The organism is Streptomyces sp. NPDC007084, from assembly GCF_040703595.1.
GTDB lineage: Bacteria > Actinomycetota > Actinomycetes > Streptomycetales > Streptomycetaceae > Streptomyces.
On sequence record NZ_JBEYFY010000032.1, the window covers coordinates 1 to 56,234 of the forward strand.

At 71.6% G+C, this 56,234-nt stretch carries 52 protein-coding genes and 1 pseudogene (1 of these 53 running past the window's edge); 31 read left to right on the plus strand and 22 right to left on the minus strand.

The window, feature by feature from the left end:
* The first annotated feature begins 176 nt into the window (after positions 1-176).
* Both AB0912_RS23595 and AB0912_RS23600 read left to right on the plus strand, forming a co-directional pair.
* Positions 177-533, plus strand: coding sequence for a hypothetical protein (locus tag AB0912_RS23595; protein WP_366702871.1), 357 nt, complete (start codon positions 177-179; stop codon positions 531-533).
* Between the two features lie 270 nt (positions 534-803).
* On the plus strand, positions 804-1,910 hold the full coding sequence (locus tag AB0912_RS23600; protein ID WP_366702873.1) for an amidohydrolase family protein: 1,107 nt from the start codon (positions 804-806) through the stop codon (positions 1,908-1,910).
* 23 nt (positions 1,911-1,933) lie between these two features.
* Here AB0912_RS23600 and AB0912_RS23605 read toward each other — a convergent pair whose 3' ends face one another.
* The 4 genes from AB0912_RS23605 to AB0912_RS23620 are packed head-to-tail and all read right to left on the minus strand — an operon-like array spanning position 1,934 to position 5,544.
* Positions 1,934-2,941 carry a COX15/CtaA family protein gene (locus AB0912_RS23605; protein WP_366702875.1) on the minus strand — a complete coding sequence of 336 codons (1,008 nt, stop codon included), beginning with the start codon at positions 2,939-2,941 and terminating at the stop codon, positions 1,934-1,936.
* A 58-nt stretch (positions 2,942-2,999) separates the two neighbouring features.
* Positions 3,000-3,716: an ABC transporter permease gene (locus AB0912_RS23610; RefSeq protein ID WP_366702994.1), complete on the minus strand. Its 717-nt coding sequence runs from the start codon at positions 3,714-3,716 to the stop codon at positions 3,000-3,002.
* Positions 3,717-3,766: 50 nt separating this feature from the next.
* A complete protein-coding gene (locus tag AB0912_RS23615; protein WP_366702877.1) occupies positions 3,767-4,690 on the minus strand; it encodes an ABC transporter ATP-binding protein in 924 nt (307 codons plus the stop codon).
* Positions 4,691-4,701: 11 nt separating this feature from the next.
* On the minus strand, positions 4,702-5,544 hold the full coding sequence (locus AB0912_RS23620; RefSeq protein ID WP_366702879.1) for an AAC(3) family N-acetyltransferase: 843 nt from the start codon (positions 5,542-5,544) through the stop codon (positions 4,702-4,704).
* A gap of 161 nt (positions 5,545-5,705) precedes the next feature.
* Between AB0912_RS23620 and AB0912_RS23625 the strand changes: the two genes are divergently transcribed.
* The 8 genes from AB0912_RS23625 (at position 5,706) to AB0912_RS23660 (ending at position 12,473) form a co-directional block, all read left to right on the plus strand.
* Complete coding sequence (locus AB0912_RS23625; protein ID WP_366702881.1) at positions 5,706-6,464, plus strand: metalloregulator ArsR/SmtB family transcription factor; 759 nt, start codon at positions 5,706-5,708, stop codon at positions 6,462-6,464.
* Entirely contained in the window at positions 6,461-7,882 is a 1,422-nt protein-coding gene (gene sufB / locus AB0912_RS23630; protein WP_366702883.1) for a Fe-S cluster assembly protein SufB, read from the plus strand. Before AB0912_RS23625 ends, sufB begins: the two co-directional genes overlap by 4 nt.
* An 89-nt stretch (positions 7,883-7,971) precedes the next feature.
* Positions 7,972-9,153, plus strand: a complete 1,182-nt coding sequence (gene sufD / locus AB0912_RS23635) for a Fe-S cluster assembly protein SufD (RefSeq protein WP_366702885.1) — start codon at positions 7,972-7,974, stop codon at positions 9,151-9,153.
* Entirely contained in the window at positions 9,153-9,491 is a 339-nt protein-coding gene (locus AB0912_RS23640; protein WP_366702887.1) for a non-heme iron oxygenase ferredoxin subunit, read from the plus strand. Before sufD ends, AB0912_RS23640 begins: the two co-directional genes overlap by 1 nt.
* 7 nt (positions 9,492-9,498) lie before the next feature.
* Complete coding sequence (sufC, locus tag AB0912_RS23645; protein WP_366702889.1) at positions 9,499-10,272, plus strand: Fe-S cluster assembly ATPase SufC; 774 nt, start codon at positions 9,499-9,501, stop codon at positions 10,270-10,272.
* Positions 10,273-10,307: 35 nt separating this feature from the next.
* Positions 10,308-11,540, plus strand: a complete 1,233-nt coding sequence (locus tag AB0912_RS23650) for a cysteine desulfurase (RefSeq protein ID WP_366702996.1) — start codon at positions 10,308-10,310, stop codon at positions 11,538-11,540.
* Positions 11,541-11,556: 16 nt separating this feature from the next.
* Positions 11,557-12,030: a Fe-S cluster assembly sulfur transfer protein SufU gene (gene sufU / locus AB0912_RS23655; RefSeq protein ID WP_366702891.1), complete on the plus strand. Its 474-nt coding sequence runs from the start codon at positions 11,557-11,559 to the stop codon at positions 12,028-12,030.
* 104 nt (positions 12,031-12,134) lie between these two features.
* Entirely contained in the window at positions 12,135-12,473 is a 339-nt protein-coding gene (locus AB0912_RS23660; protein WP_366702998.1) for a metal-sulfur cluster assembly factor, read from the plus strand.
* Positions 12,474-12,560: 87 nt separating this feature from the next.
* Here the strand turns inward: AB0912_RS23660 and AB0912_RS23665 are convergent, their stop codons facing one another.
* Positions 12,561-13,745, minus strand: a complete 1,185-nt coding sequence (locus tag AB0912_RS23665) for an oxidoreductase (RefSeq protein WP_366702893.1) — start codon at positions 13,743-13,745, stop codon at positions 12,561-12,563.
* A 227-nt stretch (positions 13,746-13,972) separates the two neighbouring features.
* On the opposite strand from AB0912_RS23665, the gene AB0912_RS23670 reads away from it, so the two are divergent.
* The 6 genes and pseudogenes from AB0912_RS23670 (at position 13,973) to AB0912_RS23695 (ending at position 19,056) form a co-directional block, all read left to right on the plus strand.
* Complete coding sequence (locus tag AB0912_RS23670; protein WP_366702895.1) at positions 13,973-14,293, plus strand: multidrug efflux SMR transporter; 321 nt, start codon at positions 13,973-13,975, stop codon at positions 14,291-14,293.
* A 118-nt stretch (positions 14,294-14,411) separates the two neighbouring features.
* Complete coding sequence (locus AB0912_RS23675; RefSeq protein ID WP_366702897.1) at positions 14,412-14,948, plus strand: TetR family transcriptional regulator; 537 nt, start codon at positions 14,412-14,414, stop codon at positions 14,946-14,948.
* 229 nt (positions 14,949-15,177) lie between these two features.
* Positions 15,178-16,167, plus strand: a complete 990-nt coding sequence (gene dapD, locus AB0912_RS23680) for a 2,3,4,5-tetrahydropyridine-2,6-dicarboxylate N-succinyltransferase (protein ID WP_366702899.1) — start codon at positions 15,178-15,180, stop codon at positions 16,165-16,167.
* Between the two features lie 174 nt (positions 16,168-16,341).
* Positions 16,342-16,555, plus strand: a pseudogene (locus tag AB0912_RS23685) (GntR family transcriptional regulator); the annotation flags it as partial.
* 726 nt (positions 16,556-17,281) lie between these two features.
* Positions 17,282-17,839, plus strand: a complete 558-nt coding sequence (locus AB0912_RS23690; RefSeq protein ID WP_366703000.1) for a SigE family RNA polymerase sigma factor — start codon at positions 17,282-17,284, stop codon at positions 17,837-17,839.
* Positions 17,836-19,056, plus strand: a complete 1,221-nt coding sequence (locus tag AB0912_RS23695; protein WP_366702901.1) for a WD40 repeat domain-containing protein — start codon at positions 17,836-17,838, stop codon at positions 19,054-19,056. Before AB0912_RS23690 ends, AB0912_RS23695 begins: the two co-directional genes overlap by 4 nt.
* On the opposite strand, the gene dapA is transcribed toward AB0912_RS23695, so the two are convergent.
* The gene (gene dapA, locus AB0912_RS23700; RefSeq protein WP_366702903.1) at positions 19,043-19,945 is read right to left on the minus strand and encodes a 4-hydroxy-tetrahydrodipicolinate synthase; all 903 of its coding nucleotides are present in this window, start codon (positions 19,943-19,945) and stop codon (positions 19,043-19,045) included. The genes AB0912_RS23695 and dapA overlap by 14 nt on opposite strands.
* Before the next feature lie 198 nt (positions 19,946-20,143).
* Between dapA and AB0912_RS23705 the strand changes: the two genes are divergently transcribed.
* The 3 genes from AB0912_RS23705 (at position 20,144) to AB0912_RS23715 (ending at position 22,213) form a co-directional block, all read left to right on the plus strand.
* Positions 20,144-20,287 (plus strand): hypothetical protein, encoded by a 144-nt coding sequence (locus AB0912_RS23705; protein ID WP_366702905.1) that lies wholly within the window; start codon positions 20,144-20,146, stop codon positions 20,285-20,287.
* Entirely contained in the window at positions 20,284-21,036 is a 753-nt protein-coding gene (locus AB0912_RS23710) for a hypothetical protein (RefSeq protein WP_366702907.1), read from the plus strand. The genes AB0912_RS23705 and AB0912_RS23710 overlap by 4 nt, the downstream gene beginning before the upstream one ends.
* A 490-nt stretch (positions 21,037-21,526) precedes the next feature.
* Positions 21,527-22,213: a hypothetical protein gene (locus AB0912_RS23715; RefSeq protein WP_366702909.1), complete on the plus strand. Its 687-nt coding sequence runs from the start codon at positions 21,527-21,529 to the stop codon at positions 22,211-22,213.
* A 198-nt stretch (positions 22,214-22,411) separates the two neighbouring features.
* On the opposite strand, the gene AB0912_RS23720 is transcribed toward AB0912_RS23715, so the two are convergent.
* Complete coding sequence (locus AB0912_RS23720) at positions 22,412-23,656, minus strand: YihY/virulence factor BrkB family protein (RefSeq protein WP_366702911.1); 1,245 nt, start codon at positions 23,654-23,656, stop codon at positions 22,412-22,414.
* A gap of 144 nt (positions 23,657-23,800) precedes the next feature.
* Entirely contained in the window at positions 23,801-25,627 is a 1,827-nt protein-coding gene (locus tag AB0912_RS23725; protein ID WP_366702913.1) for an endonuclease/exonuclease/phosphatase family protein, read from the minus strand.
* A gap of 463 nt (positions 25,628-26,090) precedes the next feature.
* Here AB0912_RS23725 and AB0912_RS23730 point away from each other — a divergent pair, with 463 nt between their 5' ends.
* The 3 genes from AB0912_RS23730 to AB0912_RS23740 all read left to right on the plus strand — a co-directional run bounded on the left by AB0912_RS23730 (position 26,091) and on the right by AB0912_RS23740 (position 31,294).
* Positions 26,091-27,515 carry a hypothetical protein gene (locus AB0912_RS23730; RefSeq protein ID WP_366702915.1) on the plus strand — a complete coding sequence of 475 codons (1,425 nt, stop codon included), beginning with the start codon at positions 26,091-26,093 and terminating at the stop codon, positions 27,513-27,515.
* A 415-nt stretch (positions 27,516-27,930) separates the two neighbouring features.
* On the plus strand, positions 27,931-29,397 hold the full coding sequence (locus tag AB0912_RS23735) for an alkaline phosphatase PhoX (protein WP_366702917.1): 1,467 nt from the start codon (positions 27,931-27,933) through the stop codon (positions 29,395-29,397).
* A 304-nt stretch (positions 29,398-29,701) separates the two neighbouring features.
* Positions 29,702-31,294 (plus strand): TROVE domain-containing protein, encoded by a 1,593-nt coding sequence (locus AB0912_RS23740; RefSeq protein WP_366702919.1) that lies wholly within the window; start codon positions 29,702-29,704, stop codon positions 31,292-31,294.
* A gap of 364 nt (positions 31,295-31,658) precedes the next feature.
* Here AB0912_RS23740 and AB0912_RS23745 read toward each other — a convergent pair whose 3' ends face one another.
* The 7 genes from AB0912_RS23745 to AB0912_RS23775 all read right to left on the minus strand — a co-directional run bounded on the left by AB0912_RS23745 (position 31,659) and on the right by AB0912_RS23775 (position 39,069).
* Positions 31,659-32,828, minus strand: a complete 1,170-nt coding sequence (locus AB0912_RS23745; protein WP_366703003.1) for a TerD family protein — start codon at positions 32,826-32,828, stop codon at positions 31,659-31,661.
* Positions 32,829-32,955: 127 nt separating this feature from the next.
* Positions 32,956-33,945: a zinc-dependent alcohol dehydrogenase family protein gene (locus tag AB0912_RS23750; protein WP_366702921.1), complete on the minus strand. Its 990-nt coding sequence runs from the start codon at positions 33,943-33,945 to the stop codon at positions 32,956-32,958.
* Entirely contained in the window at positions 33,942-34,799 is an 858-nt protein-coding gene (locus AB0912_RS23755; RefSeq protein WP_366702923.1) for a carbohydrate ABC transporter permease, read from the minus strand. Before AB0912_RS23755 ends, AB0912_RS23750 begins: the two co-directional genes overlap by 4 nt.
* Positions 34,796-35,740 carry a sugar ABC transporter permease gene (locus AB0912_RS23760; protein WP_366702925.1) on the minus strand — a complete coding sequence of 315 codons (945 nt, stop codon included), beginning with the start codon at positions 35,738-35,740 and terminating at the stop codon, positions 34,796-34,798. The genes AB0912_RS23755 and AB0912_RS23760 overlap by 4 nt, the downstream gene beginning before the upstream one ends.
* Positions 35,737-37,110, minus strand: a complete 1,374-nt coding sequence (locus AB0912_RS23765; RefSeq protein ID WP_366702927.1) for a sugar ABC transporter substrate-binding protein — start codon at positions 37,108-37,110, stop codon at positions 35,737-35,739. The genes AB0912_RS23760 and AB0912_RS23765 overlap by 4 nt, the downstream gene beginning before the upstream one ends.
* Positions 37,111-37,198: 88 nt before the next feature.
* Positions 37,199-37,969: a DeoR/GlpR family DNA-binding transcription regulator gene (locus AB0912_RS23770; RefSeq protein ID WP_366702929.1), complete on the minus strand. Its 771-nt coding sequence runs from the start codon at positions 37,967-37,969 to the stop codon at positions 37,199-37,201.
* A 290-nt stretch (positions 37,970-38,259) separates the two neighbouring features.
* Entirely contained in the window at positions 38,260-39,069 is an 810-nt protein-coding gene (locus AB0912_RS23775) for an NAD(P)-dependent oxidoreductase (protein ID WP_366702931.1), read from the minus strand.
* A gap of 339 nt (positions 39,070-39,408) precedes the next feature.
* On the opposite strand from AB0912_RS23775, the gene AB0912_RS23780 reads away from it, so the two are divergent.
* A complete protein-coding gene (locus AB0912_RS23780) occupies positions 39,409-40,575 on the plus strand; it encodes a hypothetical protein (RefSeq protein ID WP_366702933.1) in 1,167 nt (388 codons plus the stop codon).
* Positions 40,576-40,742: 167 nt separating this feature from the next.
* On the opposite strand, the gene AB0912_RS23785 is transcribed toward AB0912_RS23780, so the two are convergent.
* On the minus strand, positions 40,743-41,927 hold the full coding sequence (locus AB0912_RS23785) for a serine hydrolase domain-containing protein (RefSeq protein ID WP_366702935.1): 1,185 nt from the start codon (positions 41,925-41,927) through the stop codon (positions 40,743-40,745).
* A 371-nt stretch (positions 41,928-42,298) separates the two neighbouring features.
* Between AB0912_RS23785 and AB0912_RS23790 the strand changes: the two genes are divergently transcribed.
* From AB0912_RS23790 to AB0912_RS23800, 3 genes are all read left to right on the plus strand, one after another.
* Positions 42,299-42,886 carry a TIGR03086 family metal-binding protein gene (locus AB0912_RS23790; RefSeq protein ID WP_366702937.1) on the plus strand — a complete coding sequence of 196 codons (588 nt, stop codon included), beginning with the start codon at positions 42,299-42,301 and terminating at the stop codon, positions 42,884-42,886.
* A gap of 154 nt (positions 42,887-43,040) precedes the next feature.
* On the plus strand, positions 43,041-43,835 hold the full coding sequence (locus AB0912_RS23795) for an HAD family acid phosphatase (RefSeq protein WP_366702939.1): 795 nt from the start codon (positions 43,041-43,043) through the stop codon (positions 43,833-43,835).
* 272 nt (positions 43,836-44,107) lie between these two features.
* Positions 44,108-45,559, plus strand: a complete 1,452-nt coding sequence (locus AB0912_RS23800) for an NCS2 family permease (RefSeq protein WP_366702941.1) — start codon at positions 44,108-44,110, stop codon at positions 45,557-45,559.
* A gap of 66 nt (positions 45,560-45,625) precedes the next feature.
* On the opposite strand, the gene AB0912_RS23805 is transcribed toward AB0912_RS23800, so the two are convergent.
* Together AB0912_RS23805 and AB0912_RS23810 are read right to left on the minus strand one after the other, a co-directional pair.
* Positions 45,626-47,077 carry a penicillin-binding transpeptidase domain-containing protein gene (locus tag AB0912_RS23805; protein ID WP_366702943.1) on the minus strand — a complete coding sequence of 484 codons (1,452 nt, stop codon included), beginning with the start codon at positions 47,075-47,077 and terminating at the stop codon, positions 45,626-45,628.
* Between the two features lie 126 nt (positions 47,078-47,203).
* Positions 47,204-47,977: an IclR family transcriptional regulator gene (locus AB0912_RS23810; RefSeq protein ID WP_366702945.1), complete on the minus strand. Its 774-nt coding sequence runs from the start codon at positions 47,975-47,977 to the stop codon at positions 47,204-47,206.
* A gap of 132 nt (positions 47,978-48,109) precedes the next feature.
* On the opposite strand from AB0912_RS23810, the gene AB0912_RS23815 reads away from it, so the two are divergent.
* The 5 genes from AB0912_RS23815 (at position 48,110) to AB0912_RS23835 (ending at position 53,119) form a co-directional block, all read left to right on the plus strand.
* Positions 48,110-49,639 (plus strand): aldehyde dehydrogenase (NADP(+)), encoded by a 1,530-nt coding sequence (locus AB0912_RS23815; RefSeq protein WP_366702947.1) that lies wholly within the window; start codon positions 48,110-48,112, stop codon positions 49,637-49,639.
* 204 nt (positions 49,640-49,843) lie between these two features.
* Positions 49,844-50,452 carry a DUF1349 domain-containing protein gene (locus tag AB0912_RS23820; RefSeq protein ID WP_366702949.1) on the plus strand — a complete coding sequence of 203 codons (609 nt, stop codon included), beginning with the start codon at positions 49,844-49,846 and terminating at the stop codon, positions 50,450-50,452.
* Positions 50,453-50,563: 111 nt separating this feature from the next.
* Entirely contained in the window at positions 50,564-51,124 is a 561-nt protein-coding gene (locus tag AB0912_RS23825) for a GNAT family N-acetyltransferase (protein WP_366702951.1), read from the plus strand.
* Positions 51,125-51,244: 120 nt separating this feature from the next.
* Positions 51,245-51,973: a DsbA family oxidoreductase gene (locus AB0912_RS23830; protein WP_366702953.1), complete on the plus strand. Its 729-nt coding sequence runs from the start codon at positions 51,245-51,247 to the stop codon at positions 51,971-51,973.
* A 96-nt stretch (positions 51,974-52,069) separates the two neighbouring features.
* The gene (locus AB0912_RS23835; protein ID WP_366702956.1) at positions 52,070-53,119 is read left to right on the plus strand and encodes an aminotransferase class V-fold PLP-dependent enzyme; all 1,050 of its coding nucleotides are present in this window, start codon (positions 52,070-52,072) and stop codon (positions 53,117-53,119) included.
* A 97-nt stretch (positions 53,120-53,216) separates the two neighbouring features.
* Here AB0912_RS23835 and thpD read toward each other — a convergent pair whose 3' ends face one another.
* The 4 genes in view from thpD to ectA are tightly spaced (at most 55 nt apart) and all read right to left on the minus strand, a layout consistent with a single transcriptional unit that may run on beyond the window.
* Positions 53,217-54,104: an ectoine hydroxylase gene (gene thpD, locus AB0912_RS23840; protein ID WP_366702958.1), complete on the minus strand. Its 888-nt coding sequence runs from the start codon at positions 54,102-54,104 to the stop codon at positions 53,217-53,219.
* A 7-nt stretch (positions 54,105-54,111) separates the two neighbouring features.
* Positions 54,112-54,516 (minus strand): ectoine synthase, encoded by a 405-nt coding sequence (locus AB0912_RS23845; RefSeq protein ID WP_366702960.1) that lies wholly within the window; start codon positions 54,514-54,516, stop codon positions 54,112-54,114.
* Positions 54,517-54,566: 50 nt separating this feature from the next.
* Positions 54,567-55,838: a diaminobutyrate--2-oxoglutarate transaminase gene (ectB, locus tag AB0912_RS23850; RefSeq protein WP_366702962.1), complete on the minus strand. Its 1,272-nt coding sequence runs from the start codon at positions 55,836-55,838 to the stop codon at positions 54,567-54,569.
* A 55-nt stretch (positions 55,839-55,893) separates the two neighbouring features.
* On the minus strand, positions 55,894-56,234 hold the 3' portion of the coding sequence (gene ectA / locus AB0912_RS23855; protein WP_366702964.1) for a diaminobutyrate acetyltransferase. Its footprint extends 199 nt past the window's final position; 341 of the gene's 540 nt are visible here — the last part of the coding sequence; its start codon lies off the right edge, out of view — the gene reads right to left on this strand; its stop codon occupies positions 55,894-55,896.

The window sequence follows — 56,234 nt, forward strand, 5'->3', positions numbered from 1 at the left end:
TGTGGTTTTTCACTTTTGTGTCTAACATCTAGGCCCCGGGGGGGGGCACCCCCTCCGGGCTCTTGCCGTGGTGTCTCCCCCCCAGGCGTCGTCTACAACCGAGGGGGGGGGACGGTGCCCAGGCCCCCGCCCCCCGCCCGTCGCCGTTTGATCTACCCGTCGGTAGCATCCTGCTCATGGCAGACACCGAGCAGACCGACGAGACCCCCAGCGCCGCCCAGGACAAGAAGGCCGAGCGCACCGCCGCCCGGCTCGGCCGGGAGATCGACGCCTTCGCCAAGGCGCACGGCGGGGCGGAGGCACAGGTCGCCTACCTCGGCGAGCGTGGCGCCCGCATCGTGCTCGTCGGAGAGGACGGCGGCTGGGGCGACCTGGTGGCACCCAGCCAGGCGATCGCCGAGGACGCCGTGAAGAGGGCCGGCGTCACCGTGCACGAGGAGTTCGACGGGGAGTTCGCGGCCAAGGTGAAGACCGGCCCGTACGAGTGGAAGCGCATGGCGGGCATCCAGCTCGGCGGCCCCTCCAACGACTGACCCTCACCCTTCGCACGAACGGCCGAGGCCCGGATCGCGCGGGCGCCCGAGAGCCGGCTCGCACGGACGGCCGGGACCCGGAACGCACGGACGGCCGGGACCCGGAACGCGCGGCAGTCCGAGAGCCGGCTCGCACGGATGACCGAGGCCCGGCTCGCCCGGACGGCTGACAACCGTCGGCCGTTCGCACGGGGTGTGCGCGACCAACACCTGACACCCGCTTCACCCGTTAGGACCTGAAAAGGAACGGTCCAGTCGCGGGGAGTCCGGATGATCGAAACGCCGTCCCTGGTGGACCAGTACTGCCACGGCGTACTGCGGACGGAGCTGGGCCTCGGCACGTTCGAGGCCCACCTCGCCAGAACCGAGGGGCCCCCGGCCCCCGGCACCACCTTCTTCGACACCCAGACCGGCTTCGCCGTACGGCGCTGGTGCCCGCCCCTGCTCGGCCTGGAGCCGCACTGCACGCCCGCCCGCTATCTGGCCCGGCGCCGCGAACTCGGCGTCCTCGAATCGGGCCGCCGGCTGCTGCGCGGCAGCGGCATCACCACGTATCTCGTCGACACCGGGCTGCCGGGCGACCTCACCGGGCCGGGCGAGATGGCCTCCACCGGGGCGGCCGGGGCGCACGAGATCGTCCGCCTGGAACTGCTCGCCGAACAGGTCGCCGACACCTCCGGCACCGTCGAGTCGTTTCTCGCCAATCTCGCCGAGTCGGTCCACGGGGCCGCCGCCAACGCCGTCGCCTTCACCTCGGTCGCCGGGGTGCGGCACGGTCTGGCGCTCGCGCCCGAGCCGCCCGGGCCCGGCGAGGTCCGGGGCGCGGCCGGCCGCTGGCTGGCGGGCCGCCGGGTCGGCGGCCCGCTCACCGACCCCGTCCTGCTGCGCCATCTGCTGTGGATCGCGGTCGCCTCCGGCCTGCCGCTCCAGCTGCACGCCGGACTCGGCGAACCCGGTCTGCGCATCGACCGCACCGACCCCGTCCTGCTCACCGACTTCGCCCGCGCCACCGCGGGCCTCGGCACCGACCTGGTCCTGCTGCACGGTTACCCGTACCACCGGCACGCGGCCCACCTCGCCGGGGTCTTCCCGCACGTGTACGCCGATCTGGGCGCCGCCCTGGTCCGCACCGGCGCGCGGGCGGCGGCCGTCCTCGCCGAGATCCTGGAACTGGCGCCCTTCGGCAAGCTGCTCTTCTCCAGCGGCGCCCACGGCCTGCCCGAACTCCACGTCATCGGGGCCCGCCTCTTCCGCGAGGCGCTCGCCCGGGTGCTCGGCACCTGGGTCGCCGAGGGCGCCTGGTCGCTGGCCGACGCGCAGCGTGTGGCGGGCCTGATCGCCGCGGGCAACGCCCGGCGGGTGTACGGGGTGGAGTGAGTCCGCGGGCCCCGGTCATACCGCTACGCGCGCGTGAGGGCCGATTCCGTCGCCGGGCCCGGCACGTCCGCCAGGGTCTCCGGGCGCTCGCGCAGCGCCAGCAGGACCCGCAGCACGCCGATCCACACCAGGCAGGAGCCCAGCATGTGCAGGCCGACCAGGGCCTCCGGCAGGTCGGTGAAGTACTGCACGTAGCCGATGACGCCCTGCGACAGCAGGATCAGGAACAGGTCCCGGGTGCGCAGCAGCGGGCCGCGCGGCGCGTCGACCGCCTTCAGCACGAACCAGAGCGCGAACGTCAGGGTCACCACGATCCACGCCAGCACGGCATGCAGCTTGGCCACGTTCTCCCAGCTCACATGCATCCGGTCGACCTCGCTCGAGTCGCCCGCGTGCGGACCGGCACCGGTCACGACCGTGCCGACCGCGATGAGCAGGACGGCCGCGACGACCAGGAACCACACGAGCTGCCGCACCGACGCGCCGACCAGCGGACGCGGCGCCCCGTCCCCCTCGCGGGCGCGCTGCCACATGAGCGCGGCGACCGTGATCAGGGCGGTGGACAGCAGGAAGTGCGCGGCGACCGTGTACGGGTTCAGACCGACCAGGACGACGATGCCGCCGAGCACGGCGTTGCTCATGACGATCCAGAACTGCGCCCAGCCGAGCCGGGTCAGGCCGCGCCGCCACGGCTTCCGCGACCGGGCGGCGATGATCGCCCATCCGACGGCCGCGCACAGCACGTACGTCAGCATGCGGTTGCCGAACTCGATGGCGCCGTGGAAGCCCATCGCGCTGGTGGCGGTGAGCGAGTCGTCGGTGCACTTGGGCCAGGTCGGGCAGCCGAGGCCGGAGCCGGTGAGCCGGACGGCGCCGCCGGTGACCACGATGACCACCGACATGACGAGCGCGGCGAGCGCCGCGCGCCGCACCGTGCGGGTCGTCGGGGTCCAGCGTTCGGCGATGAAGGCGAGCGGGTTGCGCACCGCGCTGAGGGCGTCGGCTCGGGTCAGGTTCGGCACGCGCACCATCGTAGGGGGCCGCTTGTGCACGCGTTCACGAGGGTCCGGTTGACGGGCGTCCACCCGATTACTCCCAGCGGAAGAACTTCCCGGCGGCGCCGAGGCCCACGACCGCCCAGACGGCCAGGATCCCGAGGTCGGCCCACGGCATCGAGGCGCCGTGCTGGAGCACGTCCCGCAGGCCGTCGGAGAGCGCCGAGATCGGCAGCAGGCCCAGCACGTCCTGGACGCCGGCCGGGAACTTGCCCATCGGCACGATGACCCCGCCGGCCACCAGGAACAGCAGGAACACCAGGTTGGCCGCGCCGAGCGTCGCCTCGGCCCTGAGAGTGCCCGCCATCAGCAGCCCGAGCCCCGAGAAGGCCGCCGTGCCGAGCACCAGCAGGAGCAGTACGGCGAGCGGGTTGCCGTGCGGGGACCAGCCCAGCGCGAAGGCGATCACGGTCAGCAGGATCACCTGGAGGACCTCGGTGACCAGCACCGCCGCCGTCTTCGCGGTCATCAGGCCCCAGCGGGGCAGCGGGGAGGCGGCCAGCCGCTTCAGTACGCCGTAGCGGCGCTCGAAGCCGGTGGCGATGGCCTGTCCGGTGAACGCCGTCGACATCACGGCGAGCGCGAGGATGCCCGGCGTCAGGAAGTCGACCGCCTTCCCCGCGCCGGTGTCGACGATGTCGACGGTGCTGAACAGCACGAGCAGCAGGGTCGGGATGACGACCGTGAGGAGGAGCTGTTCGCCGTTGCGCAGCAGCATCCTCGTCTCCAGCGCGGCCTGCGCGCCGATCATCCGGGGCAGCGGCGCGGCCCCGGGCCTCGGGATGTGGGTACCGGCGGTGGTCACGAACGCAGCTCCTTGCCGGTGAGTTCCAGGAAGACGTCCTCCAGGGTGTGGCGTTCGACGGAGATCTTCTCCGGCATCACGCCGTGCTGGGCGCACCAGGACGTCACCGTGGCCAGCAGCTGGGGATCGACCTTGCCGCCGACCCGGTAGGTGCCCGGCGTCAGCTCGGCCGCCGTGCAGTCCGCCGGGAGGGCCTTGAGCAGCGAGGCCACGTCGAGTCCGGGCCGGCCGCTGAAGCGCAGGGTGTTCTCGGCGCCGCCGCGGCACAGCTCCTCGGGGGAGCCCTGGGCGATGACCCGGCCGGCGTCGATGATCGCGACGTCGTCGGCGAGCTGCTCGGCCTCGTCCATGTAGTGCGTGGTGAGGATGACCGAGACGCCGTCCGAGCGCAGGTCGCGCACCAGGTCCCAGGTGGCGCGCCGGGCCTGCGGGTCCAGGCCCGCGGTCGGCTCGTCCAGGAAGACCAGTTCGGGGCGTCCGACGACGGCCATCGCGAGCGCGAGGCGCTGCTGCTGGCCGCCGGACAGCCGCCGGTAGGCGGTCCGCCCGCAGCTCTCCAGGCCGAGCCGTTCGATGAGCGCGTCCACGTCCAGCGGATGGGCGTGCAGTCTCGCGACGTGGCGGAGCATTTCGTCCGCTCGGGCGCCCGAGTAGACGCCGCCGGACTGGAGCATCACGCCGATGCGGGTGTGCAGCTCCCGGGACTGTCCGACCGGGTCGAGGCCGAGGACGCGCACCGTGCCGGAGTCCGGCTTCCGGTACCCCTCGCAGGTCTCGACCGTGGTCGTCTTGCCCGCGCCGTTGGGTCCGAGTACGGCGGTGACACCCGCCGAGGCCACCAGGTCGAGGCCGTCCACCGCGGTCTTCGTGCCGTACCGCTTCACCAGGGCCTGGACCTGGACCACGGGCTCGCTTCGCATGAGGCGCAAGTCTAGGGACGCCGCCGCGGCCCGGAACCGCCGGGGGCCGAGGCCACCTCGGCGTACAGGTCCCGCGGGCGGTGCAGCGGCAGCCACCGCTCCGCGTACGCCACCGCGTCGGCCAGCGGGAACAGCCGTGCGGTCGCCGCGCCCACCCGGCCCCGTACGACGGGCCGGTCCCGTTCGAAGTCGGCGCCGAGTTCCTCGAACCGCTCGGAGGTGATCGACACCTCGCGCACGGTCGTCCAGCCGTCCGGGGACGGGCGTCCGACCTCGACCACGGGGGAGGGCACCCGGTACTCGGCCAGGTGGAAGGCGGTGCAGGAGCCGAAGCCGGCGCCGAGGAGCAGCACCCGGGCGCCGCGGGCCTCCAGCCGGGCCAGCGGGCTGCGCTCCCCGAGCCGGCAGTCGGGCGCGTGTCCCTCGACGATTCCCGCCGCGCCCGGGCCGAGCGCCGCGAAGGAGGTCTCCGGGTGCGCGCTGCGCAGCGCGCCGGGCCAGTTCCGGACGGTCTCGGGTATCACCCCGACGCCGCGCGAGGGCGTCACCCGGGGGTCGTAGGCGGGCATGGTCGCCCGGATGGTCGGCCACCACTCCTCGGGCACCGGCGGACGGCTCCACAGGGCCGGGTCCGAGAGGTCGCCGGACTGGGTGGGGACCACCAGCGTGCCGTTCGGCCCAATGGCGTCGAGCAGTCCCTGGACGACGGCGACGGGGCCGCCGTTGACCCATCCGAGGGAACTGAGCGAGGAGTGCGCGAGGAGCGTCTCGCCCGGCCGTACGCCGAGGGTGCGCAGGTCCGCCGCCAGGGTGTCCCGGGTGACGAGTGGGCCGGTCGGAGGGGGTGTCGACATGGTCCCGGAGTCTGGCCGAGCGGCGGTCGGAACGCCACCGAATTGATCGATCAAAGATCGTTTGCGCAGGTCAGCTTAGGTATACCTAAGTGATGCAGCGCACCGCCCGGCCCGAGGGGGGTGGGTTGTCAGGCTCTGAGGAATTACGCAACAATGGCGTTGTGAAATACGTTGGCGAGGCTCGGGAGACCCCCACGGGGGGCCCGCAGGAGGAGCTCGCGACCGGAGAGCGCTCGACGCGCAACCGGGTCGCGCGGTCCATCCTGGACCACGGCCCGTCGACGGTGGCCGACCTCGCGGGACGCCTCGGGCTCACCCAGGCCGCCGTGCGCCGCCACCTCGACGCACTCGTCGCCGACGACGTCGTGCAGCCGCGCGAGCAGCGGGTCTACGGAGCGCGCACCCGCGGCCGCCCCGCCAAGGTGTTCGCCCTGACCGACTGCGGCCGGGACGCCTTCGACCAGTCCTACGACAAACTCGCCGAGGACGCCCTGCGCTGGATCGCCGAGCGCGAGGGCGGCGACGAGGCGGTCCTCGCCTTCGCCCGCGCCCGCATCGCGGCCCAGGCCGAGGCCTACCGCAAGGTGGTCGAGGCGGCGCCGCCCGAGCGGCGCACCGAGGCGCTGGCCAAAGCGCTCAGCGCCGACGGGTACGCTGCTGCGGCGCGCAGCGCACCGGTCGGCGAGCAGCTCTGCCAGCACCACTGCCCGGTCGCCCACGTCGCCGAGCGGTTCCCGCAGCTCTGCGAGGCGGAGACGGAGTTCTTCTCCCAACTGCTCGGCACGCACGTCCAGCGGCTGGCCACCATCGCCCACGGCGACGGGGTGTGCACGACGTTCATCCCCAAGATTTCCCACACAGCTCACAACGCATCTGCAAGCAACGCATCTGCAAGCACGGCCGGGAGGAACCCCGCATGACGCTCCCCACGGAGACTGCCCACCCCGAACTCGAGGGCCTGGGCAAGTACGAATACGGCTGGGCCGACTCCGACACGGCCGGCGCCTCTGCCAAGCGCGGCATCAACGAGGACGTCGTCCGCGACATCTCCGCGAAGAAGAACGAGCCGGAGTGGATGACCAAGCTCCGCCTCAAGGGCCTGCGCCTCTTCGAGAAGAAGCCCATGCCCAACTGGGGTTCGGACCTGTCGGGCATCGACTTCGACAACATCAAGTACTTCGTGCGCTCCACGGAGAAGCAGGCGGAGTCCTGGGAGGACCTGCCCGAGGACATCAAGAACACGTACGACAAGCTCGGCATCCCCGAGGCGGAGAAGCAGCGCCTCGTCGCCGGTGTCGCCGCCCAGTACGAGTCCGAGGTCGTCTACCACCAGATCCGCGAGGACCTGGAGGAGCAGGGCGTCATCTTCCTGGACACCGACACCGCTCTCAAGGAGCACCCGGAGCTGTTCAAGGAGTACTTCGGCACCGTCATCCCGGTCGGTGACAACAAGTTCGCCTCGCTGAACACGGCCGTGTGGTCCGGCGGCTCCTTCATCTACGTGCCGAAGGGCGTGCACGTCGAGATCCCGCTCCAGGCCTACTTCCGTATCAACACGGAGAACATGGGCCAGTTCGAGCGGACGCTGATCATCGTCGACGAGGACGCCTACGTCCACTACGTCGAGGGCTGCACCGCGCCGATCTACAAGTCGGACTCCCTGCACTCCGCGGTGGTCGAGATCATCGTGAAGAAGGGCGCCCGCTGCCGCTACACGACCATCCAGAACTGGTCGAACAACGTCTACAACCTGGTCACCAAGCGCGCCGTGGCGTACGAGGGCGCGACCATGGAGTGGATCGACGGCAACATCGGCTCCAAGGTCACCATGAAGTACCCGGCCGTCTACCTGATGGGCGAGCACGCCAAGGGCGAGACCCTGTCCATCGCCTTCGCCGGCGAGGGCCAGCACCAGGACGCCGGCTCCAAGATGGTCCACATGGCGCCGAACACCTCCTCGAACATCGTGTCGAAGTCGGTGGCGCGCGGCGGCGGCCGTACGTCCTACCGCGGTCTGGTCGAGATCGGCGAGGGCGCCCACGGCTCCAAGTCGAACGTGCTCTGCGACGCGCTGCTCGTGGACACCATCTCCCGCTCCGACACCTACCCCTACGTGGACGTCCGCGAGGACGACGTGTCGATGGGCCACGAGGCGACCGTCTCCAAGGTCTCCGAGGACCAGCTCTTCTACCTGATGAGCCGCGGTCTGACGGAGTTCGAGGCGATGGCGATGATCGTGCGCGGCTTCGTCGAGCCGATCGCCAAGGAGCTGCCCATGGAGTACGCCCTGGAACTCAACCGGCTGATCGAGCTGCAGATGGAGGGCTCGGTCGGCTGACCCGCCGACCGCCCCCGCAGCCGCCGGCCCGCCCCACCCGGGCGAGCCGTGGATCGCAACTGACGTAGGAAGAGAGCAGACCGACAGCCATGGCTGAGGCCCTTAACATCCCGGTGGGATCCACCACCGCCGGACAGATCGCGGTGGCCGCCGAGTCGACCGTCGCCACGCGCATGAGCGCGCCCCCCTCCTTCGACGTGGCGGACTTCCCGGTCCCCCACGGCCGCGAGGAGGAGTGGCGGTTCACCCCGCTGGAGCGCCTGCGCGGGCTGCACGATGGCACCGCGGTCGCCACCGGCGACGGCGTCAAGGTCGCCATCGGCACCCCCGACGGCGTCACCGTGGAGACCGTCGGCCGTGACGACGAGCGACTCGGCAGGGCCGGCACCCCGGTGGACCGCGTGGCCGCCCAGGCCTACTCGTCCTTCGAGAAGGCCTCGGTCGTGACCGTCCCCAAGGAGACGGTCCTCTCCGAGCCGATCCGCATCGTCGTCCAAGGCGAGGGTGGCACCGCCTACGGCCACCAGGTCATCGAGCTGGGCGCCTTCGCCGAGGCCGTCGTCGTCATCGACCACACCGGTGACGCGGTCCTGGCCGCCAACGTCGACTACATCCTCGGCGACGGCGCCAAGCTGACCGTCGTCTCCGTCCAGGACTGGGACGACAAGGCCGTCCACGTCGGCCAGCACAACGCGCTGATCGGACGGGACGCCACCTTCAAGTCCTTCGTGGTCACCTTCGGCGGCGACGTCGTACGCCTGCACCCGCGCGTCGCCTACGCCGGCACCGGCGGCGAGGCCGAGCTGTTCGGCCTCTACTTCACCGACGCCGGCCAGCACCAGGAGCACCGCCTCCTGGTCGACCACAACACCCCGCACTGCAAGTCCAACGTCATGTACAAGGGCGCGCTCCAGGGCGAGGGCGCCCACGCGGTGTGGATCGGCGACGTCCTCATCGAGGCCAAGGCCGAGGGCACCGACACCTACGAGATGAACCGCAACCTGGTTCTGACCGACGGCGCCCGGGTCGACTCCGTGCCGAACCTGGAGATCGAGACCGGTGAGATCGTCGGCGCCGGACACGCCTCCGCGACCGGCCGCTTCGACGACGAGCAGCTCTTCTACCTGATGGCCCGCGGCATCCCCGCCGACGAGGCCCGCCGTCTGGTGGTCCGCGGCTTCTTCGCCGAACTGGTCCAGCAGATCGGCGTCGACGACATCGAAGAGCGCCTTCTCGTGAAGATCGACGAGGAGCTGGAGGCGTCGCTCTGATGCCCGGCACCTTCGACCGTGCCCGTTTCCTTCGGGCCTGTGGGCTGAGCGAGCTGGAGGAGGACACCCCGAAGCGGGTGGAACTCGACGGCACGCCGGTCTCGGTCGTGAAGACCGAGGGGGAGGTGTTCGCGATCAACGACATCTGCTCGCACGCGAACGTCTCGCTCTCCGAGGGCGAGGTGGAGGACTGCCAGATCGAGTGCTGGCTGCACGGCTCCGCCTTCGACCTGCGCACCGGCAAGCCGTCCGGCCTTCCCGCGACGCGCCCCGTCCCCGTATACCCCGTAAAGATCGAAGGGGACGACGTGCTCGTCTCCCTCAACCAGGAGTCCTGAGGAACCCATGGCAACGCTTGAAATCCACGACCTGCACGTCACCGTCGAGGCCGACAACGCCACGAAGGAGATCCTCAAGGGCGTCGACCTGACCGTGAAGCAGGGCGAGACGCACGCCATCATGGGCCCCAACGGCTCGGGCAAGTCGACCCTCGCCTACTCGCTCGCGGGCCACCCCAAGTACACGATCACCGGCGGCACCGTCACCCTCGACGGCGAGGACGTCCTGGAGATGTCCGTCGACGAGCGCGCCCGCGCCGGCCTGTTCCTGGCGATGCAGTACCCGGTCGAGATCCCCGGCGTCTCCGTCTCCAACTTCCTGCGCACCTCCGCCACCGCCGTCCGCGGCGAGGCCCCCAAGCTGCGGACCTGGGTGAAGGAGGTCAAGGAGACCATGGAGCGCCTCTCCATGGACCCCTCCTTCGCCGAGCGCAACGTCAACGAGGGTTTCTCCGGCGGTGAGAAGAAGCGCCACGAGATCCTCCAGCTCGAACTGCTCAAGCCGAAGATCGCCGTCCTCGACGAGACCGACTCCGGCCTCGACGTCGACGCCCTGCGCGTCGTCTCCGAGGGCGTCAACCGCGTGCGCGAGTCCGGCGAGGTGGGCACCCTGCTCATCACCCACTACACGCGCATCCTGCGCTACATCAAGCCCGACTTCGTCCACGTCTTCTCCGGTGGCCGCATCGTCGAGTCCGGCGGCGCCGAACTCGCCGACAAGCTGGAGAACGAGGGCTACGAGTCGTACGCCGTCAACGCGAAGGGTGGCGTATCCGCGTGACACAGACGCCGGGCCTCCTCACTGAGTCCAGTCTTCTGGGCGAGGCGATCCGCAAGGACTTCCCCATCCTGGACCGCGAGGTCCACGACGGCCGGAAGCTCGTGTACCTGGACAACGCGGCGACCTCGCAGAAGCCGCGCCAGGTGCTGGACGCCCTGAACGAGTACTACGAGCGCTACAACGCCAACGTCCACCGCGGTGTGCATGTGCTCGCCGAGGAGGCCACGGCGCTGTACGAGGGCGCGCGTGACAAGGTCGCCGCCTTCATCAACGCGCCGAGCCGCGACGAGGTCATCTTCACGAAGAACGCCTCGGAGTCGCTCAACCTCGTGGCCAACATGCTCGGCTGGGCCGACGAGCCCTACCGGGTCGACCACGAGACCGAGATCGTCATCACGGAGATGGAGCACCACTCCAACATCGTCCCGTGGCAGCTGCTGTCGCAGCGCACGGGCGCGAAGCTGAAGTGGTTCGGTCTCACCGACGACGGCCGTCTCGACCTGTCGAACATCGACGAGATCATCACCGAGAAGACGAAGATCGTCTCCTTCGTGCTGGTGTCGAACATCCTGGGCACCGTCAACCCGGTCGAGGCCATCGTGCGCCGCGCCCAGGAGGTCGGCGCGCTGGTGCTGATCGACGCGTCGCAGGCCGCCCCGCACATGCCGCTCGACGTGCAGGCCCTCCAGGCCGACTTCGTGGCCTTCACCGGCCACAAGATGTGCGGTCCGACCGGTATCGGCGTCCTGTGGGGACGCCAGGAACTGCTGGAGGACCTTCCGCCGTTCCTCGGCGGCGGCGAGATGATCGAGACCGTGTCGATGCACTCCTCCACATACGCGCCGGCACCGCACAAGTTCGAGGCGGGCACCCCGCCGATCGCCCAGGCGGTCGGTCTCGGCGCGGCGATCGACTACCTGTCCTCGATCGGCATGGACAAGATCCTCGCCCACGAGCACGCCCTCACCGAGTACGCGGTGAAGCGCCTCGCGGACGTCCCCGACCTGCGGATCATCGGCCCCACCACGGCCGAGGACCGCGGCGCGGCGATCTCGTTCACGCTCGGCGACATCCACCCGCACGACGTGGGCCAGGTCCTCGACGAGCAGGGCATCGCGGTCCGGGTCGGCCACCACTGCGCCCGCCCGGTCTGCCTGCGGTACGGAATTCCCGCGACCACGCGAGCGTCGTTCTATCTGTACTCCACGCCGGCCGAGATCGACGCTCTGGTCGACGGGCTGGAGCACGTACGGAACTTCTTCGGCTGAGGGGCTGGCTGGGAACGTGAAGCTGGATTCGATGTACCAGGAAGTCATCCTGGACCACTACAAGCACCCGCACGGGCGCGGTCTGAGGGACGGCGACGCCGAGGTGCACCACGTCAATCCCACCTGCGGTGACGAGATCACACTGCGGGTGAAGTACGACGGCGAGCGGATCGAGGACATCTCGTACGAGGGTCAGGGCTGCTCGATCAGCCAGGCATCCGCCTCCGTACTGAACGACCTCCTCGTCGGCAAGGACGTCACCGACGCGCAGAAGATCCAAGGGACCTTCCTGGAGCTGATGCAGTCCAAGGGGCGGATCGAGCCCGACGACGCCATGGAGGAGGTGCTGGAGGACGCGGTCGCGTTCGCCGGTGTCTCCAAGTACCCGGCCCGGGTCAAGTGCGCCCTCCTGAGCTGGATGGCGTGGAAGGACGCGACGGCCCAGGCGCTGGGCGACGAGCCCGAGAAGGCTGTGAGGAAGACCGCATGAGCGAGAACACCGTGACGTCGGCCGCGGACACCGTGACGTCCGAGAACGCTGTGACGTCCGAGAACGCCGTGACGTCCGAGAACGCCGTGACGTCCGAGAACGCCGTGACGTCGGGCGAGAGCCTGACGACGAAGCCGGCCTCGGAGGAAGAGGTCCGCGAGGCGCTGTACGACGTCGTCGACCCCGAGCTGGGCATCGACGTCGTCAACCTCGGCCTCATCTACGGCATCCACATCGACGACGCGAACATCGCGACGATCGACATGACCCTGACGTCCGCGGCCTGTCCGCTCACCGACGTCATCGAGGACCAGGCCAAGTCCGCCACGGACGGTCTCGTCAACGAACTGCGCATCAACTGGGTCTGGATGCCGCCGTGGGGTCCGGACAAGATCACGGACGACGGACGCGAGCAGCTTCGGGCGCTCGGCTTCAACGTCTGAGACGCCGGGACCTCGGTACTTCGCTGGGGCGGCACCTTCGGGTGCCGCCCCAGCGCGCGTTTTCGGGCCGGGGCTGAGGCCCGGTGCTCAGACGTGGGGCGGGCTGGGGGTGTCCGGAGTTCCCGGAGTACCCGGAGTGCCGGGCGGGCCGGATGCGGTGGGTGTGCCGGGCGAGTCGGAGGTGCCGGGGGTGGCGGCGGCGCGGGCCAGTACGTCTGCGAGGCCCTCCCGGCGGATGCGCCGGTCGACGTAGAGCAGGGTCGTCACCACGGGCACGAACACGGACGTCAGGAGCTGGGTGAGGAACATCGTGACCAGCGTGAGCGCCAGAAAGGGCAGCAGTTCGGGCAGCACGTCGTCGAACAGCTCGGCGGCGTCCGCCGGATGCGCCGCCGCCGGGTCGTACGACGAGAAGACCGGCGTCGTGAACAGGAACGGCATCCGCACGAGTGAGGCCAGTGTCGTCACGATGGCCAGGCCGAGCAGCGAGACGCCGAACGTGCGCCACCAGGACCCGCGCACCAGCCGGACGGACCGCCGCATCGCCGTCGTGGGCGAGGCGTCCTCCAGTACGGCGGCGGCGGGGGCGAACAGGAACAGCACGTACAGCCACACCGCCACCGCCGTGGCGACGGGTGCGACGAGGAAGAAGAGCGCGAGGGGCAGCGACGGGCCGGACGACAGGGCGATCGCCGCGCCGATGGGCGCGGCGCCCACGACGACGGGGAGCAGCACGGCGAGGCCCGACAGGACCGTCACGCCGAGCACCGAGGGGGTCCGTCGCCGCGCGCGCCGCCACACCGCGCCGAGCCGGGCACGCCGGCCGAGCACCGCCTCGTGCAGGGTCGCCACGCAGGCGGCCTGCACCACGGCGTTGGCCAGCGGCGTCGTCACCATCGCGAGGACCCAGACGGCGCCGAACGCCGCCAGCAGGGGCCGCACGTCCGACCAGTGCGCCGTGCCGTGCGTCTCGGTGAGCCGGTGGACGTGGTCCGCCACCGTGCCGTACGCGACCGTCCCGGCGCCGGCCAGGACGATCCCCAGCCCCAGGTAGACCAGGCCGGCCACGCCGAACAGCGGCTTCGCGTAGCGGCCCACCGTGGTGAAGGCCCCGCTGAGGATCGTGTCCACCCCGAGCGGGGCCAGCGGTATCACGCCCGGCTTGGGCGGTGGCGGGGGCGGCGGGAACGGCGGGGCCCAGCCCCAGCCGCCCGGCCCGCCGGCGTACGGCCCCTGCGGCCCCTGAGGTCCCCACCCGGATCTGTCCGACATACCCCGTGCGCTCCATTGCTCTGTTACGGGAGTCCGTGCGACGTCGCCCGACTCCGCCCCCACTGTGATCGCGAACGATATCCCCTGGTGCGCGCGGTGCCCATGGAGTTGATGCGGGCGGGGTGTGGGGCGGGTGTGCGGCGGATGCGCGATGGGTGTGCGGAGGTGTGCGGTGGGTCTGCGCAGAGTGTGTACAGGTGTACGCATCGATGTGTACCGTCGTACGCATGGGATACGTACTGCTCGCCGGAGCCATCGCGGCGGAGGTCGGCGCGACCACCGCGATGAAGTACACGGAGGGCTTCAGCAGGCTGTGGCCCTCGCTGCTGACCGTCCTCGGATACGTCGTCGCCTTCGCGCTGCTCGCCCAGACCCTGAAGACCGTCTCGGTCGGCACGGCCTACGCGATCTGGGCCGGCGTCGGCACGGCGGCCATCGCCACGATCGGGATGCTGTTCCTCGGCGAGGGGCTCACCGCCGCGAAGGCGGCCGGCATCGCGCTGATCATCGGCGGGGTCGTGCTGCTGAATCTGGGCGGGGCACATTGATGGGCATGGGCACGGGCACGGGCATGGGTGTGGGTGTGGAAGTGAACGCCAGGGTGGCGGCGGGTGCGGACTCAAGGGTGAGTCGCGGCCGGGGCCGGGCCGTGGGCGGTGGTCGGTGATGGTGCGGCGGTACGACCCGGAGCGGCGGCAGCGGATCATCGACGCGGCGATCCGGGTCGTCGGCGCGAAGGGCATCGCGGGGCTGAGCCACCGCTCCGCCGCCGCCGAGGCCGATGTGCCGCTCGGCTCCACCACGTACCACTTCAAGACCCTGGACGAACTCCTCGTCGCCGCGCTGCGCCAGGCGAACGAGGGCTTCGCCAAGGTGGTCGCGGCGCGCGGCACCCTGGAGGACACCCGCGCCGACCTCGCGGGCGAACTGGCGGGGCTGATCGGGGAGTGGCTGGCGGGGGACCGTACGGGCGTGGAGCTGGAGTACGAGCTGTACCTCGCCGCCCTCCGCAAGCCGGCGCTGCGCCCGGTGGCCGCCGAGTGGATCGACAGCCTGGTCGAACCGCTGTCCCGCCGCACCGACCCGGTGACCGCGCGCGCCCTGGTCGCCCTGCTGGACGGCATCTGTCTCCAGGTCCTGCTGACCGGCACGACGTACGACGAGGGGTACGCGCGGGAGGTGTTGGGGCGGGTGCTGCGGTGAGGGAGCCGGGGCGGGGTCGGGAGCGGGGGGCCGGAACGGGCGCGGCCTGAGGGCGGCCTACAGGCGACCCGCGGGCGACCCCCGCATGAGCCTGCGGGCGGTCTGCGGGCGGTCTGCAGCGGTCTGCGAGCAGCCTGAGGGCGGGCTCGGTGCCGCCGCTCGGCCCGGTTCCTGAGACGCGGCGCGGACCGGTTCGCCCGGGCGGGGCGCGCCACGTTAGGTTTCACCCATGACCGACACGACTGCTTCTCGTACCACCGGCGCCGTCGCCGCCGGGCTCGCCACCCTGACCGCCGACGGCACCGTTCTCGACACCTGGTTCCCGGCGCCCGAACTGTCCGCCGAGCCCGGCCCGGCCGGCACCGAGCGGCTGTCCGCCGAGCGGGCGGTGGAACTCCTCGGTGAGGGCGCCGCGCGGGCGATCGGCCCGGACGCCCGCCGTGGCGTCGAGGTGGTCGCGGTCCGTACGGTCATCGCGTCCCTGGACGACAAGCCGCTCGACGCGCACGACGCCTACCTGCGCCTGCACCTCCTGTCGCACCGCCTGGTCCAGCCGCACGGCCAGAACCTGGACGGCCTGTTCGGTCTGCTCGCCAACGTGGCGTGGACCTCGCTCGGCCCCGTCGCCGTGGACGACGTGGAGAAGGTGCGGCTGAACGCGCGCGCCGAGGGCCTGCACCTCCAGGTGACCTCGATCGACAAGTTCCCGCGCATGACGGACTACGTGGCGCCCAAGGGCGTGCGTATCGCGGACGCCGACCGGGTCCGCCTCGGCGCGCACCTCGCGGCCGGCACGACGGTCATGCACGAGGGCTTCGTGAACTTCAACGCGGGCACGCTGGGCACCTCGATGGTCGAGGGCCGTATCTCCGCGGGTGTCGTGGTCGGCGACGGCTCGGACATCGGCGGCGGCGCGTCCACCATGGGCACCCTGTCCGGCGGCGGAAACGTCCGCATCACCATCGGCGAGCGCTGCCTCGTCGGCGCGGAGGCGGGTGTGGGCATCGCCCTCGGCGACGAGTGCGTGGTCGAGGCCGGGCTGTATGTCACGGCCGGCACACGCGTGACGATGCCCGACGGCGAGATCGTGAAGGCCCGCGAACTGTCCGGCGGCTCCAACATCCTCTTCCGCCGCAACTCGGTCACCGGCAAGGTGGAGGCCCGCCCGAACAACGCGGTCTGGGGCGGCCTGAACGAGGTCCTGCACAGCCACAACTGATCATCGGCGGCCGTGACTTGCGGCCGCCTCCTGGACCGCTGCTCTGAACTGCGGCGCAGCCGCCGCCAGCACCGGTCACCAACAAGCGCCCTTCCACGGTCCAGGACGGCCGGGGAGGGCGCTTGTGTGGGAGCCGGTGAGGGTCTGTACTTCGTCGCGTACAGATCGCGGGCAGCAGGCGGCACGATCCGCGAGGCCATGATCGAGGTGCGTGCTAGCGGGCTGGTCGAGACCCGGCGCGGTAAGGGCCCGATCGTGAGGAATCGGCCGTCCGTGCGGGATCGGTACTCCGACCGCCTCTGGCGCTCACTTCGGCGGGGCGGCAAGTTGCCTATCGCGCCAAGTTGCCTATCGCGCCAAGTCGGCGCGGTCCGGCGCCACGTGTCAAGGTAGGCATCCTCTGTATCAGGCCCCCTGGATGTCCCGGATGACGGCCGCGGAGCGGTTGAGCAACGGCACACGCGTCGAGACGGTGATGGCGTACATGCAATCGAGGCGCCCTGGCGGGAGCGGGCCCCGACGCCGAGGCCGAACGCGATCCGATCGACCTGGACCGGGGCCGCGCCGGTTCCCCAACGGCCGGACGATCAGTGCAGCCGCGCCTGTCCCAGTGGGAAGGAAGCCCTCTGGCGCCAGCGTGTCCCGTCGTGGATCAACAGGTCGACCGACGAGACCTGCGTCAAGACGGGGAGCCCCCGTGAGTAGATCTGCCTCCGCCCTGTCCACGGCAGCCTCGTCCTGGTTCTGGGCGATGGTCAGATGCGGTACGACATCGTCGAACTGGCCGGTGGCCCAGCACAGGTCGTAGCCGAGGCCGAGGAGGGTGTCGCCGGGGCCGGGGCCGGGGCCGGGTGAGGGGGCAGGCGGGCGTGGAGAGGGCGGACCGTGTCCTGGGGCAACCGGATGGTTGTGTAGCCCTCGGGGCGGGGTCCCTCTGGGCCGCGTACGGGTTGAAGGGGCGTCGACGTCGAGAACAGCAGGGGGCGGCTCAGCTCGGGAACGTGTGGGGCGCGCGGAATTGGTCGTCCGGGCGAGGCATAGCGGGGGGCCGTCGTGCGCGTCAGCACGGGCAGAGGGGACGGGTGCAGAGCCCGTCGGGGAAGAGAAGGTGACGATGGATGCCGCGGCGCAGGAGAGTTTCAAGGAATTCGTGGCGAGCAGGTCGTCCGCGCTGCTGAAGACGGCCGTCCTCCTCAGCGGCGGCGACCGGCACAGCGCCGAGGATCTGCTGCAGAACGCGCTGATCAAGGTGGCGGGCCACTGGAACCGGATCGAAGAGCCGGAGGCGTACGTACGCCGGGTCCTGTACCGGCAGTCGGTCAGCCGCTGGCGGCTCAAGTGGCCGCGCCGTGAACTGAGCGTCGCCGAGACGCCCGAGGCGGGCACCGGAGCCGACACCGCGTCCGCCGCCGAACTGCGACTCGTGATGCGCGGCGCGCTGGCCCGGCTGACCGCGCGGCAGCGCGCCGTGCTGGTCCTGCGCTACTTCGAGGACCTTCCGGAAGCCGACGTGGCCCGGATGTTGGGGTGCTCCGTGGGGACCGTACGGTCCACGACGCACCGCTCGCTGGCCCGGCTGCGCGCCCTCGCGCCCGAACTCGCGGCACTGGGCCCGGCCGGGGCCGAACAGCAGCCGTCCCGCCGCAACTCGCCCGTGGAGGTGCGTCCATGAACGTCGACGAACTGGTGGCCGACGCCTTCCGCGAGCAGGCCGCCGACAGCGTGCCCGCACCCCCGTACTTCGCCGAACGCGTCCTGGCCGTACGGCGCCGACGCCGTTCCCGCGGACTCGCGTCCGTCGCGGTGGCCACCGTCGCCGCGATCGCCGTCGCGGTGGGCGTGCCCCGCCTCGTCGGTGGCGGGGACGACGTGCGTCCCGCGAGCGAGATGAACAAGAGCGACATCATCGGCCACCCCGACCAGTCGCCGCCGAGGACCATGATCGCGGCGGGGGACACGGTGCTGGCCGCCTTCTACGTCAACAAGTCCGTCAGGCAGGCGAACGGCGACCGGGTCCTCACCCGGGTCTACGGGCTCCTCGACCAGAAGTCGGGTACGTACAAGAAGGTCAAGTGGGCCTTCCTGGACGTCGCACCCGGTTCCCGCACCGCCGCGGTGCTGGAGGGCGAACTGCCGGCCAGGCGCATCGGGCTCCTCGACCTGATCACCGGCAGGATCGACCGCTGGATCCCGGTGGACCGGGGCGTCGGAGCTGTCGCCTTCTCACCGGACGGCAAGAAGCTCGTCGCGACGACCTACGCGAAGGACCCCGACCGCACCTTCGTGGACCACCCGCAGAACGTGAACGGCAAGGAGATCCCCGGGCCGGTGCCGAGCCGTACCGGATTCGCCGTCGTGGACGTCGCCTCGGGCCGGACGAGTTGGCACGAAGTGCCGTACGAGACGGACGAGATGGGATGGCCCGGGAACTCTCGTGAGGACTTCGACTGGAGCCACGACGGCACCCTCGTCCACGTGAACTCCATGGAGAATCCCTTCCGTCAGTACTACGGCCTGGACGGTGCCAAGGCCGACTGGCCGGCGGGGGAGAAGGTTCCCGTCTCCGTCGAGGCCGGCGTCTCGCCCGACGGGAAACTCGGGGCGGGGGAGTTCGCGGGAGGCGACACCGTCATCGCGGCCGCGATCGTGGACCCGCGCACCGGCGGGCAGGTCGACACCGTGCCGGTCCAGCAACTCCTGGCGTGGGCCGACAACAAGCGGCTCATCGCCTGGGGCTGCGACCCCAAGAGGTGCTCCGGCAAGGGGGAGTTCCACAACCAACTGCTCCTGGTCACCATCGGCACCGACAAGGTCGTACCGCTGAGCGACTTCCGCAAGGCGAGCGCCACGTACCCGGGCCGCTGGACACCCGTCTTCAGTACGCGCTGAGCAGATGTTCGTACGTTGCCAGCAACCCGTCGGCCGTCTCGCGGCCGGCGGGTCGCAGCGGGGGGCGGGGCGGGCCCGCGGGGAGGTCCAGGCGGTCGAGGAGGGCCTTCGCCGTGACGGTTCCCGGCAGGCCGGACGACATCATCGCCTCGATGAGCGGGAGGACTTGTCGCTGGAGGTGCGCCGCCCCGGCCGTGTCGCCCGCCTCGAACGCGTCGATGAGGGACCGGAAATGACGTGGCGTCACGTTCGCCACCGTGCTCACGTATCCGGCCGCGCCGATCGCGTACAGCGCGAGCACCTGCTCGTCGCAGCCCGCGTAGTACGCCAACTCGGTGCGGGCCAGCACCTTCTGGGTGCCGGGGAGGTCGTACGAGCAGTCCTTGACCGCCACGATCCGGGGGTGCCCGGCCAGCCGGATCATCGTCTCCGGTTCGATCCGGGTTCCGGTGCGGCCCGGGATGTCGTAGAGCATGAGAGGCAGGTCCGTGGCGTCCGCGATCTCCCGGAAGTGTGCCTCGACCGCGTCCTGCGGGGGTCTGCTGTAGTACGGCGCGACCACCAACAGGCCGTCGGCGCCCGCCTTTTCGGCCGCCAGCGCCAGTTCAACCGTGTGCCGGGTGTCCGCCGTCCCCACCCCCGCCACGACCGTCGCCCGGGTGCCGACGGCCTCGCGTACCGCCCGGACCAGCGTCGCCTTCTCGGCGTCCGTCGTGGTCGGGGACTCGCCCGTCGTGCCGGAGAGCACCAGGCCCTCGCAGCCGCCCGCCACGAGCCGCTCGGCCAGCCGCCGCGCGCCCTCGACGTCCAGCGCGCCCGCCTCGGTGAAGGGGGTGACCATCGCGCAGAGCGCCCGCCCGAAGGGAGTGGTGGTTCTCGCATCGTTCATGGAAGGAGTTTCGGACGCCCAATCGTGAAGCTCCACTTAATTCTTCTACGAGGTGTGGGTCATGAACGCTAATCAGTGGGGAGGGTGAGACGGGTGGGGCCCGCGGGGTCGTCCGGCGAGGCCAGGCGCTGGTGCCAAACCGGGGTCCCATCGGTCACCATGGCGAGGACGGCAGTCGTCGGTACAACGGGAGGCGTCATGAAGCTCGGCAAGGCACTCGCCACCGGGGTCGCGGAGGAACAGGCCCCGGCGCATGAGGTCGAAGTCGAACTACCGCGTGTGAGCGAGGAGTTCGAGGAGTCCGAGGTCTCCGCGCCCGAAGAGGTTCCGGCCGGACGATGAGACTGCGGCTTCCCGAGGAACGCCCGACGGAGCCGCCGACCGGCTACAAGATCGCCCACCCGGTGCTGTCCCAGGACGGCACCCGGGCCGGGTTCACCGGCGTATCCCTGGGCGGGGCGCTGCCGTACGGAGTGCTGGACGAGGCGCGCTGTGTCTACGGGCGGCGGCACCGCGCGCCGCACCGCCGCTGCGACTGCGGCTTCCACTGCGTGCACGACTCCGCCACCGCCGAGGCGATGCTGTGCGTCGCCGAACACCGGGCGGCCGTGCTCCTCGAGGTCTCCGTGCTCGGCGCCTACATCCGCTTCGAGAAAGGGTTCCGGTACGCCCGGCAGCGGGTGCGCGCCGCCACCGTCGGCCCCTGTGCCTGCGGCGCCGTGGCCGGCGCCCTGGCCGACGCGGGCTGGGGGCGCCCGGGCTGGCGCGCGCTGGCGGCGGCCTGCGCCGGATGTGTGCGCGGCCGTACGGCGTTGTCGCTCGCCTCCTTCGCCCGGCTCGCCGGCGAGGGGCTACGGGTCCGGGCCGGCCAGGGTCCGGCCCTCGCGGGGGCCGGCTTCGGCACGTCCGGCCTCGGTGCGCCCGGCCTCGGCACGTCCGGCCTCGGCGTCCCCGGCCTTGGTGCGGACGACGTCGGAATGGCCGGCCTCGGTGTGTCCGAACTGGTCGCGGAGGTGGCCCTGTTGCAGGCCCGACTCGACTGGTTCCAGGGCCGGTTGGCCCGCCTCGAAGATCGGGACCCGCAGGGGTGAGGCGGACTGCTCCGGGTACCCGCGCCTCCGCGAGCGGGAGGAGGCGGGACGGCCGTGCCCAGGGCCCTGGACCAAAAACCCGTGCCGAGCGGGCACGGGGGGCCGCCCGTGGCAGGACGCGCGGGCCGTACCGCCGGTCTCCCCGCCTCGCCGGTACGGCGGAAGGCGGGGCTCGCCGGGCGCGAACCGGTGGAGCACCGCCGACGTGCCGGGCGCGGCGGCGGGCCGCTCGGCGTCGCGGACCCCGGCGGTCCTGACGGGCCGTCGCGTCGGTCCGCGGCGGGAGCCGTCGCGCCCTTGCCGACCCCTCCTGATACCCCTGGTCGAGCCTTGCCGCGTCTTCGCCAGACATGGCCGCCGCCTCCGTGGGCAGGCGAAGCCGACAGAGGGACGCGCCGGCCCCCACAACGGCCCCGTGCGTGAGGGCGGTTGACGCTCCGACGGGGTCGGGGGCGGCGGCCGGCGGCAAGTTCGAGGAAAGGGCACACCGATGACGGAGAACCACGGGAAGAGCGCGGGAGGGGCGCGGTCCGCCGATCCGGCCGGCACGATCGGGCCGGCCGGTGCCACCGGCGCCGAGGGCCCCGAGGAACTGCGCCGCCAGATCGAGCGGACCAGGAGCCGGCTCGACGTGGAAGCGGGGGAGTCGAAGGGCCCGCAGGGCGGGGCCGGCCTCACGGCCCGGGCGCGTACCCAGGCGGCCGAACTCAAGGAGCGGGCCGACACGGTCACCGTCCGGATGAAGGGCACGGCCGCCGAGGCCGGCCAGGCCGCGCAGGAGGGGGCGGCACAGGCCGGGCTTGTGGCGCAGGAGAAGGCCGGCCGGGCGGGGCAGGTGGCGCAGGAGAGGGCAGCCAGGGCGAGGAAGGTGGCGCAGGAGAAGGCAGCCGGGGCGGGGCAGGCGGCGCAGGACAAGGCCGTCCAGGCGCGGCACCTCGTCCAGGACAAGGCCGTTCGGGCAGCTCACCTGGTCCAGGAGAAGGCGGTCGCGGCCGGTCGAGTCGTCCAAGGCGGCAGTGTTCCGGAGTCGCTGCGCGGCACCGCCACTTCGGTCGCCAAGACGGTGCGCCGCACTCCCCGCCCCGCGCTCTTCTGGGGTGCGAGCGCGGGCGCCGGCGCGGTGCTCGTCCTGAACCTGCTCCGCGGGCGGCGCAACGGTCGTCGAGGGCGCCGTTGACGCCCGCCTGAGGGGCTGGAGGGGAGCGATGCGGCGGCGAACCGGACTCCGGTTCGCCGCCGCATCACGTGCGCCCGGTCCGTAGCGAGGTGACTGAGGTGCCCGTGCCGCCGCGTCGCGCGCCCGGCCGCACCCCGCCACCCCCGCCCGGTCTCGGTCCCGGTCCCGGTCCCGGGATGTGCGCGCGGGCGCGCGGAATCACGCCCTCCCCGTCGCGTCCCCCTCGGGACCCTTGCCCAGCGGGACCACGCCCGTTTCCACCTTCTGGCGGGCGGCCCGCAGGGCGCGCAGGCGGGGCGGCCACTTGCGGGTGTCGCGGGGTTCGACATAGGGCTCCTCCGTGGGGAGCCGGCCGTCGCTGCCGATGGCCCGCTGCCGGGCGAGTTCCGCGTCGAACTCCAGGCCCAGCAGGATCGCCAGGTTGGTGAGCCACAGCCACACCAGGAAGATGATGGCGCCCGCCAGAGCCCCGTAGGTCTTGTTGTACGAGCCGAAACCGGCGGCGTAGAAGGCGAATCCGGCCGACGCGACCAGCCAGATCAGGGTCGCGATGACACTGCCGGGGGAGAACCAGCGGAAGCCGCGCCCATGGACGTTGGGGGCGGCCCAGTACAGCAGGGCGATCATGAGCTGGACGAACACCAGCAGGACCGGCCACTTGGCGACCGACCACACGGTGATCGCCGCGTCGCCGAGTCCGATCGCGGTGCCCGCCCGCTCGGCCAGCGGGCCGGTGAACACGACGATGACCGCGCTCGCGCTGAGCAGCACCATCAGTGTGACGGTCAGCGCCAGCCGCAGCGGCGTGACCTTCCACACCGGGCGGCCCTCCGGCAGGTCGTACACGGCGTTGGAGGTGCGGATGAACGCGCCGACGTACCCGGAAGCGGACCACAGGGCCGCGCACAGGCCGACGATCGCGAGCACGCTGCCCGTGCCGCCGCTCGCGCCGAGCTGGGTCACCGCGTCCTGAAGGATCTGGCGCACCGGGCCGGGCGCCAGGTCCCCGATGTTGTCCAGGAGCCGGTTGGTCACCCGCTGCCCCATGACGCCCAGCAGGGACACCAGCACCAGGAGCGCGGGGAAGAGGGACAGGACGCCGTAGTACGTCAACGCGGCGGCGCGGTCGGAGAGTTCGTCGTCCTGGAACTCCTTCACCGTGCGCCAGGTGACAGCTCCCCACGACCGCGCGGTCAGTTTCGCGGGACCGTCGTCCTTGTCCGCCTGACCGGCCTGACCGGCCTGACCCGTCTGCCCCGCACGCCGCTTCTGGTCCGTCCGGTCCGCGCCTTCGCGTTCCGCCGGTGCCGTCCCGGGGTCGGGGCGTGGCTCGGCGCGGGTGTCCGGCCCTCTGCCGGCCTCCGCCCCGTCCCCGTCCGTCCGTACGCCCGCCCCCGTGTCCGGAAGAGCGCGCTGCTTCGATTCCGGTCGCTTCTCGTCCATGTCCGGCGGGTTGCCCGAATCCCGGCGCTGAAGCCACCGGAGGCCCCACCGAATGAGTCGCCGCCGCAAGCCCGCGACGGTCCCCGGACGGCGAAGAGCCCGGCCCCCCGGACGACGGGGCCGGGCTCTCGCGTCCCTGTGCGACTACGGGCGGAACCGCAGCACCTGCGGGTCGTGGTCGCTGATCTGGTCGGAGAACTCCGAGTTGATGTGCACGCTGTCGTACGCCAGGCCGCAGCCCTTGCGGATCGAGGGGCTGACCAGGATCTGGTCGAGCACCTGCGCGTTGCCCTGGTAGTCGTACGTGTAACGCTCGCTCTTGGGCAGCGACTTGATCGCCGACCAGAGTTCGCCGCCGCCCTCCAGGATCTTGGCCGTATCGGAGAACTCGAAGTCGTTCATGTCCCCGAGCGCGATCACGTCGGCGTTCTTCTGCGCCTTCAGGATCTCCTTGACGAAGCCGTTCACCGCGGTCGCCTGGGCGTGCCGCTGCACCTCGGAGCTGCGCGTCGGCGGCTGGTACTGCGCGGTCAGCCCCTGGTCACCGCCCTTGGAGTTGAGGTGGTTGGCTATCACGAACACCGTCCGGCCGCGGAAGGCGAACTCGCCGGCCAGCGGCTTGCGGCTGCTCGTCCAGGCCGTGTTCGCCGGGTCGACGCGGCCCGGGGACGCGGTGAGCCGCGCCTTGCCGCGCACCTTCGTGACACCGACGGCGGTCGTCGAGTCGCCGCCCGCGCGGTCGGTGAAGGAGACCCGCTCGGGGTTGAACAGGAAGACCTGGCGGATGTTGCCGCCGGGCTCGCCGCCGTCCTGGTCGTTGACCGGGTCGATGGAGCGCCAGTCGTACCGGGGACCGCCCGCCGCGACGATCGCGTCGATCAGCTTGGTCACCGTCTGGTCGGCGGCGACCGTACCGTCGTCCGTCGCGCCGTTGTTGTCCTGGATCTCCTCCAGCGACACGATGTCGGGCGACCGCAGGTTGTTCACGATCGCGGACGCGTGCGCGTCGAAGGTGGTGTCGGCCGGGTCCAGGTTCTCGACGTTGTACGTCGCCACCGCCAGCTCGTCGCGCGCCTGCTTGTGCGTGACCTCGCGCTCCAGCCCGCCCTTCTTCAGGGTGCCGAGCTGGTTGGCGACGAGGGTGTAGCCGCCGAACTGGTTGTAGTCGAGCGGACCCGCGGTGGTGCCGGTGAGCTTGTCGCCGACGTTCGCGGTCGGGAAGTCGGCCGTGGCGCCGAGCGACTGGATCTGGAGCCGGCCCGTGTTCTGCGAGGTGTACGAGCCGTACAGCGAGCCGCCGCGGCGCGTGGCGTTCTCCTGCGGCTTCACCGTGACCCACAGCTCGGTGTACGGGTCGGTCGCGGTGATCACGCGGGCGTCCGCGACCTGGACGTTCATGCCCTCCAGGGACTCGTAGTAGTCCAGGGCGTACTTCTTCGGCTTCAGGGTCAGGCCGTTGACGGAACCGGCCGCCGCGCTGTCGCCCGCCGGGGTGTACGCGCTCGGCACGGACCGGGCGTCGACCACCGTCGCGGCCGGCACGGGGTTGCCGCTGGAGACGACGGTGACCGTCGGCTTGGTGATCTCCGTGACCGACTGGTTGCCGGTGGAGGCGCCGCCCGGGACGTACTCGGAGACGGTGCCCGTCACGGTCACGGCGTCACCGACCGCGACCTTGGGGGCGGAGCTGGTGAAGACGAAGACGCCCTCACTGGTGGCCGGGTCGTCGTCCGCCTGCGGGTCCTGGAACCAGAAGCCCTTGGACGAACCGTAGGTCCGCACACCGGTGACGACACCGGACACGTCCGTGACCGTCCGACCCGCCAGCGGGGAGATCCGGGTGGTGCCCTGGATGTCGTGGATACGGACGGTGTCCGCGTGGGCCGGGGTGGTGAGCACCACGGCGGAGAGGGTGGAACAGACGGCGGCGACGGTCAGCGCGCCGATGCGCGACGTTCTCTTGCTCGGCAAGGGAGTCCTCCGGGGGCGTTCTTGGGCGCCGGGACGAGGGTGGGCTGTGCTGGACGGAGCGCGACCCGAAAACGGGCCGGTGACGCGCGTAGAAGCGGGCGGTCCGCACGGCCGTTGAACTTCTACGCGCGTCAATCTCGTGTGTGGCGTGGGGAGTTGTCAAGGTTTCCGTGGTGTCCGAGAGGTGTCAGGGACATGAACCGGGCGGCATGGGTGGAAATCCGTCTAGGCTGAGCTGTTGGCACGGACGTGCACGGGCGTCCCGGGCGGGCTTCGGATCCTCGGGTCCGGGCATGCCCGGCGGGGTCCGGCGCCCACCGCGGCCGAGGGTGGCCCGCCACCGTCCGGCGCGGTCTCGGGCGGCAGCTCGCCCGGGCCGCTGCCCTGCCCGTCGTGGTCGCCTGAACCGCTTGCCCTGCTTGCCGTGGTCGTTGCCGTGGTTGTTCGGAGGAGAACCCAGCCGATGTCAGACAGCTCCCTGCCGCCGGTGCGGCTGCTCTCCGAGGCCCAGCTGGCGCGGGACGCGCTCGCGGCGCCCCTGCTCTCCCGGGCCGCCCGGCTGGCCCGCTGGGCAGGCCCCGCCACCCGGGTCGGCGCGGGCGGCGAACTCGTCGAGGAACAACTCCCCGAGGCCGCCGAGGTCCTCGGGCTGACCGGCGACGACGCCGCCGCCTACGCCAGTGAGGCCTGGCGGGTCGCCGTCGACACCGGCCTGGTCGAGGTCGTGGACGAGGAGGAGGGGACCGTCGGCGCGGGCGAGGACCTCGCCCTGCTCACCTCCGGCGGCCCGCAGGACGTCCTCGCCGTCTGGCTCGGCGCCCTCGACACCGTCCTCGCCGACGCGAGCGTGCCCGACCTGGACGATCTCGTGGACGCCATGGACGAGACCGGCGAGATCGACCTCTCCTCGCTCGACTGGGACCCCGAGGCCGAGGCCGAGTTCCTCGACGGCGTCCTCGGCAACCTGTACCTGCTGACCGCAGGCGAGGACACCGCCGACGAGGTCCCGGTGCCGCTGCCCGCGCTCGCCGCCTCCATGATCGTGCCCGACGACATGGGCGAACCCACCGACGACGTCCTGGAGCAGGTCTCGGACGCGATGATGCGGCTGGACGACCAGTTCCGGCTGCTGGAGCCCATCGGCCTCGTCCGCTTCCAGCCCGTGGACGAAGCGCTCATGGCCGACACCGACATCGAACCCGCCGCCCCCGTGGACGACACCGACATCTCCCGCTACGGCGTCGTCCGCCTCACCCCGCTCGGCCTCTACGGACTGCGCGCCCGGCTGGCTGAGGCCGGCTTCGACGCCCCGGCCGTCGGCGACCTCGCGGACAAGGGCGCCGACGCCCTCCTCGACGGCACCGCCGACTTCCCGCCCGCCGCCGCTCAGGCCGAGATCGAGCTGTGGCTCACCCGGCGCGAACCGCTGCCCGCCGCGCGGGAGCTGCTGTCCGCCGCGCGCGGCGCCGACGCGGGGGCCCCGCTGCGCCGCCTGCACTGCCAGCAGGCCCTCACCCTGGTCGGACCGGAGGCCGAGCCGGCGCTGCGGGCCGTGCTGGACGACCCCGAGCTGGGCGGCCTCGCCCGTGTCTGGCTCTCGGAGAACGGCGCCACCGACGTGCCCCCGCCCTCCGAGGACCTCGTCTTCTGGCTCACCATCGACACGGTCGCGGCCCAGCTCGCCGCCGAGGGCAACTCCGACGAGCTACAGGCTCTCGTGGAGGGGCTCGCCCAGCAGCACAGCGGCTTCTTCGACATGGCCTGGCGGGTCGGCCACCCGGCCACCCCCGACGTCCTCGAAGCGATGGGCCGGCTGCACCCCGACAAGAAGATCGCCAAGGAGGCCCGCAAGGCGGCGTTCAAGGCGCGGTCGCAGCAGGGGGGATGACGACGGGGCCGTATCGCCGTACGGGCCGTATCGCCGTACGGGCCGGACGCGGTTGCCGGTGCGGGGCGGCGTCCGGCGGCCGGGTGGGGCTCGGTCCAGCGGTCCGGGGTCCGGATGGGGCGGGTGGCCTCGGTCCGGAGTGGCGGGCTCTGGAGGGGCCGGATGGGACTCGGTGCGGAGCCGTGAAGTCGTGAAGTCGCGGTGCCGTGAAGCCGCGGTGCCGCGGAGTCGTGAAGTCGCGGTGCCGCGGAGTCGCGGGGTCCGGATGGGCCGGGTGGGTGGATTCACGGAAGCGGGTGTCCTGAAGTCGGCGCGCGTTCAACTCGCGTTCAGGCGGGGGCGGGACGGTGTGGCCGCGTACGAGGTCGCCACCGCCCCCCACGGCAGTCCGAGTCCACCGTCACAGGAGACATACATGTCGCTCACCCGCAGGGACTTCGCCAGACAGTCCGCGATCACCGGTGCAGGCGTGGCCCTGGTCGGCAGCGTCGGCGCCCTCGCCACCGCCCCCAACGCGCTCGCGGCCACCGAGACCGACACCCACGCCGACGACGCGGCGGCCCGCCACGGGCACGGCCACGAGCACGGCGGCGTCGGCTACGGACCGCTCGTCACCGACCCCAAGGGCCTCCTCTCGCTCCCCGCCGGGTTCAGCTACCGCGTGATCACCCACAGCGGCAAGACCAGGCTGGAGTCGGGCGAGTTCACCCCCTCCAACCACGACGGCACCTCCACCTTCAGCGGCCCGCGCGGCGCCACCCTCCTGGTCAACAACCACGAGCTGGCCGGCCCCCGCGCCAACTGGCCCTATCCCGTGCCGCTCACCGAGGGCCTCGTCTACGACCCCGCCGCGGCGGGCGGCTGCACGGTGGTCGAGGTCCGCCGGGACAAGGTCGCGGAGTGGGTCGGCATCGCCGGCACCGCCACCAACTGCGCGGGCGGCAACACCCCTTGGGGCACCTGGCTCACCTGCGAGGAGACCGAGGACAAGGCCGGCACCAACGGGTTCACCAAGGACCACGGCTACGTCTTCGAGGTCGACCCCGAGGACCGCCGCCGCAACCGCAACCCCAAGCCGATCAAGGCGCTCGGCCGCTACGCCCACGAGGCCGTCGTCGTCGACCCCAAGCGCGGCCGTCTCTACCTCACCGAGGACGCCTCCGGCCCCAACGGTCTGCTGTACCGCTGGACGCCCCCGCAGGGCTTCGAGCACGGCCACGGCCGGCTCCGCACCCTCGGCGACACCGACGGCGCCCTTCAGGCCTTCAAGTGCTTCGACTCCGGCGGCCGTTACGTCGACGACCTCTCCCGCGCCACGAAGATCGGCACCGTGTACGGCGTGGACTGGGTCGACGTCCCCGACCGCGACGCGAAGACGGTCTCCGTCCGCAAGCAGTTCACCGACGGCCAGGTCACCCGCGCCCGCAAGCTCGAAGGCATGTGGTGGGGCGACGGCGGCGTCTACATCGTCTCCTCCTACGCCCGCACCGAGAGCCCCGGCCAGGCCCACGACGGCGCCGTCTGGTTCTACGACCCCAAGCGCCGCACCCTGACGCTGAAGGTCCTCATCGGCGTGAACCCGGACCCGTCCGCCGACGGCGCCTTCGACGGCCCCGACAACATCACCGTCTCCCCGTACGGCGGCCTGGTCATCGCCGAGGACGGCGAAGGCATCCAGCACCTCTTCGGCGCCACCGAAAGCGGCCGTACGTACCCGATCGCCCGCAACGAACTCAACATCGGCACCGCCGAGGAGCCCGAATACAGCGAGTTCACCGGCGTCACCTTCTCGCCCGACGGCCGCACCCTCTACGCCAACATCCAGGTGCCCGGCATCATGGTCGCCATCACCGGCCCCTGGAAGCGGCAGAAGCGCGGCTGAACTCCCGCCGATTTCCCCGGAGTTTAATTCGCTCGCCCGACCCGCGGCCGCCTGCCTACAGTGATGAACGTCCAGGTGCGAAGGCAGGACCTACTTCCACTGATAATGGGGCGGCCGCGGGTTCGAGTCCCGCCACCGGTACCACACGCCGGTGTAGCTCAGGGGCTAGAGCACCTACGTCGGTTCCGCCGACCTGAACTCTGGACACCACACTTCCGAAAGTCCGTCGCCGACTCCCGATCTCGGGCACCCTCCTTTTGCTGTGCCTCCCTCCGGAAAACTCTTGAATTCGGGGGAATTCACCATGGCACGCTTCAACATCCGCACCACGAAGGCACGGTCCGCCTCGCGCGTGACCTCCACCGGCCGCGTGCTGCGTACCCACGAGGGGGGCCGGGGCCATGAGCGCGACGCGCGCTCCGAGCTTTTTCTGCTCGCGCTCTCCAACTTCGTCTCGCAGCAGACCTTTTACGAGACCGGCTCCGACCGCGACGACCGGTTCGCCGCGCTCGTCCGGGAGCTGGCCGTCAGCGACCCGTCCTGGACGGCAGCCCTGCTCGGCTGGCTGCGCGCCGACGGCAACGTGCGTACGGCCGCGATCGTCGGCGCCGCCGAGTACGTCAAGGCGCGCCTCGACGCCGGCGTCACCGACGGGCCCGCCAACCGGCGGGTCGTCGACTCCGTGCTGCGGCGTCCCGACGAGCCGGGCGAGCTGCTCGCCTACTGGACCTCCCGGTACGGCCGTACGCTTCCCAAGCCGGTCAAGCGCGGCGTCGCCGACGCGGTACGCCGGCTCTACGGCGCCACCTCCCTGCTGAAGTACGACACCGCCTCCAAGGGGTACCGCTTCGGCGACATCCTCAACCTCGTGCACGCCGCGCCCGACCCCGCGAAGCCGTGGCAGGGCGACCTGTTCCGGTACGCGCTCGACCGGCGTCACAACCCCGACCGGGCCGAGGTGCCCGCCTCGCTGCCCGCGCTCGTCGCCCACCGCGACCTGATGGCGCTGCCGCCCGCCGAACGGCGCGCGCTCGTCGCCGCTCCGGACGGGGCCCGGCGGCTGGCCGAGGCCGGCATGACCTGGGAGGCGCTGGCCGGCTGGATCCAGGGCCCGATGGACAAGGCCGCCTGGGAGGCCGTCATTCCCTCCATGGGCGCGATGGCACTCGTCCGCAACCTGCGGAACTTCGACGCGGCGGGGGTGAGCGACGAGGTGGCGGCGGAGGTGGCCGCGAAGATCAGCGACCCCGAGCAGGTCGCGCGGTCGCGGCAGTTCCCGTTCCGGTACCTCGCCGCCTACCAGCACGCGCCGTCGCTGCGCTGGGCGTATCCGCTGGAGCGGGCGCTCGCGCACTCGCTGGCCAACGTGCCCGCGCTGCCCGGGCGGACCCTGGTCCTCGTGGACCGCTCGGGGTCGATGTTCCACTCCCGGCTGTCCGACCGCTCCGAGCTGACCCGGGCCGACGCGGCGGCGATCTTCGGTACGGCGCTGGCGCTGCGGGCGGCGGACGCGGATCTCGTCGAGTTCGGCACCAGCAGCAAGGCGGTGCCGTTCCGGGCGGGGGAGTCGGTGCTGAGGGTTCTCGGCCGGTTCGGGGATCTGGGCGGTACGAACACGAGTGCGGCGGTGCGGGGGCATTACGGGTCGCACGACCGGGTGCTCATCGTGACCGACGAGCAGGCCGCGGTCAGCCCGGCCGGTGACCCGACCGCGCAGGTGCCGGCTCGGGTGCCGGTCTACACGTGGAACCTCGCGGGGTATCGCGCGGGGCACGGGCCCTCGGGGCCGGGGGCCGCCAACCGGCATGTGTTCGGGGGGCTGTCCGACACGGCGTTCCGGCTGGTGCCGTTGGTCGAGTCGGGGCGGGACGCGGAGTGGCCGTGGGCGGCGGCCTGAGTCGCGTTCCCGGTTCCAGCCGGTGGGCGGGTCGGGGCCGTGCCGGTACATCCGTCCGTCGCCGCTGGACCAGACGTGGGTGGCGAAGGCGGGCCTGCTCGATCCGGGCGTAAGCGACGGACATCTGAGGTACCGGCACGGCCCCTTCCGCCGGGTGCCGGGTGCCGGGTGCGGGCAGGTAAATCCAGCCTCTCCGGCGTTCGAGGAGCGGGGTCTGGGGCGGAGCCCCAAGTACGGGACGGGTAGGGGCGGAGGGGGCGAGAACAGGCTTGCGGGAGAGGGGCGCCCCGGGGCCGGCCCGGAAGGGTGGGCCGACCCGGAAGGGTGGGCCGGCCCGGGGCGAAAGGCGCGGGGCGGACCCCCGTCAGAGGGACTGGGCCGCCGGTTTGACCATGGCCCGGACCGTGCGGCCCTTGACGAACTCGCCGAGGGCCGTCATCTCCCACTCCCCGGAGAACTGCTTGATCAGCTTCGCCATCATCACCCCCGTCTGCGCCTCCGCGTTGGTGAGGTCGAAGCGCACCAGCTCATCACCGCTGCCGGCGTCGATGAGCCGGCAATAGGCCTTGGCCACCTCGGTGAACTTCTGGCCGGAGAAGGAGTTCACCGTGAAGACGAGGCCGGTGACCTCCTGGGGGAGGCGGCCGAGGTCGACGGTGATCACCTCGTCGTCCCCGCCGCCCTCACCGGTGAGATTGTCCCCGGAGTGCTTGATCGCGCCGTTCACGATCGACAGCTTGCCGAAGTAGCAGCTGTCGATGTGATTGCGGTCCGGCCCGAACGCGATGACCGACGCGTCCAGGTCGATGTCCTTGCCGCGGTACGCGGGCTCCCAGCCAAGGCCCATCTTGACCTGGGAGAGGAGGGGACGGCCGCCCTTGACCAGGGACACCGTCTGGTTCTTCTGGAGGCTGACCCGCCCCTTGTCGAGGTTGATCTTGCCCGCGCCCGGCGCCGGAGCCGCGGCGGCCGGGGGCGCGGCGGGCGCCGGGGGAGTCACGGGGGCCTGCGGCGCTGGGGCGGGCTGGGCGGCCGGCGCCGGCTCCTCCACGCTCACGCCGAAGTCGGTGGCGATGCCCGCCAGCCCGTTCGCGTACCCCTGGCCGACGGCGCGGGCCTTCCACGCGCCGTTGCGGAGGTAGATCTCGACGATCACCAGGGCCGTTTCCGTCCCGAGGCGGGGCGGGGTGAAGGTGGCCAGCACCGCGTTGTCGTCCGCGTTGCGGATGGTCGCGGTGGGCTCGATGCCCTGGAAGGACTGGCCCGCGGCGTCCGGGCTCGCGGTGACGACGATCTTCTCGATGCCCGGGGGCACGGCGGTGGTGTCGACCGTGATCGCGTCCGGTGCCGTGCCGCCGCCGGAGCGGTAGCTCACGCCGGGGCCGGTGGGCTGGTTGTAGAAGATGAAGTCGTCGTCGGAGCGCACCTTGCCGTCGGCGGTGAGCAGCAGGCTCGACACGTCGAGCCGCACCGGGGCGGCGACGTCCACCGTCACGCGCGAGACGGGGAGAGGGATGTTCGAGCCGGGGGTCATAGCTGTCATGACTGGGGTAACGAGCGGAGCCGCTTTACCGTTCCCTTACCCAAGAGTGAGTTGGGGGGACTGGGGGAGGGGGGATGACCGGGCGCTCCCGGTCATCCCCCCTCCGCGCGGTCTCCGGTCAGGGCACGACGACGATCTTCCGTCCGACGCCCGAGGCGAACTGCTCCAGGGCCTCGGGATAGCTGGTCAGCGGGAGCCGGTCGCTGATGAAGACCGACGGGTCGAGGACCCCCGTGGCGAAGAGTTCCGCCGCGCGCTCGAAGCTGTGCAGCACGGCCATCGAGCCGGTGATGGTGATCTCCTGGTTGTAGACGCGGTACGGGTCGATGGTGACCCGGGTCGCGTAGTCGGCGACGCCGAACTGGAGGAAGGTGCCGGCCTTGGCGACCCGGTCCAGCCCGTCCTGGATGGCCGCCGCGTTGCCGGTCGCGTCGATGACCAGGTCCCAGCCCTGTGGGCGGTCCAGTTCGTCGGGGTTCGCCGCCGACGCGGAGACGCCGAGCTGCCGGGCGGTGGCGAGCCGGTCCGCGTTCAGGTCGACCACGTCGACGCTGGCGGCGCCGGTGCGCTTGGCCAGCTCCAGCATCATCAGACCCATGGTTCCCGAGCCGTAGATCAGGACGTGGGCGCCGAGCCGGGACCGCAGGACGTCGTAGCCGCGCACGGCGCAGGAGAGCGGTTCGACGAGGGCCGCGTCCTGGGTGCGGACGTGCTCGGGGAGCTTGACGCAGTTCGCGACGGGGGCGGTCGCGTACTGGGCCGCGCCGCCGGCGGTGGTGACGCCGATCGCGGCCCACCGTTCGCAGAGGTTGTTGTGGCCCGTACGGCAGTACCGGCACTCGTAGCAGTACAGGGACGGGTCGACGGCCACCCGGTCGCCGACGGCGAGTTCGGTGACCTGGGTGCCGACGCCGACGATCTCGCCGGCGAACTCGTGGCCCGGCACGATCGGCAGCTTGGGCGCGAACTCGCCCTGGAGGATGTGCAGATCGGTGCCGCACAGGCCGCAGGCGGCGACCTCGACCACGACCTCGCGGGGGCCCGGCGTCGGGTCCGGGACCTCGGCGACGACAGCGCGGCCGACGGACTCGATGACAGCGGCCTTCATTTCACGGCTCCCAACGACAGGCCCTGGACCAGTTTGTCCTGGGCGGCGAACCCCGCGGCGAGTACCGGCAGGGAGACGACGAGCGACGCGGCGCACACCTTGGCCAGGAACAGGCCCTGGCTGGTGATGAAACTGGTGAGGAAGACGGGCGCGGTCTCGGCGACCACACCGGTGAGCACCCGGGCGAACAGCAGCTCGTTCCAGCTGAAGATGAAGCAGATCAGCGCGGTCGCCGCGATGCCGGGCAGGGCGATGGGCGCCACCACGCGGGCGAGGACGGTCGGCAGCCGTGCGCCGTCGATCTGCGCGGCCTCGATGACCGCGACGGGGACCTCGGCGAGGAAGGACTGCATCATCCACACCGCGATCGGCAGGTTCATCGAGGTGTAGAGGATGACCAGCAGCCAGATGTTGTCGAGCATGCCGGTGTTCTTGGCGAAGAGGTAGATCGGCAGCAGGCCGGCCACGACGGGGAGCATCTTGGTCGACAGGAAGAAGAACAGGACGTCGGTCCACTTCTTCACCGGCCGGATGGACAGCGCGTAGGCCGCCGGGAGGGCGAGCAGCAGCACGAGAAGGGTCGACATGACCGACGCCATGGCGGAGTTGATGAGCGAGGGCCACGGGCTGGGACCGCCGCCCGCGCCGAAGAACGTGCGGTAGCCGTCCAGGGTCAGCGCCGCGGCGAAGGACGGCGGGTTGGTCGCGGCGTCGGACTCGGCGTGGAAGGACGTCAGCGCCATCCACGCGATGGGCAGGAAGAAGACGATGCCCAGCGCCCAGGCGGCCAGGCCCAGGCCGGCGCCCTTGCCGCGGCGGGCGCGGGGCCGGGTGGTGACGGGGGTGGCACTCATCGGCGGGCCGCCTCCTCGTTGAACAGGGACGACACGACGCGCAGGGCGAAGGTCGCGATGATGATCGAGCCGATGACGACCAGGACGCCGGCGGCCGAGGCCAGGCCGTTCTCGTGGGCCTGGTAGAAGCTCTGGTACACGGTGTAGGGCAGGTTGGCGGTGCCCAGGCCGCCGGAGGTCAGGGTGAACACGGCGTCGAAGTTCTGCACGATGTAGATCGAGCCGAGCAGGGCGCCCAGTTCGAGGTAGCGGCGCAGATGCGGCAGGGTCAGATAGCGGAAGACCTGCCAGGGGCTCGCCCCGTCGACCTGGGCGGCCTCCATCTGCTGGTGGTCGCGGCTCTGCAGGCCGGCCAGCAGGATCAGCATCATGAAGGGCGTCCACTGCCAGACGAGGGAGGCCTCGACGGCGAGCAGCGGGGTGTTGGAGATCCAGTCGGGCTGCGGGCCCCCCACGTAGTGCAACAGGCCGTTGAACAGCCCGTATTCGGGGTTGTAGAGCACGTGCTTCCACAGCAGGGCCGCCGCGACCGGGACGACCAGGAACGGGGCGATCAGCAGGGTGCGGACGATGCCCCGGCCGCGGAACTTGCGGTCCAGGAGCAGGGCGAGCCCGAGCCCGAGGACGAGGCTGACCAGGACGACGGTCACGGTCAGCAGGACCGTCGTCCAGACGGAGTGCCGCAGGTCGGCGTCGGTCAGCACCTCGGAGTAGTTGCCGAAGCCGGTGAAGTGGCGGGCCTTGGGGTAGAGCGCGTTCCAGTCGAAGAACGAGATCACCAGCGTGGCGACGAAGGGGAGCTGGGTCACCACGATCATGAAGACCAGGGCCGGCAGCAGCGGGCCGCGCCGGGCCCAGGCGCGCATACGGTTGGGGGGCCGCGCCGCCGACCGCCCGGGAGCGGTGGCGGCGACCCGGGGGGACGTCGTGGCGGTGGTCATGATCCCTCGTACTGCTGGGCGACGTTCTCCGCGAGCTTCTGGGACTTCTTCAGGGCCGCGTCGACGGACTGGCGTCCGGCGATGGCCGCGCTGATCTCCTGGGAGACCTTGGTGCCCAGGTCGGTGAACTCGGGGATGCCGACGAACTGGATGCCCGGAGCGGGGCGCGGCTGGACACCCGGGTTGTTCGGGCGGGCGCCCGCGATGGCCTCACGGGTCATCTCCTGGAAGGCCGCGGCTTCCTTCTTGTATCCGGGGATCTCGTAGGTCGACTCCCGCTTGCCGGCCGGTACGTTGGCCCAGCCCGAGGTCTTGCCCACCAGGTTCTCGTAGCCCTTGCCCGAGGCCCAGGAGATGAACTTCCAGGCGTCGCCGGGGTTCTTGGACGCCTTCTGGACGCCGAAGGCCCAGGTGTAGAGCCAGCCGGAGGACTTGGTCTTCTCGACCGGCGCGGGCGCGTAGCCGAGCTTGCCCTTGACCGGGGAGTTCTTGGCCTCCAGCAGACCGGCGGCGGACGTGGCGTCGTACCACATGGCGGTCTTGCCCTGGGTCATGTTGTTGAGGCATTCGGCGAAGCCGGCCTGCGGCGCGCCCGCCTCACCGTGCTTGCGTACCAGGTCGACGTAGAACTGGGTGGCCTTCTTGAACTCCGGGGAGTCCACCTGGGCCTTCCAGTCCTTGTCGAACCAGGTGCCGCCGAAGGTGTTCACGACGGTGGTGAGGGGGGCCATGACCTCGCCCCAGCCGGGCAGCCCGCGCAGGCAGATGCCCTTCATGCCGGACTCGGCGCCGTCCGCCTTCGCCGCGAGGTCGGCCACCTGCTGCCAGGTGGGGTGCGCGGGCATCTTCAGGCCCTTCTTGGCGAAGACGTCCTTGCGGTACATCAGGAAGGACGACTCGCCGTAGAACGGCTCGCCGTAGAGCTTTCCGTCCTTGGCCGTGAGGGACTGCCGCATCGGCGCGGCGATGTCCTGCTGGTCGAAGGCGGTGTCGTCCTTCACATACGAGTCGAGCGAGTGGAGCCACCCGTTCTTGGCGTAGATCGGTATCTCGTAGTTGGACAGGGTCGCGACGTCGTACTGGCCCGCCTGGTTGGCGAAGTCCTGGCTGATCTTGTCGCGGACGTCGTTCTCGGGCAGGACGGTGAAGTTCACCTTGATGCCGGTGTCCTTGGTGAAGTTCGCCTTGGTGAGCTTCTGCAGCTCGACCATCTGCGGGTTGTTCACCATCAGGACGTTGATGGAATGGCCGGAGGACCCGCCGCTGCTGCCGCCTGCTCCCGAGCAGCCGGCGAGGATCGGGGTAATCAGGGTTCCTGCGGCGGCCACGGCGAGCAGTGCGCGCGGCCTCCGTCGGCTCGGGGTTCGCATGGATCACTCCTGGAGGAACGGGAATATAAAGGGCGGTTGAGGCATGGTGGTGCCCCGGGGTTGGAGGGGAAGCGAGGCGGTTCGGTTGTCAGACGCGGATGACCTGGGGGCCCTGGAGCGAGTAGCGGTGCGCCTCGGACGCCGGGAGCAGCGTGCTCGTGACGATCGCTTCCAGGGCGCTGATGTCGGCGAACCGGCAGAAGCTGACGGCGCCGAACTTGGTGTGCACCCCGGCGAAGACGGTCCGCCGGGAGGCCCTGATCGCCTGCGCCTTGACCTCGCTGACGGCCGGGTCGGGGGTGGTGAGGCCGTGTTCGCGGGAGACGCCGTTGGCGCCGATGAAGGCCAGGTCGATGACGAACCCGGCGAGCATTTTCGTCGTCCAGTGGTCGACGGTGGCGAGGGTGCCGGGCCGCACCCGGCCGCCGAGCAGCAGGACGCTCGTGTTCTCGGCCGCGGCGAGCGCGCCCGCGGTGGCGAGGGAGGCGGTGACGACGGTGAGCTGCCGGTCCCTCGGCAGCGCTTCGGCGATGAGCTGCGGCGTGAACCCCTCGTCGACGAAGACGGTCTCGGCGTCCCCGAGCAGTTCGGCCGCCGCGGCGGCGATCCGGCGTTTCTCCGGCACATGGCTCGTGGTGCGGAAGGCGAGCGTGGTCTCGAAGCCGGCGCTCTCCACGGGATAGGCGCCGCCGTGGGTGCGGCGCACCAGGCCGTGGTCCTCCAGGGTGCGCAGATCCCGTCGTACGGTCTCCTTGGCGACGCCCAGGGCGACGGCGAGTTCGGTGACGTCGACCGAGCCCGTGCGGCGCGCGACCCGGACGATCTCGCGCTGCCGTTCTTCCGCCGTCATCGCCGGCATGGCTCTCACCCGCTCTCTCGCGCTCCGTCGCGCACTGCCCGTTCGGGCCCGGTGGAGCCCTTGAGGGAAGTTCTACAGCGGGTATCGGCCACTGACCAGGCCTGTTGACTGCCCGATCCTGCCCGGCTGCGCCCGTTCGGCCTCACCGTCATCGGCGGGCGACCTGGGGCGGAGCGCGGGAGCGGGTGTGATCGGGCAGGCTTCGTGCCCGAACAGGGCGGCGGGCGGGCCCGTTCGGCGCCCGCTCGCCGCCTCGCCCCTGGCGCTTTGCCGCCGGGGCCCCGCCGGGGTCAGTGCGGCCAGATCGGCGGGTGCGTGGTGAAGTGGCCGCCCAGGCAGGCGTGGTCGGGGCTGTCCGGATCGAGGTCGCCCTGCTCGGCGATGAGCTTGCGGGCGTACGGCTCGGAGTCGTCGCGCGGCTCGTAGCCGAGGGCGCGGGCGCTCGAAAGGTCCCACCACAGGCGGGTGTTGGCGGAGGAGCCGTAGACGACGGTGTGTCCCACGTCCTCGGCGGTGAGCGCCGCGTGGAAGAGGCGGGCGCCGTCCTCGGGGCTCAGCCACAGCGACAGCATGCGCACGCTGGTGGGCTCGGCGAAGCAGGAGCCGATGCGCACCGAGACGGTCTCCAGGCCGTGCTTGTCCCAGTAGAGCTGGGCGAGGTCCTCGCCGAACGACTTGGACAGTCCGTAGAAGGTGTCGGGGCGGTGCGGGGTGTCGACCGGGACCAGCGGGTCGCCGCCGCGCGGGCGCGGGGTGAAGCCGACCGCGTGGTTGGAGGAGGCGAAGACGATCCGGCGTACGCCCTCCTCGCGCGCCGCCTCGTAGAGGTTGTACGTCCCCTCGATGTTGGCCTTCAGGATCTTGTCGAAGGAGGCTTCCAGGGAGATCCCCGCGAGGTGGACGATCGCGTCGACGCCCCGCACGGCCTCGCGCAGCGCCGCCCGGTCGGCGAGGTCGGCGGTGATCGCGCCGGGCTCGCCCTCGACCGGGAGCAGGTCGAGCAGCCGCAGTTCGTGGCCGTACCGGGGGAGCAGCCCGCGCATCAGGGTGCCGAGCCCGCCGGCGGCGCCGGTGAGCAGAACGGTGCGGGGAGCGGGCATGCGGGTCTCCTCGGTACGGGCCGGTGTGCCGGGGCGGCGCTCCGTCGGGCGGTCGGCGGGCGCTTACCGGATGCCCTTACCCGGGTACGGCATTCACATCCGTGGACACGCTAGGGATCGTCGGCGTACCCGTCAAGCAAGGCGCGGAACGGGGAGATCCGCCTCTGTGTATTGGGTCCGCCCGCTTGACCGGCCCGGAGACGGCGGCTTAGCGTGGGTGCGTTCATGAATATGGACGTGGATCATAAGTGTGTGCGGGGTGGGCGGCCTGCGGTCGAAGGACGACGTGAAGCGGCCCGCGCGGCTCACCGACGGCGGCTACGCAGTGCTGGAGGAGAAGTGAGGGCGTCCGCGTTCCTGTATCCGTGGGACGTCAACGGCGACCCGGCCGCCGCCGCCAGGACCGCCGCGCTCGGCGTCCGGCAGGCCACCCTCGCCGCCGCCTACCACTCCACCCGCGCGCTGACCCCGCGCCACCCCCGCCACCGGATCGTCACGGCCGAACACGCCGCCGTGCTCTACCCGTTGGACGAGAACCGGTGGGCGGGCCGTGTCCCGCGCCCGTACCCGGCCGGGGACTGGGCGCCCGGCGACGCCTACGGCGAGGCCGCCGCCGCGCTCGCCGACGCCGGGCTCGACGTGTTCACCTGGGTCGTCCTCGCGCACAACTCCCGTATGGGGAAGGACCATCCGTCCACCTCCGTCGTCAACGCCTACGGGGACCGCTATCCGTGGGCCCCCTGTATCGCCCAGTCCGGCACCCGAGCCTGCCTGACCGACCTGGCGGCGGAGGCCGCGGTCCGGCCCGGAGCGGCCGGTACGGAACTGGAGTCGCTCGGCTGGTACGGGCTCGCCCATCTGCACGCCCACGACAAGACCGCCGGCGTTCCGCTCGGGGACGCCGGCCACTACCTCATGTCGCTCTGCTTCTGTCCGGCGTGCGCCGAGGGATACGACCGACAGGGCCTGGACGCCGAGGAGTTGGCGTCCTTCGTGCGGGGCGCGCTGGAACCGGTGTGGCGCGGTGCCCCCTCCGGCGGGGGCTGGGCCGGTGTGGAGAAGCTCCTCGGCGCGCGGACGGCGGCGGCCACCCGGGCGTGGCGTGACGCGGTGGCCCGCTCGCTCCAGGAGGAGACGGTCCGGGCGGTCCGCGCGGCGGCGCCCCCCGGCTTCCGCGTCCTGCTGCACGCCGACCCGGTCTCCTTCCACTGCGGCGCCAACGCCGGCGTCGACCCCCGGCACATCCTCTCCGTCGCCGACGGCGTGGTCGTCCCCCGCACCGGAGACACGGCCCCGCTGACCCCGTTCGCGGAGACGGCCGCACCCGGCCAGGTCATCGCCGCCAACTTCACGGTGGTCTCCGGAATGGGCGGCCACCCGGAAACCCTGCACGCGGACGCGTCCCGCGCGGCCGACCTGGGCGCGACCGAACTCCGCCTGTACCACGCGGGGTTGGCCTCGGACGAGGATCTGGAGACGGTGCGGCGAACACTGGCGGCCCTCTGACGCAGCCGCCGGAAGGACTCGGCCGACTCGGTTCCTGCGCCGGCGGAATCAGCCCCTCCGGCGTTTGAGGAGCGGGAGTCTGGGGGCGGAGCCCCGGGGACGGGCAGGGCCGGAGGGGGCGAAAACCGCCGTGCCCTGACCCCCGTCACCGCTCGCCCCCGTACCCCTCACCCCCGCAGCAGCGCGCAGACGAAGTTCTCCTCGACTCCGCGCACCCTCTCCAGCAGCTCCGGCTCGGTCTCCTTGTTCACCTGGGTGGTGAGCGAGAACGTCAGCGACCGCCGGCCGTCGGGCGTGGCCGCGATGAGCTGGGTGTAGCCGGGAAAGTTGCCGGTGTGCCCGAGGACCACGCCACAGCGCGTGGTGTAGCGGAAGATCCCCTCGCCGGCCGCGTTCTCGCCGGGACCCGCGGGCTCGGACGCCCCGGCCACCCAGCGGCGCTGCTCGCGCAGGGTGGCCGGGGAGATCAGGGCCCCGCTCGCGTAGCCGCGGACGAACCGTGTCATGTCCGCCGGGGTCGAGACGATGCCGCCCGAGGCCCACACGCCCGACGCGCCGAGCACCTCGCTGACGTCCTCGGGGGGACGGGGCGGCTCGACGTCGTAGCCGCGCATGTACGGCTCGGGCAGCCGGTAGCCCTGCGGGAGGCTGGTGGCGCGCAGGCCGAGCGGCCGGTGGACGAGGTCGCGCAGGAGCTGTTCGTAACGCTTGCCGGTCGCCGCCTCGGCCATCAGCGCGACCGCGATGTTGTCGGAGTTCGAGTACTGGTACCGCGCCCCCGGACGGAACAGCAGCGGGTCGCCGGCCACGTAGCCGAGGAGCCGCCGGGAGTCGAAGCGGTGGTGCGGGTCGGCGGTGAGGACCTTCAGGAACCCGGGGCTGCGGGAGTAGTCGGGCAGACCGCTGGTGTGGTTCAGGAGCCGGCGCAGGGTCACCGCGTGCCAGTTCCGCGGCAGGGACGGCAGCCGGCGCCCGATGGTGTCGTCGAGCCGCAGTACGCCCTTGTCCACCAGGCTCAGCGCGACGGCGCCGCTGAACGCCTTCGCCGTACTGGCGACGCGCATGTGGTCGTCGGGTGAGATCGGTCGGCCGCTCTCGACGTCCGCCACCCCGGCGCGTACGACCCGGGTGTCGTCGCCCCGGCGCAGCACGGCGATGACACCGGGCGGGCCGCCGGGAGAGCGCACCAGGCCGGCCAACTGCTCGCGCAGCGCGCGGTCGTGGTCGTGGCCGGTGGGCGCGGTGTCCGCGCCGGCCGGCGCGGACAGGGCGCCGGTCAGGCAGACGGCGGCCAGCAGCGCACCGAGGGGCAGGCGGCACCGGGGACGGCGGGACGGCGGCAGCGAGGGCATACGGGTTCTCCCGAGTCGGACGAGGGCCGGATGACGCCCAGCCTCTGTCCCGCACCCGTGGCCCGCCCGCGCCGCTGCTGCATACGGCGCAGCGGGGCCCACCGGCGTGAAAGCGAGGCCCACCGGCGTGCGGCGGCCCGGCGGGCAGGCCGGGCCGCCGGGGCGGGACTGCCCGCCGGGGGACCGATGAGTTCCGGGTGCGGGCGGGGTCCACATCACGAGGGGACCTACGACCCTCCCCTCCGGGAACGAGCCACGTGCCCCTCCGGGAACGAGCCACGTGCCCCTCCGGGAACGATCCACGTGCTCGGGCGCCGCCGGGTTCGGACCGTTCCGGGAGCCATCGCGTTCGGACACGCAAGGAGAAGCGGATGACCGGCCAGACCTTCGACCTCGGGCCGCAGGCCCTGATCGTGGCGCGTCTCGCGGAGGGCGTCGGGGACGACCGCCTCGGTGGTCTCACCCCGTGCCCGGACTACGCGGTGCGCCACCTGCTGGGCCACCTGACCGGGCTGGCCGTCGCCTTCCGTGACGCCGCCCGCAAGGACCTGGGCGCGACGACCGACACCGCCCCGGACACCGCGCTGCCCGACATCGGGCCGGACTGGCGCGAGGCCCTGCCGGAGGCGCTGGACGAACTCGCCGACGCCTGGCGGGACCCGGCGGCCTGGACCGGTACGACCCGCGCGGGCGGGGTGACCCTGCCGGGCCCGGTGGCGGGTGCCGTGGTCGCCGACGAACTGGTGGTGCACGGCTGGGACCTCGCCCGTGCGACCGGCCAGGAGTACGCCCCCGACGAGACCGCCCTCAGGGCCGCGTACACGTTCCTCACCACCGTCGCCGCGGACCCGTCCGGCGGCGGAGGAATCTTCGGCCCCGCCGTCCCGGTGCCCGGCGAGGCGCCCCTGCTCGACCGCGCGATCGGCCTGAGCGGCCGGGACCCCGGCTGGAAGCCGTAGGGCCGCTCGGGCCGGGCCCGGCCGCCTCGATTCGCCAACCGGGTCTGCTGGCAAGGGAGTTGCCGGAAAGGCGCCGCGCACCTCACCTGTGGAATGTGTATCGATCAGGCAACGGGCCTCGCGCCCTCGGGGGTGACGCGCGTAGAAACTTGTCATGCATAAGCCACTGCGTATCGCGGCCGTCGCCGCCACCTGTGCCGTCGCCGGTGCCGCCCTGTTCGGGTCGGGCGCCGCCACCGCCCACCAGTCGACGGTCAACTCGACGCACGAGCCCTACAACATCGGGGTTCTCGTCGGGGACATCGACACCTACTACGGCGCCACGCTCGACAGCGACGGGGTGTACCAGGCGTCGCCGGCCAGCCAGTACGCCAAGGACCTCGCGCGCGTCGACGCCGCCGCCCGGCGCGACATCGACAAGGCCGCCCGTACGGGCCACCACCGGGGGCACAAGCCCGCCGTCGTCTTCGACATCGACGACACCCTGCTGCTCTCCTTCGACTACGAGAGGAAGACCAACTACACCTACAACTCGGCCACGTGGGCGGACTACGTCGCCAAGGCCGACCGCCCCGCCGTCTTCGGCAGCCCCGAACTCGTCCGGTACGCCGCGTCCAAGGGCGTCGAGGTGTTCTACAACTCGGGCCTGAAGGAGTCGCAGCGGGCCTCCGCCGTCGAGAACCTGAAGAAGGTCGGCGTCGACGTCAACCTCGACTCCGCCCACATGTTCCTCAAGGACGCGGCCAACCCGCCCGCCTACCTGAGCGCCTGCGCCACCGCCGCCGCCTGGAACTGCACCACCGTCCAGTTCAAGTCCGGTACCCGCAAGCACATCGAGTCGCTCGGCTACGACATCGTCGGCAACTTCGGCGACCAGTACTCGGACCTCGACGGCGGCTACGCCGACAAGACGTACAAGCTCCCGAACCCCACGTACTTCGTGAGCTGAACCGCCACACCTCGTGAGCCGGCCCCCACGTACGCCGTGGTGGCCCCGCGTGACGAGGACGCCCCCGCCGGTCGTCACCGGCGGGGGCGTCGTGTGCCGCCGGCCGCGAGGGGGGCTCAGGCCGGTGGATCCACACCCTGAAGGACGTGGAAAACGAACACGTGGTTGTTTCCCGGGTTCCGTAACACAGCGAAAACCTGAGAGTGGCCGAGGAAGGGAACAATCCAGCCAGCATCCGCACACCCGGCACGCAGGTACCGAGGAGTATCGCCATGTCCGAAGCGCAGCAGGTCGACGACCGGCCAAGTGCCGCCCCACCGGCGGCAGGCGGGGTCGACGGGTTCTTCAAGATATCCGCGAGGGGCTCCACCTTCGGCCGCGAGATACGCGGTGGCTTCGCCACCTTCTTCACGATGGCCTACATCCTCGTCCTGAACCCGATCATCCTCGGCAGCGCCAAGGACAAGTTCGGCCACCAGCTCGACTCCGTCCAACTCACCACCGCCACCGCCCTGGTGGCCGCGGTCATGACCATCATCATGGGCGTCGGCGGCAACCTCCCGCTGGCGCTCGCCGCGGGCCTCGGCCTCAACGCGGTCGTCGCGTTCCAGATCGCCCCGCTGATGAGCTGGGACGACGCGATGGGCCTGATCGTCCTGGAGGGACTGCTCATCTGCGCCCTGGTGGTGACCGGGCTGCGCGAGGCCGTCATGCGGGCGATACCGCAGGCGATGAAGCAGGCGATCAGCGTCGGCATCGGCCTGTTCATCGCCTTCATCGGCTTCGTGGACGCCGGTTTCGCCACCCGTATCCCGGACGCCGCGAACACCACCGTGCCGGTGCAGCTCGGCGGCACGGGAGCCCTGAGCGGCTGGCCCATCCTGGTGTTCTGTCTCGGCGTGCTGCTGACCATCGGGCTGCTGGCCCGCAAGGTCAAGGGCGCCATCCTGATCAGCATCGTCACCATGACGGTCGTGGCGATCATCATCAACTCCGCCGCCGACATCAAGAGTTGGGGCCTGACCAGCCCGAAGGTGCCCGACGACGTCGTGGCCGCCCCGGACTTCGGACTCCTCGGTCACTTCAGCCTGTTCGGCGCGTTCGGCGCCACCAGCGCGATCACCGTCGTGCTGCTGGTCTTCACCCTCATCCTGTCCGACTTCTTCGACACCATGGGCACGGTCGTCGGCATCAGCGCCGAGGCGGGCCTGCTCGACGAGGAGGGCAAGGTGCCCAACCTCGGCCGGGTGCTGCTCATCGACGGCGCCGCCGCGGTCGCCGGCGGCGCGGCCTCCGCCTCCTCCTCGACCTCGTACATCGAGTCGGCGGCCGGGGTCGGCGAGGGCGCGCGCACCGGCTTCGCCAACCTGGTCACCGGCGGACTGTTCGCGCTCGCCCTGTTCCTGACCCCGATCCTCACGATCGTCCCGCTCCAGGCCGCCGCGCCCGCTCTCATCGCCGTCGGCTTCCTGATGATGACCCAGGTCAAGCACATCGACTGGGACAGCTACGAGATCGCCATCCCCGCCTTCCTCACCATCGCCGTGATGCCGTTCACCTACTCGATCACCAACGGCATCGGGGCGGGCTTCCTGGCGTACGTGCTGATCAAGACGGTGCTCGGCAAGGCCAGGGAGGTCCACTGGCTGCTGTGGGCGTCCTCCGCGCTGTTCCTCGTCTACTTCGCGATCGACCCGCTGGAGCAGCTCCTCGGCGTGAAGTGAGCAACCGCCCCTGACCGGACGGCCGGCGCCCCCGGGAGGAGGCGCCGGCCGTCGGACTTCCGTCGTTCACTTCTTCAGCGCGGCCTGCATCATCGCCTTGGCGACCGGGGCCGCCAGTCCGTTGCCGCTGACCTCGGAGCGGGCCGCGTCCGACTGCTCGACCATCACCGCGACGGCGACCTCCTTGCCGGTGGAGTCGGACTTCCCGTACGAGGTGAACCAGGCGTACGGCGTCTTGCTGTTCTTCTCGCCGTGCTGGGCGGTACCTGTCTTGCCGCCGACGGTCACGCCGGGGATGAGGGCGTTGGTGCCGGTGCCCTCCTCCACCACCGTGCGCATCGCCGACCGGAGCTGCCGGGCGGTGTCCGAGCTGACGATCCGCTCGCTCTGCGTGTCGTCGTCGTAGTCCTTCAGCACGTTCCCGTCGGCGTCGCTGGTCTGCGACACCATGTGCGGCGAGACGAGCTTGCCGTCGTTGGCGATCGCGGCCGAGACCATCGCCATCTGGAGCGGGGTCGCGGTCACGTCGAACTGGCCGATGCCGGTCAGGGCCGTCGAGGACTTGTCCATGTCCGACGGGTACACGCTGGGGTACGCGCGCACCGGCACGTCCTGCTTGGTGTCGTTGAAGCCGAACTTCTCCGCCATCGCCTTCACCTTGTCCTGCCCGAGGTCGACGGCCATCTTGGCGAAGACGTTGTTGCAGGAGTACCGGAGGGCCACCCGGATCGAGGCGTTCTCACAGGGTGCGGAGGTGTTCTCGTTGCGCAGAACCGTGTGCGTGTTCGGCAGGGTGTACGGGTCGGGGCTGTCCGTCCTCGCGTCGACGTCGCCGTACAGACCGCTCTCCAGCGCCGCCGACGCCACCACCAGCTTGAACGTCGAGCCCGGCGGCAGCGGCTGCCGCAGCGCGCGGTTGACCATCGGCTTGTCGGGGTCCTTGGTCAGCCTCTCCCAGACGCCCTTGTCGCCCGCGCTGATCGACGTCGGGTCGTACGACGGGGTGGAGACCACGCCGAGGATCCGGCCCGTCTTCGGGTCGATCGCGACGGCCGCGCCCTTCTTGTCCCCGAGGGCCTCGAAGCCGGCCTTCTGCACCGCCGGGTCGATGGTCGTGACCACGTCACCGGGGTCGGCGCGCTTGTTGGTCAGGCTGTCCAGCGGGTTCTTGAGCTGGAGGTCCGAGCCGTCCAGGAGGTCACGGTAGATGCCCTCCAACTGGGTCGCGCCGTACACCTGCGAGCTGTAGCCGGTGACCGCCGCGTACAGACCGCCGTCCTTGTAGGTCCGCTTGTACTTGAGGTCGCCGCCTTTCGTCTGCGCGGAACCGGTGATCGCGTCACCGGCCACGATGATATTCCCGAGCGGGTTCGCGTACAGGGCGATCGCGTTCCGCCGGTTGTCCTTGTCGTCCGCCAGTGCCTTGCCGTCGTAGAACTGCACCCAGGTCGCCCGCACCAGAAGGGAGAGGACGAGCAGCAGTGTGAAGACGGCGGCACGCCTGATCGTCTTGTTCATGCCGTAGGAAAAGACGAGCGGCGAGGGGTGCCGCGTTCCCGTCCGGACCGCTTTCTCATGGACCCTTCATCACATGGGCACACGATCATGTGAGCGCGTTCGGCGGGGGCGGGGCTCCCGGCGCGGTCAGAGGTGGCGGGTGGCCAGGGTGAGGCGGTCGCGGGCGTCGAACAGGGCGTCCTTCACCATCTGCTCGTGCGCCGGCGTGAGCCGCGCCACCGGCACCGAGCAGCTGATCGCGTCACGGGCGGGCGTGCGGTACGGGATCGCCACGCCGAAGCAGCGCAGGCCCAGCGTGTTCTCCTCGCGGTCCACCGCGAAGCCCTGCTCGCGCACCTGGCGCAGCTCCTCGATGAGCTTCTCCCGGTCCGTGATCGTGTGCTCGGTCAGCGCGGGCAGCGTCTCCGGCAGCAGCTTGCGGACCTGCTCGTCGGTGTGCGTGGCCAGCAGGGCCTTGCCGAGCGAGGTGGAGTGGGCCGGGAGCCTGCGGCCGACCCGGGTGAAGGGGCGCAGATAGTGCTGCGACTGGCGGGTGGCGAGGTAGACGACGTTCGTGCCGTCCAGGCGGGCGAGGTGGATGGTCTCCGTGGTGTCGTCGGAGAGCCGGTCGAGGGTGGGGCGGGCCGCGGCGACCACCTCGTCCCCGTCGATGTACGAGGTGCCGACCAGCAGGGCCCGTACGCCGATGCCGTACCGCGTGCCCGTCGCGTCCGTCTCCACCCAGCCCAGCTCGACCAGTGTGCGCAGCAGCATGTACAGGCTGGACTTGGGGTAGCCGACGGCCTCCTGGACCGCGGCGAGGGAGTGCATTCCGGGGCGCCCGGCGAAGAACTCCAGCAGCTCCACGGTCCGCACCGCGGACTTCACCTGTGCACCGCCGCCGCTCTCGCCTGCCGACATCGCCCTTGACCCCTTCGTTGGACGGGAAATAGTCTCCAACAGCGCATTCATCACCAGAGACGGCGTTCAGCATATCGAACGCCCCTGGGGGGTGACACGGAAAGTGCGGCATCGGATCTGGAGGGACCCGCGGTGGCAGCAGCACCAGTCTGGAGTGTCGACCCCCGTACCGGGAAGCAGCGGGAACAGGTTGCGGTGGAGGCCACAGCCGAGGAACTGGACGAGGTCGTCCGCGCCGCCCACACCGCCCGTGCCGCCCTCGCCGACCGCACCGTCCGCGCCGCGTTCCTGCGCACCGCCGCCGACCTGCTCGAAGACGCCGAGGGGCATCTGGTGGAGGTCGCCGACGCGGAGTCCGCGCTCGGCCCCGTCCGGCTGAACGGCGAACTCGCCCGCACCCGCTACCAGTTGCGCGCCTTCGCCGGGATCGTCGACGAGGGCGCCTTCCTCGACGTCGTGATCGACCACCCCGACGCCACGGCGACCCCGCCGGTCCCGGACCTGCGCCGCTACAAGGTGCCGCTCGGTGTCGTGGCCGTCTACGCGGCCTCCAACTTCCCCTTCGCCTTCTCCGTGGCCGGCGGCGACACCGCGAGCGCGCTCGCCGCGGGCTGCCCCGTCGTGGTCAAGGCGCATCCCGACCACCCCGCCCTCTCGGAACTCGTCGCCTCCGTACTGCGCCGGGCCGCCGCCCGGCACGGCATCCCCGCCGGGGTCGTCGGCCTCGTGCACGGCTTCGAGGCGGGCGTCGAACTGGTCCGGCATCCGCTGGTCGCGGCGGCCGGGTTCACCGGTTCGGTCCGCGGCGGCCGGGCGCTCTTCGACGCGGCGGCCCGGCGGCCGGTGCCGATCCCGTTCCACGGCGAGCTGGGCTCCCTCAACCCCGTGCTGGTCACCGCGGCGGCCGCCGCCGAGCGCGCCGAGGAGATCGGGGCGGGCCTCGCCGGGTCGATGACCCTCGGCGTCGGGCAGTTCTGCGTGAAGCCGGGCCTGGTGCTCGTGCCGGCCGGGGCGGCGGGCGACCGGCTGCTGAAGTCCCTGACCGACGCGGTGAGCGACACCGAGGCCGGTGTCCTGCTCGACCACCGGATGCGTGACAACTTCATCGCCGGGGTCGCCGAGCGGACCGGGCTCCCGGACGTGGCGTCGCCCGTGACACCGGGCGCCGGCGGCGAGCACACGGTGAGCCCGGGGTATCTGACCGTGCCCGCCGGGCGGCTCACCGCCGAGGGCGAGCACGATCTGCTGCTGGAGGAGTGCTTCGGGCCGCTCACGGTCGTCGCGCGCTACACCGACGCCGCCGAGGCGGGCGCCGTCCTGTCCCGGCTGCCCGGCAACCTCACGGCCACGGTGCAGCTCTCCGCCGAGGAGGCCGCGGGGGAGGGGCGCGGCGCGGAGATCCTCGCCGAGCTGACGCCGCTCGCGGGCCGCGTCCTGGTCAACGGCTGGCCGACCGGCGTCGCCGTCGCCCCCGCCCAGCACCACGGCGGGCCCTACCCGGCGACGACCTCGACGTCCACATCGGTCGGCGGCACCGCCATCGAGCGGTGGATGCGTCCGGTGGCGTACCAGGGCGTCCCCGAGCCGCTGCTGCCCCCGGAGCTGCGCGACGCCAACCCCCTTGGCCTGCCCCGCCGTTACGACGGCCGCCTGGAACGCTGAGCGACAGGGGGCGCCTCACGCGCCCCCACCCGCGGGCCGCCCGGCCACCCCCCCCGCACGACCACCCGCGCCCGCACAACCCTGCTTACCCGCGCCCGCACACCCCTGCTTACCCGCGCTCGCGCACCCCTGCTTACCCGCGCCCGTATCCGCCCCCGGTCGCCCCGGCCTCGCGCGGGGCGGGCCGCCTGAGAGACTCGGACCATGGACGTCTCACTCCCCGAACTGCCCTTCGCCCTGCGCACCTACGGTCCCGACGGTCACTGGTCGTACGAGGACGGTGTGCTCACCGGCTGGGCGGGTCCGCGGCAGGACCGCTTCGTGCCGCCGACCGGCGAGGGGCTTGACCCGGCGTCGGACGCGCCCCGGCTGCTCGGCGCTCCGGAGGGCGACTTCCAGCTCATCGCCCGGGTGACGGTCGGCTTCGGGGCGTCCTTCGACGCGGGCGTCCTCTACGTCCAGGTCGGCGAGCGGGCCTGGGCGAAGCTGTGCCTGGAGTGCTCCCCGGACGTGGCCACCGTCTGCACGGTCGTCACCCGCGGCCATTCCGACGACGCCAACTCCTTCACGGTGGACGGCAGTTCGGTGTGGCTCCGGGTGAGCCGCACGGGCCGCGCCTTCGCCTTCCACGCCTCGCGCGACGGCAGGCGCTGGACGTTCGTCCGCCTGTTCACCCTGGCCGACGAGAAGCCGACCGGGGCGGCCCTGGTCGGCTTCATGACCCAGTCCCCGCTGGGCGAGGGCTGCGTGGTGACGTACGACGAGATCGCCTTCCATCCGAGCTGGCCCCGCGACCTGCGGGACGGCAGCTGAGGGCGCCCTGATCCCAGCCGGCGCGCCGAGGCGACCGAAGGCTCCCAGCGCGTACCGCGTCCAGTTCGACCGTCGCGGAACCGTCTCCTCCGCCGGGGCGTCCTCGGCTGTGTGACCGAGGACCGGGTGAACCCCGAGCGGCTGATGATCAGGAGCGTGCTGGTCGCCGAGGCGGGCGTCGTCGCGGGGCTGCACGCCCGGGTCCGGGCGGCCTGCTGTCCCGGCGGGGTGCCCGGGGACGGTGCCGAGCGGGTCGCGGCCTGGCGGGGTGCCATCGAGCGTCCCGGCGGGCACGTGCTGTGTGTGGTGCGCGGTGGCCGCATCGCCGCCGTCGCCGCCTTCCGCACGGCCGAGGACGCGCCCGCCGACACCGTCACGCTCCACCGGTTCCACGTCGACCCCGGCCACTGGCGGACCGGCCTCGGCTCGGCGCTGCACGCGGCCTGCGTCGAACAGTGGCAGGCGGACGGGAAGCGAGCGGCGCTGCTCGACGTCCCCTTCGGCGATCCGCGGGCCCGGGCCTTCTACGCCCGCCTGGGCTGGGTCCCGGACACGGCGGATACGGCGGACACGGAGCGGCCGGCCGCCGGGGGTGACCGGCCTGTGCCGCTGCGCTACGCGGTCCCCGGCCGCGCCGGCACGACGGGCGTCTCCGGCGGCGCGGGGGAATGAACCCCGGCGATTGAACGTTCACGCAACGGCGCCCCGGAGGGTGCCACCGATGCCCCCGGAGCTGTCACCGACGTCCCGGAAGGCGTCCCGTATCCGCACGACCTGGAGAGAAGCCGAAGAATGCGCGTCGAGATCTGGTCCGACATCGCCTGCCCCTGGTGCTACGTCGGGAAGGCCCGCTTCGAGAAGGCGCTCGACGCGTTTCCGCACCGTGACGAGGTCGAGGTCGTGCACCGCTCCTTCGAGCTGGACCCCGGCCGCGCCAAGGGCGACATCCAGCCCGTGCTGACGATGCTCACCAAGAAGTACGGCATGAGCGAGGCGCAGGCCCAGGCCGGCGAGGAGAACCTCGGCACGCAGGCCGCCGCCGAGGGCCTGGAGTACCGCACCCGGGGCCGCGACCACGGCAACACCTTCGACATGCACCGTCTGCTGCACCTCGCCAAGGAGCACGGCCGGCAGGACGAGCTGATCGGCCTGTTCTACCGGGCCAACTTCGCCGAGGAGCGCAGCGTCTTCGGGGACGACGAACGGCTCGTCGAGCTGGCCGTCGCCGCCGGACTCGCCGAGGACGACGTCCGCCGGGTCCTCGCCGACCCCTCCGCCTACGCCGACGAGGTCCGCGCCGACGAGCGCGAGGCCGCCGAGCTGGGCGCGAACGGCGTCCCCTTCTTCGTCCTCGACCGCGCCTACGGCGTCTCCGGCGCCCAGCCCGCCGAGGTCTTCACCCAGGCGCTGGCCCAGGCGTGGGGCGACCGCCCGCAGCTCACCCTCATCCAGGACGGCGGCGCCGGCGCGGATGGTGCCGAGGCCTGCGGCCCGGACGGCTGCGCCGTGCCCCAGAACTGAAAGACGCAGGTCAGGCGTCATCCATAAGCGCCTCTTGGGTGAACCGCGCAGAAATCGGCAATGGACCTGGCCACCCGCCGGGCCCACAGTGGTCGTATGGAGACCTTCGAGACCGTCGTGCGTGCCGAGTTCGCCGCGAGGAACACCTACCTGAACACCGCGAGCACCGGACTGCTGCCGGCCCGCACGGTCACCGCGATGCGGACCGCGGTGGAGTCGGTGGCGGCCGGACAGCCCGCCGACATGTTCGCCGACGTCGAGGCGGCCCGCGCGACGTTCGCGCGGCTCGTCGGCGTTCCCGGGCGGCGGGTCGCGGCGGGCGCCTCCGTCGCGGTGTACAGCGGACTCATCGCCGCCTCGCTGCCGTCCGGCGCCGAAGTCCTCACCGCCGAGGCCGACTTCAGCTCGGTGGTCACACCCTTCCATGTGCGCGGCGACCTCAAGGTCCGCGCCGTGCCGCTGGAGCGCCTCGCCGAGTCCGTGCACCCCGGCACCGCCCTCGTCGCGGTCAGCGCGGTCCAGTCCGCCGACGGCAGGACCGCCGACCTGGACGCCGTCCGCGAGGCCGCCCAGCGGCACGGCGCCCGCACCTACGTGGACGCCTCCCAGGCCACCGGCTGGCTGCCGCTGCGCGCCGGTGCCTACGATTTCGTCTCCTCGGTCGCCTTCAAGTGGCTGGTCTGCCCGCGCGGCGTCGCCTTCCTCGTCGTCCCGGAGGACTTCGGCGGACTCACCCCGGTGTTCGCCGGCTGGGTGGCGGGCGAGGCACCCTGGGACAGCTGCTACGGCCCGGTCGAGGAACTCGCCCACTCCGCACGGCGGTTCGACGAGAGCCCCGGCCTCTTCGCCTACGCCGGAGCCCGCCACTCCCTCGAACTCCTCGAAGAACTGGGCGTGGAGCGCATCCGCGAGCACGACCTCGCCCTCGCCGACCGGTTCCGCGCGGGCCTCGGCGAGCGCGGACACACCCCGGTCCCCGCGCCGCACTCCCCGATCGTCTCCGTGCCCGGACTCGGCGGCCTCCAGGGCGAGTTGAGCCGCGCCGGGATCGAGGTCTCCAACCGTGCCGGCAACCTTCGGGCCGCGTTCCACCTGTACAACACCCCGGACGACGTCGACCGACTCCTCGACGTCCTGCCCGGCTGACCCGGGGCACGCCGAAGGCCGGGCCCCTCCTCCCGTACGCGACACGCGATCCGTACGGGAGAAGGGGCCCGGCCTGTGAACCGGGCGGCGCGGGGAGTCAGCGCACCGGGGTGAAGTCCCGGGCGCCGATGAACTCCGGCCTGCGCACCGGAGCCGCGAACGGCTCCACCGCCGCGTTCTCCACGCTGTTGAACACGATGAAGACGTTGCTGCGCGGGAACGGCGTGATGTTGTCACCCGAACCGTGCATGCAGTTGCAGTCGAACCAGGTCGCCGAACCGGCCTTGCCCGTGAAGAGCTTGATGCCGTGCCGGGTGGCGAAGCGGGTCAGCGCCTCGTCGGACGGCGTACCCGCGTCCTGCATCTGGAGCGACTTCTTGTAGTTGTCCTTCGGGGTGGCCCCCGCGCACCCGAGGTACGTCTTGTGCGACCCCGGCATGATCATGAGACCGCCGTTGGTGTCGTAGTTCTCGGTCAGCGCGATCGAGACGGACACCGTCCGCATGTTCGGCAGACCGTCCTCGGCGTGCCAGGTCTCGAAGTCCGAGTGCCAGTAGAAGCCGCTGGCGCCGAAGCCCGGCTTCACGTTGATCCGCGACTGGTGCACGTACACGTCGGAGCCGAGGATCTGCCGGGCCCGGCCCACCACCCGCTCGTCGCGGACCAGCCGGGCGAAGATCTCGCTGATCCTGTGCACCTCGAAGACGGACCGGATCTCCTGCGTCTGCGGCTCGACGATCGAGCGCTCGTCGGCACGGATCGCCGGGTCGGTCACGAGCCGTTCCAGCTCCTGTCGGTAGACGGCGACCTCGTCCTCGGTGATCAGCTCCTCGACGGGCAGGAAGCCGTCGCGCTCGTACGCCTGGAGTTCGGGGACGGTGATCGGGCCGGGTTCGCCAGGGGCGCCCCAGACGACCGGGTCCTGTCGGGGCACGGAGACTTCGGTGGTGCCTCGGCTGGGGTACAGATCGGTGAGCGTGGTCATCGGTGTGTCACACCTCCTCGGGTTCGGTGAGCAGCGGGTAGACGCCGTTCTCGTCGTGGTCCTCCCGTCCGGTGACGGGCGGGTTGAAGACGCAGACGCACCGGAAGTCGGTCTTGGGACGCATGGTGTGGCGCTCGTGGCCGTCCAGCAGATACATGGTCCCGGGGGTGATCCAGTGCTTCTCGCCGGTCTCGTCGTTGGTCAGCTCGGCTTCGCCCTCCACGCACAGCACGGCCTCGATGTGGTTCGCGTACCACATCCGGGTCTCCGTCCCCGCGTACAGGATCGTCTCGTGCAGGGAGAAGCCGACCTTCTCCTTGGCGAGGACGATGCGCTTGCTCTCCCAGGTGCCGGTCGCCGCCTTCACATGCCGGTCGGTGCCCTCAATATCCTTGAACGAACGGACTATCACGGTGGTGCGATGCCTCTCTCTCGGGTGTGTCGTGGTGTGCGGCGGTCTGGTCAGACGGTCTCGCGGACGGCCCGGGCGAGGGTGCGCAGACCCTCGTCCAGTTCGTCGGGGGTGATGGTGAGCGCGGGCAGCAGCTTCACGACCTCGCTCTCGGGGCCGGACGTCTCGATGAGCAGGCCGAGTTCGAAGGCGCGCCCGGCCACCCGCCCGGCGCGGTCCTTGTCCTTGAACTCCAGGCCCCAGACGAGCCCGCGGCCCCGGTACTCCTTGACGTCGGCCAGGTTCTCCTCGGTGATGGAGATCAGCGCCTGCTCGACCTGCTCGCCGCGGGAGCGGGTCTGCTTCTCCATGGCCGAGCCGTCGGACCAGTAGGCCTCGAGGGCGGCGGCGGCCGTCACGAAGGCGGGGTTGTTGCCGCGGAAGGTGCCGTTGTGCTCGCCCGGCTCCCAGATGTCCAGCTCGGGCTTGAACAGGCACAGCGACATCGGCAGCCCGTAGCCGCTGATCGACTTGGACACCGTGACGATGTCGGGCACCACCCCGGCCTCCTCGAAGGAGAAGAACGCGCCGGTCCGGCCGCAGCCCATCTGGATGTCGTCGACGATCAGCAGCATGTCGCGGCGCTCGCACAGGTCGGCGAGGGCACGCAGCCACTCGGGCCGCGCCACGTTGATGCCGCCCTCGCCCTGCACGGTCTCCACGATCACCGCGGCGGGCTGGTTCAGGCCCGAGCCCTGGTCCTCCAGAAGCCGCTCGAACCACAGGAAGTCCGGGACCTGGCCGTCGAAGTAGTTGTCGAACGGCATCGGGGTGCCGTGCACCAGCGGGATGCCGGCGCCGGCCCGCTTGAAGGCGTTGCCGGTCACGGCGAGCGAGCCCAGCGACATGCCGTGGAAGGCGTTGGTGAACGACACGATCGACTCGCGGCCCTTCACCTTGCGCGCCAGCTTCAGCGCGGACTCGACGGCGTTGGTGCCCGTCGGGCCGGGGAACATCACCTTGTACGGCAGGTCACGCGGCCGCAGCACCAGGTTCTGGAAGGCCTCCAGGAAGCCGCGCTTGGCGGTGGTCGACATGTCGAGACCGTGGGTGACGCCGTCCCGCTCCAGGTAGTCGATCAAAGCCCGTTTGAGCACGGGGTTGTTGTGCCCGTAGTTCAGCGACCCGGCGCCGGCGAAGAAGTCGAGGTACTCGTGGCCGTCCTCGTCGTACATACGGCTGCCCTGGGCGCGGTCGAAGACGGTCGGCCAGTTGCGGCAGTAGCTGCGCACCTCCGACTCCAGGGTCTCGAAGACGCTCAGGTCGGGCTGGGTGATGGTCACGGATCGCTCCTCGAAGCGTGGGGGGCGGAAGAAGAAGGGGGCGAAGGGGGGAAGTTCAGAGGGAGAACGGGCCGATGCGGTACAGCACTTCGGGGTCGTGCGGTCCGTCGGGGAACTGGCCCGTCTCGAACAGCACCTCGCGCTCGACGGGCGCGCCGTGCCGCTGCGCGTACGACAGGAAGAGGCGCTCGGAGGCGGTGTTGCCCGGGGTGATGGTCGTCTCGACGGCGGACAGTCCGCGCTCGGCGGCCACCCGCGCGGTCAGCCCGTCGAGCAGCCGCGCGGCCAGTCCGCGACCGCGGTACGCCGCGTCGACGGCCACCTGCCACACGAGCAGGGTGCGCGGACGCTCCGGGCGTACGTACGCCGTCACGAAGCCGACGGGGCGCCCTTCGG

Coding starts and splice junctions, on each gene's coding strand:
- AB0912_RS23595 (WP_366702871.1), top strand. CDS start 177: ATGGCAGACACCGAGCAGACCGACGAGACCCCCAGCGCCGCCCAGGAC.
- AB0912_RS23600 (WP_366702873.1), top strand. CDS start 804: ATGATCGAAACGCCGTCCCTGGTGGACCAGTACTGCCACGGCGTACTG.
- AB0912_RS23605 (WP_366702875.1), bottom strand. CDS start 2,941: ATGGTGCGCGTGCCGAACCTGACCCGAGCCGACGCCCTCAGCGCGGTG.
- AB0912_RS23610 (WP_366702994.1), bottom strand. CDS start 3,716: ATGATCGGCGCGCAGGCCGCGCTGGAGACGAGGATGCTGCTGCGCAAC.
- AB0912_RS23615 (WP_366702877.1), bottom strand. CDS start 4,690: ATGCGAAGCGAGCCCGTGGTCCAGGTCCAGGCCCTGGTGAAGCGGTAC.
- AB0912_RS23620 (WP_366702879.1), bottom strand. CDS start 5,544: ATGTCGACACCCCCTCCGACCGGCCCACTCGTCACCCGGGACACCCTG.
- sufB (WP_366702883.1), top strand. CDS start 6,461: ATGACGCTCCCCACGGAGACTGCCCACCCCGAACTCGAGGGCCTGGGC.
- sufD (WP_366702885.1), top strand. CDS start 7,972: ATGGCTGAGGCCCTTAACATCCCGGTGGGATCCACCACCGCCGGACAG.
- AB0912_RS23640 (WP_366702887.1), top strand. CDS start 9,153: ATGCCCGGCACCTTCGACCGTGCCCGTTTCCTTCGGGCCTGTGGGCTG.
- sufC (WP_366702889.1), top strand. CDS start 9,499: ATGGCAACGCTTGAAATCCACGACCTGCACGTCACCGTCGAGGCCGAC.
- AB0912_RS23665 (WP_366702893.1), bottom strand. CDS start 13,745: ATGTCGGACAGATCCGGGTGGGGACCTCAGGGGCCGCAGGGGCCGTAC.
- AB0912_RS23670 (WP_366702895.1), top strand. CDS start 13,973: ATGGGATACGTACTGCTCGCCGGAGCCATCGCGGCGGAGGTCGGCGCG.
- AB0912_RS23675 (WP_366702897.1), top strand. CDS start 14,412: ATGGTGCGGCGGTACGACCCGGAGCGGCGGCAGCGGATCATCGACGCG.
- dapD (WP_366702899.1), top strand. CDS start 15,178: ATGACCGACACGACTGCTTCTCGTACCACCGGCGCCGTCGCCGCCGGG.
- AB0912_RS23690 (WP_366703000.1), top strand. CDS start 17,282: ATGGATGCCGCGGCGCAGGAGAGTTTCAAGGAATTCGTGGCGAGCAGG.
- AB0912_RS23695 (WP_366702901.1), top strand. CDS start 17,836: ATGAACGTCGACGAACTGGTGGCCGACGCCTTCCGCGAGCAGGCCGCC.
- dapA (WP_366702903.1), bottom strand. CDS start 19,945: ATGAACGATGCGAGAACCACCACTCCCTTCGGGCGGGCGCTCTGCGCG.
- AB0912_RS23705 (WP_366702905.1), top strand. CDS start 20,144: ATGAAGCTCGGCAAGGCACTCGCCACCGGGGTCGCGGAGGAACAGGCC.
- AB0912_RS23710 (WP_366702907.1), top strand. CDS start 20,284: ATGAGACTGCGGCTTCCCGAGGAACGCCCGACGGAGCCGCCGACCGGC.
- AB0912_RS23715 (WP_366702909.1), top strand. CDS start 21,527: ATGACGGAGAACCACGGGAAGAGCGCGGGAGGGGCGCGGTCCGCCGAT.
- AB0912_RS23720 (WP_366702911.1), bottom strand. CDS start 23,656: ATGGACGAGAAGCGACCGGAATCGAAGCAGCGCGCTCTTCCGGACACG.
- AB0912_RS23730 (WP_366702915.1), top strand. CDS start 26,091: ATGTCAGACAGCTCCCTGCCGCCGGTGCGGCTGCTCTCCGAGGCCCAG.
- AB0912_RS23735 (WP_366702917.1), top strand. CDS start 27,931: ATGTCGCTCACCCGCAGGGACTTCGCCAGACAGTCCGCGATCACCGGT.
- AB0912_RS23740 (WP_366702919.1), top strand. CDS start 29,702: ATGGCACGCTTCAACATCCGCACCACGAAGGCACGGTCCGCCTCGCGC.
- AB0912_RS23745 (WP_366703003.1), bottom strand. CDS start 32,828: ATGACCCCCGGCTCGAACATCCCTCTCCCCGTCTCGCGCGTGACGGTG.
- AB0912_RS23750 (WP_366702921.1), bottom strand. CDS start 33,945: ATGAAGGCCGCTGTCATCGAGTCCGTCGGCCGCGCTGTCGTCGCCGAG.
- AB0912_RS23755 (WP_366702923.1), bottom strand. CDS start 34,799: ATGAGTGCCACCCCCGTCACCACCCGGCCCCGCGCCCGCCGCGGCAAG.
- AB0912_RS23760 (WP_366702925.1), bottom strand. CDS start 35,740: ATGACCACCGCCACGACGTCCCCCCGGGTCGCCGCCACCGCTCCCGGG.
- AB0912_RS23765 (WP_366702927.1), bottom strand. CDS start 37,110: ATGCGAACCCCGAGCCGACGGAGGCCGCGCGCACTGCTCGCCGTGGCC.
- AB0912_RS23770 (WP_366702929.1), bottom strand. CDS start 37,969: ATGCCGGCGATGACGGCGGAAGAACGGCAGCGCGAGATCGTCCGGGTC.
- AB0912_RS23775 (WP_366702931.1), bottom strand. CDS start 39,069: ATGCCCGCTCCCCGCACCGTTCTGCTCACCGGCGCCGCCGGCGGGCTC.
- AB0912_RS23785 (WP_366702935.1), bottom strand. CDS start 41,927: ATGCCCTCGCTGCCGCCGTCCCGCCGTCCCCGGTGCCGCCTGCCCCTC.
- AB0912_RS23790 (WP_366702937.1), top strand. CDS start 42,299: ATGACCGGCCAGACCTTCGACCTCGGGCCGCAGGCCCTGATCGTGGCG.
- AB0912_RS23795 (WP_366702939.1), top strand. CDS start 43,041: ATGCATAAGCCACTGCGTATCGCGGCCGTCGCCGCCACCTGTGCCGTC.
- AB0912_RS23800 (WP_366702941.1), top strand. CDS start 44,108: ATGTCCGAAGCGCAGCAGGTCGACGACCGGCCAAGTGCCGCCCCACCG.
- AB0912_RS23805 (WP_366702943.1), bottom strand. CDS start 47,077: ATGAACAAGACGATCAGGCGTGCCGCCGTCTTCACACTGCTGCTCGTC.
- AB0912_RS23810 (WP_366702945.1), bottom strand. CDS start 47,977: ATGTCGGCAGGCGAGAGCGGCGGCGGTGCACAGGTGAAGTCCGCGGTG.
- AB0912_RS23820 (WP_366702949.1), top strand. CDS start 49,844: ATGGACGTCTCACTCCCCGAACTGCCCTTCGCCCTGCGCACCTACGGT.
- AB0912_RS23830 (WP_366702953.1), top strand. CDS start 51,245: ATGCGCGTCGAGATCTGGTCCGACATCGCCTGCCCCTGGTGCTACGTC.
- AB0912_RS23835 (WP_366702956.1), top strand. CDS start 52,070: ATGGAGACCTTCGAGACCGTCGTGCGTGCCGAGTTCGCCGCGAGGAAC.
- thpD (WP_366702958.1), bottom strand. CDS start 54,104: ATGACCACGCTCACCGATCTGTACCCCAGCCGAGGCACCACCGAAGTC.